A 57,671-nucleotide genomic window follows, 5' to 3' on the forward strand; every position below is an offset into this window, starting at 1 on the left:
CTTCGCAAAACCTTTAGCACCATTAGTTTTAATTTCTAGAGAACTATGGTCAACGTCTCCGTCTTTATCAGAATAGTTGTTTTCCATATCGATAGTGACAGGCTTGGATTCTTTGGTTGCCGCGGAATCATCCTTCGCCTCTGGTGCAGCATCAATTTTTACCGTAATAGTGGCTACGTTAGACTCATGACCTGCACGATCTTTTACTACATAAGTAATGGTATCAATACCATACTCGCCTTTGTTTGGCGTATAGACTATTTTTCCATCTTTACCGATTGTCACCGTTCCTTTGGAACCCTCTTTGACAATACGAATAGAATTAGGATTTAAGTCACCATCAACATCACTATCATTGGCGGTAACATGGATAGAAATGGGGGTATTATGCTTAGTATGCGCAGAATCATCACCCGCAATAGGTGCATGATCAACCACTTTGGAGTGACCACCGCCACCACCACCACCGCCGCCAATTGCAATAGCAGGAATTCCAATGAGAGGAACCAACGCTGCTAACCACCATGGATTAAATGCCCACATTGGCGGTAGTGCATCGCCACCGATAGCTTGCCCTGTAGCCTGGCCATCAGCCAGTTGGCTTATTGCATCTGCCTTTACAGCGCTTTCAGGAACATATGGAAAATATTGACCATTTTCATATTGGCCGATAATTAGGTTTGCATCACCTTCGTGGTAGCCAATGGCACCGTTTTCAGCAAAGTAATTTTCAATAATTAAATCAGGGCTTTCTACGTCACCACCTTCAAATGCAATGACAAGATTTTTATCTACGCGCTTAACCGCGATATTTTCTGGCGCGAATTGTGTACTTTCATCAATTAATAAATAATTTACATTTTTTTGTGCATTAATATGCAGTGGTTGTTTTAATTTACCTGCGCCGTTTTCTCCACCAGTGACAGAATATTGCTCAATCGTCTCTTTGCTATTATTAACTTTAATTGATATTTTTTTAATAGACATAGTTATCCATTGCCTCGTATCAGACAATTATTTATTGAATTAAATTTAGTTTAAGAATGTATTAATTATTGGCAGCTTTGAGCTACATCCACACGCGGTAAAGTATGAATCTGAGTACTAACTTTCCCTTTAAATTCATTAGCTTCTTTTTCTGTCAGTGGTTTTAATGATACTGTTCCATTGGTTTCAATGACCAAGAACGCATAGGATTTTCCTGGCTCTAATGGCTTATTATCGATTTCGTTTAATTTAGTATTATAGCGTTCGCTAACGTCTGTCTTATATGCAGTAAAATTGTTGTTTCCAGAGCACAATTTAATTTGTTTAGTCGCATTAGGTTCTAATGAAGTGAGATACTGTTTATTCACGAATATATTAATTGTTTTCCCTTCAACTTGATTATCTATTCTATAAAAGGAAACCAATGCTTTATTATTTTCAACTTCCTTGCTCTCTTTGAGAATATTCTTATTCTTCCAGCTCTCGTTATTATATCCGTGAAGTCCTTCATTACGCACACAGCCAGTCAATGCTGCAATGCATAATAACATTACAACGCCAGTAAACTTTTTCATATTAATCCTTTCAACGCTATGGTGTTTTATTTATGCAAAGAAAAATCCCTCTAAGCTATATTAGAGAGAATAAATAGTTTAGTAATTTGAATAAATATTAACGCTTGGAATTATTTAACTTCCAGCTTAAAAATAAATGGTTATCGTTATTTTTCGACTCAACTAATCTATCAAATGGATGATTGAAATACTTTGTTACATGATGAAAACTTCAGCATTATATCGTTGAAAGTTGACATGCGTCAATTTTCACCCCCTAAAACCCACCAATCGCAAGAAAAGATATCATTTTTAGTCGTTATTCTTTCAATTGAATATCAACTTATTGATTTTTATGGATTATAATCCATGTTAAATTTTTATTTATTTTTATAACCCATATGGTGTGTGAGAATAAAAACCATAAAATTAATAAAAATAAAAACAAAAATCCAATTACAAGGCAATACAAAGAATATTATTCCAGAAAAAGACCATTTGAAAAAAATGGTCTATAGACCATGTTAATAACTATTAACATTTTGATAAAAATACGCCAATACGAGTAAAACCTTCATTATAATAAAATACCTTTACTGCGTGTAAACCATAAGGCTATAGTTCTCTAATTAAACATTATTACAATTTAATCTTCTTTCAAATAATCTCCAGATACACTTATCAATATATATCACTTATTGCTCCTCATAATTTAACTTAATACTTAGAAATGAATTTAAATTAAGAATATTCCCTTATTGTTTCTAATTGAACCTAAGAATTATTCCTAGATTAGGAGAATAAATATTATTTAAAATAACTATATAGTCCTATTCCAATAATCGGAAATAACCATGATCTACTATAAGATTAATTATTATCCTACACGGGCACAAAGTCACCTTGAACCTATTGAAAGGGATTTGATGATGTAAGCATGCCATGCATGCTTCAAAACAAAAAAGTTAAGCGATCAATGATTTTTCACGCAAAAAAAAGCCCCGAGTCATAAGACTCAGGGCTTAATAATGTGGCGGAACGGACGGGACTCGAACCCGCGACCCCCTGCGTGACAGGCAGGTATTCTAACCAACTGAACTACCGCTCCGAAGTTCCCTACTGGGAACGCCAAGCATATTACGAATACTTGCTATGACAGTCAATACTTTTTCTTGAAAAATCGTACGGTTGAGCAGTTTTTAGCCTTGCGAGATCACTAAATCACCACTCTTAATGTAGAACATCCTCATCTTGCTTAGTTTGCCGCCATAAACAAGGTTTACCCCCTTTTTTGTCGACTATATCTAAGCGAGCTTCATGCTCTGCCACTTCTTCATCAGAGGCATAAAGAACCTTTAATCCACTCACTGGTCGTTCAATACGTTGAATTGTATTAGCTTGTTCTGTATTGCTGGATTCAGACTCCATTGAAAATGCAAGGGAAGTCTGTCCCCCCGTCATCGCTAAGTAAACGTCAGAAAGAATCTCAGCATCGAGTAATGCTCCATGCAATGTTCGCTTAGAGTTATCAATTAGATATCTATCACACAGCGCATCTAAATTATTTCGCTTACCCGGAAAAATTTTTCGGGCTAGCACTAAGCTATCCGTAATCGTGCAAAATTCTGCTGTAGGCGGGATCCCTCTATTGAGTTTACGAAACTCATAATCCATAAAACCGATATCAAAGGGGGCATTATGAATAACAAGTTCTGCACCGCGAATAAATTCAATAAATTCATCCGCAATATCGGCAAACACGGGTTTGTCTTGCAAGAATTCATCACTAATACCGTGAACTTCAAAAGCTTCCGGATCAACAAGGCGATCAGGTTTAATATACACATGGAAATTACGCCCAGTTAGTCGGCGATTAATCACCTCTACCGCACCAATTTCAATGATATTGTGCCCTTCATAATGAACACCAAGTTTATTCATACCTGTCGTTTCAGTATCGAGGACAATTTGTCGGGTTATCGCCGTGCTCATAATGTTTTTTTGTGTCAAACTAGAAGTTGATGAATAAGAAAGAGTGTAACAGAAATGACAAAGCAGGTAGAAATTTTCACTGATGGGTCTTGTTTAGGTAACCCAGGCCCCGGCGGATACGGTATTGTGCTTCGCTATCAGCAACATGAGAAAACACTCAGTGACGGTTTTTTCCTCACCACGAATAATCGAATGGAGTTACTGGCCGCAATTATTGCGTTAGAGTCGCTTACTCGACCTTGCGATGTAATCCTCACGACCGATAGCCAATATGTACGCCAAGGGATCACCCAATGGATCCATAATTGGAAACGTCGCCAATGGAAAAAAGCAGATAAATCGCCGGTGGTTAACGTAGACCTATGGAAACGTCTCGATCAAGCGATTACTCGCCATACTATTGATTGGCGCTGGGTAAAAGGTCATGCCGGTCATGCAGAAAATGAGAAATGTGATGAATTAGCCCGAGCCGCCGCAAATGCTCCAACCAAAGAAGATACAGGTTACCAGCCAACTGAAGATTGATTACATTAAAATTTAACGAAACTGCTTCGATTTACTGATCTCTTTCGTTGCACCTAACGCTGTTGAAATTTTAACTTTTGGTTGCTTAAATTTCAGGGGCGTTGGTGTTAAAGGGTAAGTACGCTTTCTGGCAACAATGACACTCATAACGCCCAGCCCTCCACAGCGCTTGTTCACGCGTTTTTCTGATGAAAGCCAAGGGAGAGCTTGGCAATTTCGGTGATATAGCACCTCATAATTGAGTAACCCTAGCCAATCAAATACTCTGAGAGAAGGGAAGAAACGACTGCAATAAGGTTGCTGCTTACGTAAAATTGGCACCAATTTAGCCATTCCAGCTAAGCTAAATGGGTTAAATCCTGAAAGAATTAGCCAACCATCATCAATCAAAACACGGTCAACTTCCCGCAAGATCCAATGAGGATCGTGACTATATGCCAACAAATGAGGCATTAAGCAAGCATCGATGACTTTGTCTGCAAACGGTAATGCTTCAGGATTTGCTGCCACGTCAAATGAATGAGGATCTTCACCTACGGTGAATTGATGAGGGATCATACACTCTTTAGTGTGGATTTCTGTACTCAAATGCCCTAATTTAAGCAAGTGATAACCAAACATTTTTTGCCACCAAGGCGCTAACTGTGCTTCCAATGCTTGGCGATAGTGTTCACCAAAAGGAATATCAGACCAACTGGCGGGCATTTGAATCTTTTCTTCAATACGCGCGGGTTTCATAACATTCCCCTTTTAAAAAATCGGATCGAGGTGATTATGGAGTTAATTCGAATTCCAGCGTTAAATGATAATTACATTTGGCTGCTGACAAACAACCAACAGTGTATCATCGTTGACCCAGCTGAGTCAGAGGCTGTTCTCGCAATATTAACGGCTAATCATTTGACCCCTGTTGCAATTTTACTCACACACCATCATAACGACCATACTCAGGGTGTTAAAGGAATTATTGCACAATATCCAAAACTCCCCGTATTCGGTCCCCAAGAAACACGCGTTAAAGGTGCCACAGAGCAAGTAAACGAGGGGGATTTAGTCGTCATTGATGATTTCAAATTTCAAGTCATTGGATTACCAGGACATACTCTTGGGCATGTTGGTTTCTACCAAGCTCCTTATCTATTTTGTGGGGATACTCTATTTTCCGCTGGTTGTGGGCGAATTTTTGAAGGTACCCCAGAACAAATGTACCAATCCATTCAAAAAATTGCTGCACTTCCAGATGAGACGCTTATCTGTTGCGCTCACGAATATACTCTGTCTAATTTGCAATTCGCACATCATATTTGGCCTGAAAATGAGATAATTACAAATTATTCCGAAAAAGTAAGAATACTGCGCAGCAACCAGCAAGCAAGTGTTCCTAGTACCTTGAAAACAGAGAGAAACATCAACATTTTTTTACAGTGCGACAACCCGAAATTACAACAAAAATTGAACATTAATGTGACAAATCCATCATTACGCGCTGTTTTCACTTTATTACGTCAATTAAAAGATGAATATTGATGTATAATCGTTGTCAATAGCAGTTAAAGCCAGTATTATCTGGTCAACTTTTAAACATCAAAAACAAAGAAAAACAGAGCTAATGAAGATAATCGCGACCCTCATCGCCATTGTTTTGCTTGCGGGCTGTCAAGGCACTTCCAAGGTCACCGTTAAGCAACCAAAATCTTCAGCCAATCACTCAATTGACACTGTTGCATCCCATAATCAGGCAGCAAGTAGACAAGCTTCTAAAGTCGATCATGACCTCTGGGGTTATATTAGTGGTGAGCTGAAGATGGATATCCCGGAGAATGCAACAATTAGGGAAATGGCCAACAATTACTCAAATAAACAAAGTTTTATCTATGACGTTGCAGTAAGAGCCGAACCTTACATGTACTTAATTGTAGATGAAATCAATGATCGCAACTTGCCGATGGAATTAGCCTTAATTCCAGTTATTGAAAGTGCCTATAACCCTAAAGCAACCTCCCCTGCACAAGCTGCGGGTCTTTGGCAAATTGTCCCCATTACTGCACGTTCTTATGGGCTAAAACAGACCCAATGGGTTGATGAGCGACGCGATGTTATCACATCAACAAAAGCGGCTTTAGATCTCCTTGAAAACCTAAACATTATGTTCGGTCACGATTGGGAACTCACGCTGGCTGCTTATAACTGTGGTGAGGGTTGCGTACAAAACGCCATTAAAAAGAATGAAGCCGCTGGCTTACCAACAGATTTTTGGTCTCTTCAACTACCTAAAGAAACCAAACAATATGTTCCAAAGATCCTTGCGCTTAGCAAAGTTTTGAGACAACCAGAACGTTATCAAGTCAGATTACCAAAAAGTAATAAAAATAGAGGGTTGACCCAAGTTGATGTAGGGCAACAAATTACACTAACTCAAGCGGCTGAATTGACAGGCTTAACGGAAGAATCCATTAAAACCTACAATTCGGGTTATACCCGAGGAGTGACATCTCCTAATGGTCCGCATTATATAATGTTACCAACTGCGAAAGCTGAACAATTAAAAGTTTCGTTAACTGATCAAGATGTCTTGAATGATATTCGTAATGCGGTTGCACAAAATCGTTATGCACAAGCGGCGCTCAATAACGTCCAAACAGCCAAGAGAAATTCAAAACAGAACAAAACCTTTAGCTATAAAGTCCGCAAGGGTGAATCTATCGCCAGTATTGCTAGAAAATTCAATACGACAGCGAAGAATATCCAACAACTTAATGGGTTAAAAACAGCAAAGGCGAATATTGTTCCAGGACAAACCTTAAAAATTTCAGGCACTTCCCCTACTAGTAATAGCCGTAAAGGTGGAACCTATAAAGTCAGAAAAGGTGACACTTATTACAGCATTGCTAAACGTCATGGGATTAAACTTAACGACCTGATGAATTGGAACTCTGGTGTTAAAATGGCGGATTTAAAACCAGGTGTTACACTAAATTTATATCTTTAAATTAAATATTTCAAAAATCCCCACAAAGGTTAAACCCTAGGGGATTTTATATTAAATAAAATTCAATGATTAGAAATAAACTATTTAATTAGGTTTAATCTCGATATCAATCTCGATCACAACTTGAGTTGTAACATATCATTTAAATACACTTCACTGCATAAACCGCACAATATCATTTACATTCTTCATTAGAGTATGATAAAAAATAAATAGCCCAATTTTTCCTACTCCACCAGCCAATGATCCCCTAAAAAAATCATTATTGGGTGGTGACTTATGTAATAAAAGTGCTATTATTATCCATGTGGCGAAAGCAATCTGAGCAACCAGTTTATATTTGAATATTACTTTTATATTAGTGATAATCTAAAAACTCTCTCAACTAGTGATAATCTGATATTTATCAATATATTAGCTATGTTTGTTTATATTGAAAACGGGTGCTTATATTCAGTTAATATGGCATTATTTTTGATACAAAAATACACAAAGTAAAAGTCAGATTCGCCCATGGAGGTGATTATGGATGAATACTCACCCAAGAAACATGATATAGCCGAATTAAAATATCTTTGTAACAGTTTGAATAGAGACGCTATATCAAGTTTACAAAAAACAAACACTCATTGGATAAATGATCTTAGTTCTTCACAAAGCATCAGTCTTAACGAGCTTGTTGAGCATATTGCAGCTTTTGTCTGGCGATTTAAAATCAAATATCCAAAAGAAAATCTCGTTATTTCTCTTGTTGAAGAGTATCTTGACGAAACATATAATTTATTTGGCAGCCCAGTAGTTACCTTCAGCGAAATCATTGACTGGGAAAGTATGAATCAAAATCTTGTCGCCGTGCTCGATGATGATCTAAAATGTCTGACAAGTAAGACTTAGTATTACCATTTACCTTTAATCCCACTATTGCATAGTATATTTTAGGTTATAGACACATAAAGAAAGGGCGTTATGACCAAATCCGATTATCTGATGCGTTTAAGAAAATGCACCACTATTGAAACACTTGAGCGCGTTATTGAAAAAAATAAGTATGAGTTATCCGATGATGAGTTAGAGTTATTTTACTCTGCCGCTGATCATCGTCTTGCAGAGCTCACGATGAATAAACTTTACGATAAAATTCCAGCATCTGTTTGGAAGTTTGTTAGATAAATACTTATTTACACGCATAGATAGTGAATGGTTATAGCCGGTAACTTTTTATCGGCTCAATGAAAATCCTTATTTCCCAAGTTAGTGTTCGATGAATACTGGCTCAATTCTTATATCCTTATATTTTTACCCTTTCTTAATCCCAATTAGTTTAACATTGCATGCGAGATAAAGTTCATCGTTGACCATAGCAAATTAGTATTAAGAATAATAATCAATATCCTATTATTTATAATATATAAAGCTAAGCAGATAATAGTCAAAAATATCTACAAACGAACAACATTTGATTAATGTAAAATATAGGCGTGAATATAAGAAAGGTATCAAAGTTTTGGGAGTTTTTTTGGGTGGGAGCCCTGCCAGCGACATCCCGGCACACACGACCCCTGCTATGGCTGCTTCCTTCCGGACCTGACCGAGTTAACAAGTTAGCGTTGCGGGAGAACCAACAGAGCCCCCATTGATTGCTTTTTTCAAAGCAGGGGCATTATGCTTGATAGATAGCTAAATAGCAAGAAAGCCGCTACCAAGTGCTGTTTTATTACACAAAAATCCGAATCACCGCTGAATAATAGATAGCGATAAAGAGTACATATTAGCAAGGAGCAACATCAGTTGGCAGGAACCAATAACAGATCTATATTCTTATAGATACCATTGTTGATCACTTCAGTAGGTGAGTCTGTAATATAAATTAATTTACCATCAACATATAGCGTGGCACTCACCGTAATTTTGGCTTGGCTTCTTATTTCATCCTTGTGGTAAGTCAGTTCATAAGGAATCGTCACTTGGTTATCCAAACTTGTGTAATGCTTTTGAGATAATATAAGCGCTGGTAACTCAACAAATGAATTGTCCGACATCGTGACGGTGAGGTCTACGTTTTCAGATAACCCCATACTTTTACCAATGATAATATTCCCACTAATAGTGCCAATATCGACCTTCTGGTTCTCATGACTACTTTTTCCTTTCACCCTTTTTTCTGGTGGGCTCGCATTGTTACCTTCACAACCTGCCAAGAAAATAAGCATCAACAAACTAATCATGTAGCGATGTAATGTCATAATAATTACCTATAGTTTTTTGATTTATTTAGACATTTTCATATGATTATTATTGATATATCAGAGTTTATCTAAACTTAGAAAATTATATCTAATACAAATTAAATAATGAAATTATATTTCAAATTGTAACCAAAAACGATTGTCAATTAATCAGTACATAAACAGCCTACCTATTTATGCAGATTAATGGGAAAATAGCCGCATCTGATATTTTTTAATCCTCTTCAAGGTGACCATGAGCCCAGAATTACAGAATTTAATCAGCCTAATTAAACTCGAAAAAATTGAAGAAGGTATTTTTCGGGGACAAAGCGAAGATCTTGGTTTGCCGCAAGTTTTTGGCGGGCAAGTTGTTGGACAAGCAATGTATGCTGCAAAACAAACCACGCCAGAAGAGCGGATTATCACTTCCTTTCACAGCTATTTTCTACGCCCTGGGGACAGCCAAAAACCAATTGTCTACGATGTAGAAATCTTGCGTGATGGTGGAAGCTTTAGTACACGCCGCATTAGTGCTATCCAAAATGGTAAACCTATCTTCTTTATGACGGCTTCTTTTCAAGAACAAGAAGACGGTTTTAACCATCAGAATCTAATGCCTGATGTTCCTGCGCCAGAACAATTAATTTCGCAGGATGAAATCATTCAACGTTTCGCGGATCAACTGCCCGATGCAGTTAAAAAATATGCGTTACGACCTAATCCTTTTGAATTTCGTCCTATTGAGTTCTATAGCCCGTTTGATAGTGCACCTCAAGAACCCTTTCGCTATATTTGGTTTAAAGCCAAAGGTGAGCTCCCCAATAGCCCTGAGCTACATGACTACTTACTAGGCTATGCATCAGACTACAATTTCCTACCGGCCGCATTACAACCGCACGGGCGAGGTTTCATGGAGCGGGACTTGCAAGTTGCAACCATTGACCATTCCATGTGGTTCCATAGACCTTATCGCATTGATGAATGGTTACTATATGCCATTGAAAGCCCTTCCGCTTCCGGTGGGCGTGGTTTTGTTAAGGGGCAAATTTATAACCAGCAAGGATATTTAGTGGCAACAACCGTACAAGAAGGTGTTATTCGTAAGAGAAAACCTCGCTAATACCCACTATCTCTTATCTCTGCTCATGAAATGAAAGTAAGCCATTACTTCTCAAGATATTAAGAGCCTCTACTACGAGGCTCTTTTATTTGATATCTCGTATAATACACCACGCTATTGGAGCAATATCTGTCAGTAAGCACTAACTAAACTAATAATGCTTCCGCTGCTTCATCACGGGAATTCAATGATTCGCCAACCTGCTGTAATTGATACATTTGATAATAGCGCCCTCCCTGTTGGAGGAGCTGAGTATGAGTTCCTTGTTCTACAATCATCCCTCGATGTAATACGACAACATGGTCTGCATCTACAATGGTGGATAAGCGATGAGCAATCACAACCAATGTAGTATTTTGACGAATAACGCGTAGTGCCTTCTGAATTGCCTGTTCGGTCCCCGAATCAATATTCGCGGTGGCTTCATCCAAAATCAAAATTTTCGGCGTTATCACCAGTACTCGAGCCATCGCCAATAATTGGCGTTGCCCCACAGATAAAGTATTCCCTTGTTCACCTAATAAAGAGTCTAATCCATCCGGTAATTCACGAACATGTTGAGCTAATTGTACGGTTTCAAGCACTTCCCACACTTTTTCTTGGGAAACCTCACGCCCTAATGCCACGTTATCAAAAAATGAAGCCGCCAATACAACGGGATCTTGCTGTACCATGGCAATACCATTGCGTAATACTTGATGAGACAGTGAGTTTAGGTCTCTCCCATCCAGTAATATTTCCCCTTCTTGCCACGGGTAATAACCCATAATTAAGTTTGCGATAGTGCTTTTCCCACTACCCGTATGCCCAACCAATGCAACAAAATGGTGTTCAGGTACAGACAAATTAATATCATCAAGGACTTTTTTATCTGCACGATAAGCAAACGAAAGATGCTTAATTTCAATCGCCCCACCTTGCAATGGCGCAATATTTTCGCCATACCCTTGCTGTGGACTATCCATTAATTCAAAAACACGTTCACCGGAGACAACCGCTTGTTGCAGCATCGATTGTTGAGAAGTTAATTCAATGAGTGGTTCGTTTAATCGTCCCAAATAGTTAATGAAAACATACAGGACCCCAACCCCAACGGTGCTGGTTCCGTCAAACCCAAATAGCAACAACAATCCACACAGTACACAAGCGGAAAACAGGCTTAGTAACGGTCTGAGGAGTAACCCATCCAATTTCAATGCTTTCATTCTTGAATGGTAATGATCTTCACTCGCAGACAACATTTTTTGACCAAATCTCGCTTGTTGTAGAAATTGTTGAATGACTGTCATACCGTTAATAACTTCATTAAAGCCGTTATTAATATCCGCTAAATATGCCCTAACTCGGCGTACAATTGGTGTACTTAGGCGTTGATAAACCAGCATAACAACCAGTACCGCTGGAAATATTAATACCGCAATGGACGCCATTTTCCACTCTAAAGAGAACATCGCCACTAACATAGCGCAAATCAATGCTAAGCTACGAAATACGGTTGGTACGACCATAACAAACAGGTCTTTGATGACTTCAGTGTCGTTAGTCACTCGGGAAATAATCTGCCCTACGGGTTGCTTATCAAAAGCACTCAAAGGCTGGCGTAAAGCCGCATTCATCACATCCGTTCGTAAGTTTTGTACCACACCAACAGATGCTTGGTTAAACAGTATTTTTTGATAGTAATGGAGGAGTGCGGCGATAATTTGCAATGCAATAAATCCTATCACCATATATAACGTAAGCGGCATGATAATCTGTTTTTTTGCCACCATGTTGTCAATAAAGTAACTAATAAGTAAGGGTCCACTCACTTCTGCTGCGGCTGCCAGCCACAGCATCGTTATCGCGATCACCATCGTCCGACGGTAAGCTTTACCATAAGATAATAAGCGTTTTAGTGCCGGCCATAGCGGCTTTTTCTGGTTCATAGGTCACCATCCAAAGCAGCTTCAATTTGCTGATAATGATACATATCACTGTACCAACCTGATTCCTTAACTAACTCTTTATGAGTTCCCTTAGCAACAATCCCACCATGACATAACACGAGGATATTATCAGCATCGACCAAAGCAGATAAACGATGGGCACTAATAATCAAAGTTCGCCCCTGTCTCCAGTCACTCAAATTTTGCAAAATAACGTGTTCCGTTTGCCCATCTACCGCAGATAACGCATCATCCAAGACCAATATCTCGGCATTTTTCAAAATGGCTCTCGCAATGGAAATGCGCTGTTTTTGCCCACCGGAAAGCATGACTCCACGTTCTCCCACTTGGGTTTGATACCCTTCAGGTAGCCGTAGAATATCTTCATGAACACAAGCAATACGAGCAGCATCTTCTATTTGTGCCATAGTGGCATCTGGCTGCCCAAGAGCGATATTATTTGCCACTGTATCCGAAAACAGGAAAGCGGATTGATTGACGATAGATAGCCTAGCCCGCCATTCATCGAGCTGAATATCAGTAAGTGGCTTATGCTGATAACTAATTTCGCCATCACTCACATCAAAATGACGTTGTAGTACAGTAATTAGTGTCGATTTACCGGAACCCGTTGGTCCACATAAACCAAGAAATCCACCAGGCTTCAACGTAAATTGAATGTCTTTCAGAGCATACCGCTGAGTTTCAGGATAAGAAAACGTTCGGATATTCACACTTAACTCGCCTTTTTCAGCGAGCAAACTTTGGTTACCATCTTTAATCACTAATGGCTCATTGAGTAAACTTAAAATTCGGCTATAAGCTGCACTACCACGCTCAACGATATTAAACATCCATGCAAGCGCTAACATTGGCCAAATCATCAAACCTAAGTACATCACGAAACTGGTGAGCTCCCCGAGAGTCAAGGTATCATTCAATACCATCCAGCTCCCACCAGCTATGGCTAATAGGTTTGCCATACCAATTGCCATAAAAATGGTCGGGTCAAAGCGAGCATCAATCTTTGCGACATGCATATTGCGTCGCCCTGCTTCAGTGGCAACTTGTTCAAACTGGTTAGATTGATGATCTTCCAGACCAAATGCTTTAATCATTCGAATGCTGGTTAAGCTTTCTTGAGCATGGTTATTTAAAGAAGAGAAAGCGCCCTGAGCGTGTTTAAAGCGGTGGTGAAGTTGGTCGCCATAGCGCTTAATAACCAATGCCATAATAGGCATAGGGATCAGGGCAAGCAGTGTTAATTGCCAACTAATTTCAATACTCATCATGATAAGGACAGCACATCCCATCACTAAAGAGTCTACAAGGGTCAGCACCCCTTCCCCCGCAGCAAATACCACGCGGTCGACATCATTCGTAGTCCGAGCGATAAGATCGCCTGTACGATATTTCAAATAAAATGGTTGGTTTTGTAAACTGAGTTGTCGATAAATTTGTTGCCTCAACTGAACGGCTAACTTATAGGAAGCACCAAACAACCATAACCGCCAAACATAACGTAACCCATAAACCGTTAAGGCAATAGCTAACATCGATAAGACGTAATTAACAAGTTGTTGATTAGTCATCGAGCCTTTACTTATGCCGTCCACAATCACACCAACGAAACGTGGAGGAATTATCTGTAGAATGGCAATGACCACAAGAAAACAAATAGCGCCGAGATAACGACGCCATTCGCTTATAAAATACCAACGTAACTGTGAAAATAATCGCACGTATTACTGCCTTGAATGATGTTAGTAACTGCCTACTTTCTTTATTATTAATGACTTTGTGTTTTAGCCTATATTGCACCAATTTAAGTAAGCTAAATTAGTCGGGAATGGGCAGTACTGTCGTATATTTGATTTTTTCCATTGCAAAACTGGAGGTTACATCAATTAAGCCGTGAACACCATTAACCAACTTCTTATAGAATAGATCATAGGATTTCATATCATGGACTTCAACCTGCATCAGGTAATCATATTCTCCCGCCATACGATAAAATACTAAAACCTCAGGAAGCTTTTCGACAAAGGAAACAAACTGCGCGTACCATTCACTATTGTGCTGCTGGGTTTTAATCATAACAATGACGGTCAATCCTAATCCTAGTTTTTCTCCATCAAGGAGTGTGACACGACCTCGAATATAGCCTTCATCTTCTAGTCGTTTTAATCGCTTCCAACATGGCGTGGAAGTTAAGTTAACGGCTTCCGCTAATGAATTTAATGATAGGCTGCTGTCATTTTGTAATAAGCCAAGTAGTTTTTTATCTATTTTATCCAGCATATTTAGCCCCTAGGCGGATTCCTGTATCAGCAAAATTCTATCATGATGAAATAATAAAGCCGTTATGAATTGCAAGTATTGTAGAATAACTTTGCATAAATAGCCGAAAAATAGCATAAATTGCTTATACCATAAGGGTATAGTACAAAAACAAGCTGTTCATTACTCTTCTAGACCGCTAACATAGGGCTCAATTAATTTCCTCATTATTGCAAGCTCAGGAGAGACTTATGAAACGCGCCGTTGTCGTCTTCAGTGGAGGGCAAGATTCAACGACCTGCCTAATTCAAGCACTCAAAGATTATGATGAGGTTCACTGTGTGACCTTTGATTATGGGCAACGTCACCGCTTAGAAATTGAGGTCGCACAAAAATTGAGCCTCCAATTAGGTGCAAAAGCGCATAAAGTTCTCGATGTCTCATTACTCAACGAACTTGCGATAAGCAGCCTAACCCGTGACAATATCCCTGTCCCTGATTATGAAGAAAGTGAAGCAAGTGGGCTTCCAAGTACCTTTGTGCCTGGTCGAAATATTCTATTTCTGACGCTTTCCGCCATTTATGCTTATCAGGTCAACGCAGAAGCAGTGATCACTGGCGTGTGTGAAACTGATTTCTCGGGCTACCCTGATTGCCGTGACGAGTTTGTCAAAGCACTGAATCATGCTGTCAATTTAGGGTTAGCAAAAGAGATCCGTTTCGAAACACCGCTTATGTGGTTAGACAAAGCTCAAACTTGGGCTCTTGCTGATTACTATGGGCATCTTGAAACTATCCGTACACAAACACTGACTTGCTACAATGGTATCCAAGGTGACGGCTGTGCTGAATGCGCAGCATGTCATTTACGTAGCAAGGGTTTGAATTATTATCTCAATAATAAGCAAGCCGTTATGGACTCCCTACTCAAACACCTCAATAGCATTAAGTAATTCAGCTGGCCAACCAAGACTGCCCCTCGGTTGGCTATACTTCAATACATGCATCTATTTTATTTTTCAAAGACTCAATCTTTTCGTGTAATTCATCTTCAATCACCATCGCTTTATTGCTTTTTCCATCAATGAACACAAAAGTGACATAGGCATCGGAAACCACTTCGTCTTCACCATTACGGTGACGAATAATTTGCTGGTAACAAACAGCACTTTTAACACCGATTTTATCGATTTTTGACGTCACGGTCAGTTCATCCCCCAAACCAACAGCTTGGAAGTAGTTCACATTGATATTTACAGCAGCCATAATAATTTTGTGCTGGATAGCCCACTCAATGAGATTTGCCTTTCCCATCCAATCCCATCTATCCGCTTCGTAAAATTCTAAATATCGAGCATTATTTACATGTTGGAACACATCAATGTGGTAACCGAGTACTTTAATCTGTATCGCCATAACTACTCCGACCAGTTAATTTATTTGGTAACATAAAAATAACAAATATTTAGAAACTCTGCTGAATAAATCTCACTTATCAGACTTGGCTCTCATATTTACTTTTTAAATCAAATTGATTAGAACAAAACATACCGACTAATAATTTTTAACTTATATTTAGAATTTAATTTCAATAACTGAGCACTTAAAACATTCTTTTTATCTACATAAAGTTAGCTCACAATGAAGTGAGCTAATATTTTGCTAAAGCACGAGTTTTTCTCGATTTTTTTCTAAAAATGCCGGACCTATTCCTTGTACCTCAAGAATATTTTCTATGGCATTAAAAGCCCCAAACTTCTCTCGATATTCGACAATAGCTTGCGCTTTCTGCTTACCTATACCGCTGAGTTTTCTCGCTAACTCTTCTGCACTCGCTTGATTAATATTGACCTGATCAGGGGAAGTTAAGTGATTTGTACTTTTTATTTCATCACTATTTTGAGACTGCATAATCGAAGTCACCGGTTTTTCTGTTTCCGCTTTCTTTACCGCCGCAGAGACGGATAAAGGGCACAATATCGCAACCATTAACACTGTCCCTAATCCTTGTTTAATATATTTATTCCATTCCATCATTGTTCTCCTATGTGTGTTGAAACTCCACAATGCCAGAGAATTTTTTCAAAAACTTTTCTTCGAACTATACAATGCGAAAGGCCACCCTATGGGTGGCCTTCTATTACATATATTGCATTTTTAATTGCGAAGCACTTCGCAACTATCCTATGCTGAAAGCTTATTCTAAGCTTTGTACTTCAATTTTTGCATTTGTACGTAAGTTCAGCATTAATGCTTCATTCACAGCAGAGCTCATTGCACCACGATATTCGTTAGCTAACTGATTAAGTTCATCCGCAGTTGGTTGACCTAAAGTGACTTTATCTAGTTGGACAATCAACAGGTTATCTTTTTGATCATAAGCGATTGCATACGTTGGCTTGCCTTCTGCCGGTGGTGTCATTTTCATTGCAACACCCGTTACATCAGTAGCTGGAGCAAGGAATGAAACCGTTTGAACAGCACCAAACTGGGTATCAGCGGCTTTCAGTGCTTCGTCACCTTTACCTGCTTGTAACGCTGCCAGTAATTTCTCACCATCTGCTTTTAACTGTGCAGATGCTTTTTGGCGCTTAACCAATGCTTCAATATCCGCTTTTACCGTCTCGAATGGCTCAATTGATTCCGCTTTATATTGAGCAACACGTAAGACAAACGCACGGTCACCTTCCACGTTAATAACATCTGAGTTAATGCCTGTTGAACCGTTTTTATCCACTAAGCGTTCGCTGAATACTTCATTAACCACCTTAGGGAAATTCAGTTCTGCTGGCGGGTTTTGACGATCAAACCAACCTGTAGTGACCACTTTGAGACCGGAAATGCTTTCAACGGAGGCTAATGATTCATTGTCATTCGTTGCTGCTTCACTGACTTTTTGTTGTAAGTCATAGAATTGTTTAACGCTTTTATCTTGAACCAAGCTAGTTTCGATGCTGGATTTTACTTCATCAAAAGGCTTAACAGCTTCCGGCTTCACATCATCTAAACGGAATAAAACATAGTTATCTTGAACTTTGATTGGCGCAGAAACTTGACCTTTTTCAGTTAAATTAGCGCTAATAATTTCACTTGGCGTGGAGGTCGCTTCCATCCAGCCAATCACGCCTTTATTGCCCGCACTGAATTTATCAGTCGATTTTTCTGTCGCAAGTGTTGCGAAATCAGCACCACCTTTCAGTTCAGCTTCTAAAGCTTGCGCATCTTTTTCTGATGCAACTTGGATCATGCTATAAAGCTTTTGTTCTGCTTTCGTGAAGTTTTTCAGATTTTGTTCGTAGTAAGATTTCACTTCTTCGTCAGTGACTGACGCTTTAGGCATTGATGCCGCGTCCATTTCTACGTAACTCACTTGAACTTGTTCAGGTGAGATAAAACTGTTTTGGTTTGCCGCGTAATAAGCTTTCAGCTCATCCTCAGTCACTGTTTGTTTTGCTTGCAATGCAGCCAATGACAGCGTTGCAGTGCGTACCTCACGCTCTTGCATAAATAATTCAGCGTAAGCTTTAACTTCCGAAGGTAGCGCAAATTCTGTTCCGGTGAACGATTTACCTAATTGTGCACGCACTAAATCTTGACGAATTTGAGCGGCAAAATTGTCTGCATTGATATTGTAACGACTTAAAATTTCGCGATATTTTTCGCTATCAAACTTTCCATTAGTTTGGAAAATTTGCATAGCAAAAATAGCCTGCTCAATTTGTTGATCGCTGGCAGAAAGTTGTAATTCATTAGCATATTGATTAATCAATTGATTATTGATTAAGTTATTCAAAGCTTGGGTACGCAGCTCTTTCATGTAGTTGTCATTACTCGCAACTTCAGAGAATTTATCTCCTAAGTATTCTTGTAACGACTGGCGTTCTTGCTGGAAAGCTTGCTGTAATTGTTCCTTGCTTATTGGCTGTCCATTGACTTCAGCAGCATTATTACTTGAGCCACCAATCACATAGCCAGCAACACCTGTCAGCACGAATGACAAGATAATAATAGCTAACAACACTTTAATAAAAGGACTGTTCGCCTTCGTGCGTAGATCTTCCATCATAAAAAGGCTTAACTCCGCTTTGCTTTGTTGAATTTCTTAATATTACGCTAATTTTAACTCAGATAGAAAAAAAAGCGCACCATTTCCATGGCGCGCTTATATATTAGCTGATTAAAGACATTACGTCAGTTTGAGTTTTCGCAAAAATGCGTGAAAGACGAAACTAAACTCAATTAACCGTTAACAGCGTCTTTAAGACCTTTACCTGCACGGAATGCAGGTACTTTTGCCGCAGCGATTTTAATTTCTTTACCTGTCTACGGGTTACGACCAGTACGTGCTGCGCGTTGACGTACGTTAAAAGTACCAAAACCAACTAAAGTAACATCATCACCCTTGCTCAGAGACGTCGTTACAGAAGCAACGAAAGCGTCGACTACGCGACCTGCTGCGGCTTTAGAAATATTCGCTTCTGCAGCGATTTTTTCAATCAGTTGAGACTTATTCACTATTATCATCCCCATATTAGTTTTGACTTTATCGGTTAATTAACCAACTACAGTATAGTTAACATTACTAAGTATAGTTAATTAATGATGCAGCCGTTATATCAATCCTGAATATTAATGGCAAGAAAACAGATAGTACGCTAACCATTATCAGAATCTTCGCTAAAGTAACGACGAAAAAAAAGGCTGACAAGCCCTAAATTAGCTGTCAGCCTTAATTTTATACAAACTTCTTGATTCAGCTCACTCTTTTAGTTTTCTTTTGGACCACTTCAGTCCCAAAAGGAGGATTGACCAATGCTAATGAGAGTACTTCCTCAATTGTCTTAACAGGATGAATTTGCAAATCAGCAATCACATTCTGAGGGATTTCTTCTAAATCACGCTTGTTATCATCTGGGATAAGCACGGTTTTAATACCACCACGATGAGCTGCCAGTAATTTTTCTTTTAGCCCACCAATTGGTAATACTAAGCCTCGTAACGTAATTTCACCTGTCATTGCCACATCCGCTTTCACAGGGTTACCCGTTAAGCAAGAAACCAGTGCCGTTGACATCGCGATACCCGCACTTGGACCATCTTTTGGTGTTGCGCCTTCCGGAACGTGAACGTGAATATCACGTTTTTCGTAGAAGTCACTGTTAATGCCTAGTTTTTCCGCGCGAGCACGAACAACCGTCAGTGCAGTTTGGATTGACTCTTGCATCACTTCACCCAAAGAACCCGTATATGTTAGCTTACCTTTACCAGGTACACAGGCAGTTTCGATGGTTAATAAATCACCACCCACTTCTGTCCAGGCTAATCCAGTAACTTGCCCTACACGGTTTTCAGTATCAGCATGACCATAGTCAAAACGACGAACACCCAAGTAATCTTTCAGGTTATCTGCTGTTATCTCAATATGCTTCAGTTTTTTATCCATCAGCAATGCTTTAACAGCTTTACGACATAATTTAGAGATTTCACGCTCTAAACCACGCACGCCAGCTTCACGAGTGTAATAACGAATGATGCTCATGAGTGCACCATCATCGATAGATAACTCACCTTTTTTCAAGGCATTACGCTCGATTTGTTTGGATAACAAATGTCTTTTAGCAATATTCAGCTTTTCGTCTTCGGTATAACCAGAAAGACGGATTACTTCCATACGGTCTAATAATGGAGCAGGAATATTCATCGAGTTCGATGTCGCGACAAACATCACGTCAGACAGATCATAGTCAACTTCCAGATAATGGTCGTTGAATGCTACGTTTTGCTCTGGATCTAACACCTCTAATAGTGCAGACGCAGGATCACCACGCATGTCTGATGACATTTTGTCGATCTCATCCAATAAAAAGAGTGGGTTTTTAACCCCAACTTTCGCCATTTTTTGGATAAGTTTGCCCGGCATTGAACCAATGTAAGTACGGCGGTGACCGCGGATTTCCGCTTCATCACGTACCCCACCCAGCGCCATACGAGTGTATTCACGTCCTGTCGCTTTTGCGATGGATTGGCCCAGTGAGGTTTTACCTACACCTGGAGGTCCAACTAAGCACAGAATCGGCCCTTTGATTTTGCTAACACGGCTTTGAACCGCGAGATATTCAAGGATACGGTCTTTGACTCGTTCTAAACCATAATGGTCAGTATCGAGCACTTCTTGTGCTTTCACTAAGTCTTTTTTAACTTTACTGCGTTTATGCCATGGAACCTGAACCATCCAATCAATGTAGCTACGAACAACTGTCGCTTCCGCTGACATTGGAGACATCATTTTCAGCTTCTGCAATTCTGCTTCCGCTTTTTCTTGAGCCTCTTTTGGCATTTTCGCTTCTTCGATTTTACGTTTCAGCGATTCGTTTTCATCTGGAGCATCATCCATCTCGCCAAGTTCTTTTTGAATCGCTTTCATTTGCTCATTCAAATAGTACTCGCGTTGGCTTTTTTCCATCTGCTTTTTCACGCGGTTGCGAATACGTTTTTCAACTTGCAGTAACTCAGTTTCTGATTCCATCATTGCCATCAGGAACTCAACACGCTCAGCAATATTTGCCATTTCTAAAACGCGTTGTTTATCTGCCAGTTTTAACGGCATATGTGAAGCAATTGTGTCAGCCAGTTTATCTAACTGATCTTGCTCAATCGTATGCAGTGAAGTCAAAACTTCCGGTGGAATTTTTTTGTTCAGTTTGATGTAACTTTCAAATTGGCTAACGATAGTGCGATATAAAACTTCTTGCTCTTTTTCGTCGACCAATTCAGCAGCGCTAGGCTCTTTAGATGCATCATCGTAAATAGCCGCTTTCGCACTGTCATTTGGTAAATACTCAGCTTGAGCTAAGAAATATTCACCATTGTCAGTCAGGCTAGTAATACGTGCGCGACGTAATCCTTCGACTAACACCTTAACGGTACCATCAGGTAACTTCAGCATCTGAATCACAGACGCAATTGTCCCAACAGTAAATAAGTCATTCACCCCAGGTTCATCGGTTGAGGCTTCTTTTTGCGCAACCAGCATCACTTGCTTATCATGATCCATTGCTGCTTCCAGACTGTGAATGGATTTTTCACGTCCAACAAACAGTGGGATCACCATATGTGGGTACACCACTACATCACGCAGAGGCAATACTGGTATTTCAATGCGTTCGGAACGCTCTGGATTCATAAAGCTCTCTCTTCGTTTAGCACACGCCAGTTAAGGGTTTCTGCTTATAACAGAAAAAATTCTTGCAAAACACTGTTATATAAACAGCGCTATTTCAAAATAAGGAAACCACAACTAAGAATATAAACTATATGGGGACAAGATTTTAGCATTCAATGGTTAGTTAAGCATAAAAAACAAAATGAGGGTTCCCCCTCATTTTATTTGATTATTTATTGAACACAGGTGAGAAGTTAATTATCACCAGAAGCTTGAGCATCCGGCTTGCTGTATATCAGCAGCGGTTCAGACTGTTCATTAATCACGTTTTCATCTACAACCACTTTTTCAACATCACTCATTGAAGGTAGGTCATACATGGTATTTAGCAAGGCAGCTTCAACAATTGAACGTAAGCCTCGAGCTCCCGTTTTACGCGCCATTGCTTTTTTCGCAATCGCTGTTAATGCTTCTTCACGGAACTCTAATTCAGTACCTTCTAAATTAAACAGCGCTTGGTATTGCTTAGTTAACGCATTCTTAGGCTCTTTCAGAATCTGAATAAGTGCTTCCTCACTCAACTCGGTCAGTGTAGCAACGACTGGAAGACGCCCAATGAATTCAGGGATCAAACCAAACTTGATCAAATCTTCAGGTTCAGCTTGAGTGAGTAATTCCCCCTCAGTAGCCTTCTCTGATTCGCCTTTAACTTGTGCTGCGAAACCGATACCCGAACGAGTATTCAGACGCTGACCAATCACTTTATCCAGACCTGCGAATGCACCACCACAGATAAACAGAATTTTCGAGGTATCTACCTGTAAAAATTCTTGTTGAGGATGCTTACGACCACCTTGTGGTGGAACAGCAGCAACAGTACCTTCGATCAGTTTCAGTAATGCTTGCTGCACCCCTTCACCGGATACATCGCGCGTAATAGATGGGTTATCAGACTTGCGCGAAATCTTATCAATTTCATCGATATACACGATACCACGCTGAGCTTTTTCGACGTCATAATCACATTTTTGCAACAGCTTCTGAATGATGTTTTCAACGTCTTCACCCACATAACCTGCTTCAGTCAATGTCGTCGCATCTGCCATTGTGAATGGCACATCCAGATAACGCGCTAAGGTTTCTGCTAATAATGTTTTACCGCTACCAGTAGGACCGATTAGCAGAATATTACTTTTGCCTAATTCCACGCCATCACTAGTTTTATCGCCATTACGAAGGCGTTTATAGTGGTTATAAACCGCAACCGCTAAGACTTTTTTAGCTTTTTCTTGGCCAATAACGTAGTCGTCAAGATGCTGTCTGATTTCATGGGGAGTCGGCAATTCACTACGCTCACGATGCGGAGCCAGTTCTTTGATTTCTTCACGGATGATGTCGAGGCACAAATCCACACACTCATCACAAATATAGACTGACGGACCGGCAATCAGCTTACGCACTTCATGCTGACTTTTTCCGCAGAAAGAACAGTACAGTAATTTACCTGCCCCCTCTTTGCGTTTATCTGTCATCAGTAGACCTCACTTATATTTATAATGCCTTGTTTTATCTCGCTTTCGCAGCAAAACAAGGCAACAAATTTTCAAAAATTTTAAGATATAAACGAATTATATCAAAATGCTCGCAAATTAACGGCTAGTATAAATATGGTCAACTAAACCATATTCTTTTGCTTCATTTGCGGATAAGAAACGGTCGCGTTCTGTATCGCGACTAATTTCTTCGATGGATTTCCCAGTATGCTGAGCCATCAATTCATTCATGCGTGACTTCACTTTCAAGATTTCTTGAGCGTGGATTTCAATGTCCGTCGCTTGGCCTTGATAGCCACCTAATGGTTGGTGGATCATAACGCGGGAGTTTGGTAAGCAGAAACGTTTACCTTTTGTACCTGCGGTTAATAAAAACGCGCCCATTGAACACGCTTGTCCCATACAGATAGTGCTAACATCCGGCTTAATAAATTGCATGGTATCGTAAATTGACATCCCAGCGGTGATCACACCACCTGGTGAGTTAATATACAGTTGAATATCTTTTTCTGGGTTTTCTGCTTCAAGAAATAGCATTTGAGCGACAATTAAGTTCGCCATATGATCTTCCACTTGACCCGTTAGGAAGATAATACGTTCTTTTAAGAGACGTGAATAAATATCATATGAGCGTTCACCTCGAGAGGTTTGCTCGATAACCATTGGCACAAGTGCCATTTGGGATGCTAACTGCTCCTGACCGCCAAAATGTGACATCGAAATCTCCTATTAAAAACTTTCTGGTGCTTGCGCCTAATTTGCTGTCTGTCCGCCATTTTGGGCAGGAATTGTGCTACAAACAATATTTCTAAAAAACACGTTTTCTAAATTAGTTGTATCTGTATGCTTATGATCTTCGCTCACTTCATTATTTTAGCCACTTTTTAAATAATAGGTTAAAAAGTGACAGAAGAATTAAGCCAGAACACAGTTAGAAACACTGTGATAAGCAAGATGCTCTGTTAAAGAGTTTAACACAAGTCTATCTAGTTACACGGTTTTATACTGCTGAAAAACGTGTTCCACACAAAAATCCGCTCATCATCCTGCGAACAATATCTTGATGACTCTTATTATAATTAGGGTTTAAATGTAATTTTCAAGATGATTTGCACAAAGTCTAAATATTACGGCTCTAATTGACAAAAAACCCGCAGTGAAACACTACGGGTTTTTGTTTTGTACTGCTAAAAAGAAAAATTAACCAGCTTGAACTTGGTTCATCAGCTCAGTGAAGTTAGTTTCTTTTTCAGTCACTTTAGCCGCTGCCAGAATCGTTTCTACAGCTTGCTCTTCTAACGCTAAGTTACGAACACTGTTCATCAGCTCTTCATTTTTGCTGTAGTATTCAATAACTTCTGATGGATCTTCGTAAGCAGATGCCATGTCTTCGATCAGCGCTTTAACACGATCTTCGTCAGCTTTCAGCTCATTAGTACGAATAACTTCACCTAACAGCAGACCAACAATTACGCGACGCTTAGCTTGTTCTTCGAACAGTTCACGTGGTAATTCCATCGCTTGTTTTTCGTTGCCACCAAAACGCTGTGCAGCTTGACGACGCAGAACATCGATTTCACCATCAACAACTGCTGCTGGAACTTCGATTTCGTTAGCGTTAACCAGACCATCTAGAACTTGCGCTTTCACACGGTTACGAACTGCATTTTTCAGTTCACGTTCCATGTTTTTACGAACTTCTGCACGCAGACCGTCTACTGAACCGTCAGCGATACCGAAACGCTTAACGAATTCTTCAGTAAATTCTGGTAGTTCACGTTGCTCTACTTTCTTCAGAACGATAGCAAACTTAGCCGCTTTACCTTTCAGGTTTTCTGCATGGTAATCTTCTGGGAAGTTAACTTCGATATCGAATTCTTCACCCGCTTTATGACCCACAACGCCTTCTTCGAAGCCTGGGATCATACGACCTTCGCCCATAACCAGTGCGAAGTCTTCAGCTTTACCACCTTCAAACTCTTCACCGTCGATAGAACCAGTGAAGTTAATAGTGATACGTGAATCAGCAGTCGCTGCATCTTCAACTTCTTTCCACTGTGCTTGTTGCTTACGCAGAGTTTCCAGCATGTTGTCGAGGTCTTCGTCTTTCACGGTTACAGCTGGTTTTTCAACTTCGATAGTTTCAAAACCTTTTAATTCGATTTCTGGGTACACTTCAAACTCAACCGCATAAACGAAGTCTTTACCGTCTTCGAACATTTCTGGTTTGTAGCTTGGTGCACCAGCTGGATTGATTTTTTGTTCAATGATTGCATTGATAAAGTTACGTTGCATCACATCACCCAGAACGTCTTGCATTACAGACGCACCGTAGCGTTGTTTAACGATGTGCATTGGTACTTTCCCTTTACGGAAACCATCAACACGAACTTTCTTAGCAACGTTTACCAGCTCGCTATTCAGCGCTTTTTCAATATCAGTGGCAGGAACGGTGATTGTTACACGACGCCCAAGGCCTTGAGTCGTTTCAACAGAAACTTGCATCTTCTTACCTCAAAATAAATCTTAGTGATCGGTCTACTCCAGAGTTATGCCATTAAATCATAACGGCAATCTCCCTTCCAGAACCGGGGGCGTTACTTTCATAACGGTCATCCCTGATATCAGAAGCGTCCCGAAACCTTACTGAAAATTAGACGCAGCATTATACCGATGCATGCGCTCTGAGTCGAGAAAAGCCGATAAAAGAAGCGATCATTCCTCTTTATTTGTGACTTTTCTGACTAAAAATTCATTTTTCTCTCTCAAACTGAGGAAAAAATGTTCACTTGCGGTGACTTAAACAAACATATTTTTGCTGCTTTGTTACCATCGACGCATTGAATTAGCGATTCACACCACCTACACCACGACAAGCTGGCGATTTTAGCGCAGTATTTGCTAATTCATTCCACTCTTTCGGTGTATAGGTATGTAATGCTAATGCATGGATGCCACCTGCAAGCTCGTCTGCCAAAATAGCATAAATTTCACGATGACGACCAATCATACGTTTGTTTTCAAATTTATCGCTGACCAAAACCACTTTAAAATGGCTCTCTGAACCCGGCAAAACATTATGTTGATGACTTTCATTGATCACCTCCATGTGTTCCGGTTCAAATGCAGTCTTTAGCTTTTCACTCACTCGAGACTGCATCGTTTGTGACACATTGGCGCCCATAGAGACTCCTAAATTAATTGAATGCAGTAAAGCACACAGAAAAAAATCGCCCTAGTATACCGTTAATGGCTATCTTCTTATTATGGAAATAGCGGATAATAGCATCGACATTGTTAGGACCATGGTCTGGGAACGCAAAATATTCTTCAACTGCACATTTATGCGAATTTTTTCTCAAACTGTTGTCTAATAGTGTTGAGTTGTTGCACCCCGAACCATAACGGAACATTTTCAATTAGGAAAGATGAACTGGGAAGAATTATGTTAAGAAGACTGTGTTTTCCACTTTTTGCGTTATTTTTATTAGCGGGCTGTACAGCACCGTCGAATACGCTATCCCTCGAACCTAAAATTGCCTTACCCGCAAAAAATCCGACATTAAATGCCACTTCAATTAGTGTAAGTAGCGTTGATAACCGTCCAAACCGTTCATTAGCTGAAATTAATCGCAACGGAAGTTTAGTGGTTCTGAACCCTTCTCGCGACCCTCGTTATTTAATGCAAGAAGCGGTTGAAAAACAGATGGCAGCACGTGGGTTTATGGTGACTTCCCCAGCGAATATCAACTTAGTTGTCCAGTTAAACAAGCTGAACACTCAAGTAAGTGAAGGAAGCTTACGACATAATATTACAGTTAACTCCAGCGTAGCCGTCAATGCAACTGCGCCGAATGGTTCGACAAAAACCCGAACTTATAGCCGTAATTACAATACTCAAGGAACGTTAGGCGCAACTAACGAAAAAATTGAAGCTGCGATTAACTTAGCGTTAAGTGATTTAATTTCCGATATGGCTAAAGACCAAGAACTTGCCGATTTTATCAGACAAAATTCACGATATTAATCGCGCATTCCGAATGATTTCATACTAGTATCATTCAGGTTTTTCGAGGCTAGGCAAAGCATCCGCCGCCCCCAACAATCCCAAGCTATACTTTTAATACAGATAGCTTGGGCTGTTTCTATCTTTCTGCTGCGCAACTCTTCGCGCAATGTAATACACCAGCATCAGGCGATGAGGGAATAATGCCACGTTTTACACAGCCCAATTTTACACTACCCAATAATGTCACCTTAATTTTACTGGGATTCGTTTCAGGATTGCCTCTGGCATTGACCGCTGGAACATTGCAAGCTTGGTTAACCGTTGAAAAAATTGATATTAAAACCATCGGTTTCTTTTCCCTTGTTGGTCAAGCTTATGTTTTAAAATTTCTATGGTCTCCCATGATGGATCGCTATACCCCACCATTTTTGGGGCGCCGTCGTGGGTGGTTATTAACAACACAGATTCTGCTTGTTATCAGCATTGCTGGAATGAGCTTTATGAATCCTTCAGAACATCTTTGGTGGCTAGCAGCGCTAGCGGTCACAGTCGCTTTCTGTTCCGCCTCCCAAGACATTGTTTTCGATGCATATAAAACTGACTTACTAAGTGCAGAAGAGCGTGGTATTGGCGCAGCAACGTCCGTCATGGGTTATCGCATAAGTATGTTGGTTTCTGGCGGATTGGCACTGTGGCTTGCTGACAAATTTCTCACGTGGCAACAACTTTACTTGTGCATGGCTGGACTGATGTTTATCGGTATTTTCGCGACACTTTTTGCGAAAGAGCCTCAAGAAAATACCGCGCCACCGACATCCCTAAAAGATGCTATTTATGAGCCACTTGCCGAGTTTTTCAGTCGAAATAACGCTTGGCTCATTTTATTGCTTTTAATCTTTTATAAGATGGGTGATGCGTTTGTCATGGCATTGAATACCAACTTTTTGTTGAATGCTCTTGGCTTTAGCTTAAGTGAGGTAGGAACGGTCAATAAAACCGTTGGAATGGCGGCTACCATTATCGGGGCACTATTTGGCGGTTATTTAATGAAAAACATGAGCTTATTTAAAGCTCTGCTTGTCTTTGGTGTACTCCAAGGTGGCTCTAATATTGGCTACTGGTTCCTTGCTGTTACACCACCCAATATTATTAGTATGGGATCCATTATTTTCCTCGAAAATATTTTTTCAGGTATGGGGACTGCAGCCTTTGTTGCCCTATTAATGACCCTATGTAATAAATCGTTATCAGCAACACAATTTGCGCTGCTTTCAGCCTTATCCGCAGTAGGCCGTGTTTATATTGGTCCTGTTGCTAGTATTTTTGTCAGTACCTATGGCTGGCCACTATTCTATTTAATTTCCATTGGTGTGGCTGTTCCTGGCGTTTTATTACTACTCGCTTGCCGCACTTCGCTGATTTACACCCAAACAACAGGGGAATTCCAGCGCAGAGAATTATTCCCTAAAGCCTACAAAATAGCAGTTTATGCCCTAATTATTGCCGCATCTATATTGGCTGTCTGGTTAATCAGTTTGCTAATCACATCATTTGCCAGCGTGAAAGTTTACTTGTTTACTTCCCATCTATCACTATGGCTAGCTCTTCCTTACTATCAAAACCTCATATTTAACATTGGGATAGCTATTGGTTCTATGAGCCTTATTGTGGGTGGTACACTCGACTACTTGGCTGTCCGAAAAGCAACAAAACATAAACTATCATAATGTTTTTGAAGAATTTTCATTCTATCTAACTCAATATTTCCCAAGTTAAACTAATTAATTTGGGAAATATCTCCTTTTTTCCAAATTAGATCTCCCTAGCAAATATCACCTAAAGATTGATAAAAACGTGATATTTATCACTCATCCTTTGAAATATGTTTTTTAATTACAAATGTAAAGTCTAATATCTCACACGTTTGAGGATGGTTAGTTGACAAGCTGAAAATTTGCGTAGCAACTAATTTTTATTAATACATAAACGAAAATAATGTCTTATGAAAAAAACACTACTCTGCGCTGCTGCTTTAACATCATTAGCAGGAACCGCGAATGCTGAAAATTTTCTTGGGTATCAGAATGGTTTCGCAGACATCAACGTGAACTATCTTGACTGGTCCCGTCATACAGTAAACAAATCTAAGAATACAACTCATAAGGAAGATTTTGCTTACTTCGAGCTCGAAGGTGGCGCTAACTTTAATTGGGGTGAACTGTATGGATTCTTTGATCTTGAAAACCCATTCAATAAACAACATGAAGATCCAGGCAAAAACCAACGTTACACTGTAAAAACAACGGCTCGCGTTTATATCGCAGATACTGGATTTAACTTATATGGTCATGTTTATGGTACTTGGTCTTTACCAGGTGATAAGCATGGGGGCAATTTCCATGAAGTAAATACACTGTATGGATTAGGCTATAACACTTCGATTGGCGATCTATGGTTCAAGCCTTTCGTCGCTTTACATTATGTAGACCAAACTTATTATTCTGGTAATAACGGTTATGTCGTAGGTTGGGTTGCGGGTTATAACTTTAAAATGTTCCAAGAAAATTTCATGATCACCAACTGGCACGAAATGGAATTTGCTCGTCATGAACGCTATGGTAATGGCGGTCGTGATGGCGTAAATGGAGCACTTGCTTTTTGGTGGAACGCCACTCCAAATTTAGCAGCCGGTGTCCAATATCGTTATGCTGACAATAAATTAGGTGATGATTTCTATCAAGATGCAATCATTTATACATTAAAGTATAACTTCTAGTGACAACGAAAAACTTGTATATATTTTTAATGTATTTCCTTTAGTTTCAAAAATGTAACAGTTTTTCTGTATTGTTTTGCCGGTAAAGTAATCAGTTTAGCTTTATCGGCAATAAATTCAGTAATTTCCCCTACCAATTCTCTTAACAATCCAATCAGTTTTCATATTTTTTTGTCAATTTTGTATATATTTTTCTTTGAAAAATTACCAAGATAATTTAGTATTCATACTGTTTTATCAAAACATACCTATAATTAGCAGCATTTTTAACTTTTTAGACGCAAAAGCTTTACATGTGATCATATTAACATAAAGAGCTAACATTTCCGTTTCTTTGCCTTACAATCATTTACACTCGCATAACCTTACCGTAAAATGCCCGCACTGATGAAACGACAATTAGATTCTTGTCATTTGGGGTCGTGGATGAGACTTATGAACTACAAAAAAAGCATTGGAGCAATCTCACTGGTTGTAGCAGCCTTATTATTAGGCGGTTGCGATATGGTGTTGATGGATCCTAAAGGCGCCGTTGGCGTAAAACAAAAAGAGCTGATTCTTATTGCAATCGGTTTAATGCTCCTTGTTGTGATTCCTGTTATTTTTATGGCGATTATCTTCGCAGTGAAATATCGTGAGTCCAATAAGTCAGCTACCTACCGTCCTAACTGGGCTCACTCTAACAAAATTGAGTTAGTCTGTTGGACAGTTCCTATCATTATTATCATTATTCTAGGTGCTATCACTTGGAAAACGACTCATGAGCTGGACCCGTATCAGCCATTAGTTAGTGATCAGGAACCTGTTACCATTCAAGTTATTTCAGCTGATTGGAAATGGATCTTTATCTATCCAGATCAAGGCATTGCTACAGTCAATGAAATCGCGTTCCCTGCTGGTGTTCCTGTAAACTTCAAAATCACGTCTGATTCTGTGATGAACTCATTCTTCATCCCATCTTTAGGTGGACAGATCTACGCGATGGCGGGTATGCAGACAAAACTTCACTTAATCGCTAACGAACCTGGTACCTATAAAGGCTTCTCAGCAAGTTATAGCGGCCACGGCTTCTCAGATATGAAGTTCAATGCTATTGCAACAGCAGATCGCCAAGGCTTCGATGAGTGGGTACAGAAAGTAAAAGCATCACCAAAAACTATGGATACGATGCAGGCATTCGACGAAGTTGCTAAACCTAGCATGAACGTTCCTGTTACCTACTTCTCTAGCGTGAAACCTAAACTTTATGAAGACATTATTATGAAGTTTGGTCATGAGCACCATAAAGGTCACGCTCCTGTAGATGCTAATAATGAAGCAAATCATTCTATGCACATGGGCAACACTGCTCAAGCACAAGAATCTACAGGTCATTCAATGCATATGAGCCATAATGCTCATGCAGGCGCTGAGGAATAAGGGCATGTTTGGAAAACTAACACTGGACGCAGTTCCACTTCATGAACCGATTATCGTTATTACACTGATTGCCATTGTCCTCGGTGGACTTGGCTTAGTCGGTGCAATCACCTATTTCGGAAAATGGAAATGGCTGTGGAAAGAATGGTTAACGTCTGTTGACCATAAAAAAATTGGTATTATGTACATCATCGTTGCGATGGTGATGTTATTCCGCGGTTTCGCGGATGCGATTATGATGCGTGGTCAGCAAGTGCTGGCTTCAGCGGGTCAAGAAGGTTTCTTAAACCCTCACCACTATGATCAGATCTTTACAGCGCACGGCGTTATCATGATTTTCTTCATGGCAACTCCATTTGTTGTTGGTCTGATGAACTTAGTTGTTCCTCTGCAAATTGGTGCCCGTGACGTTGCATTCCCATTCCTTAACTCCCTGAGCTTCTGGTTCTTCGTAGTGGGTGTTGTATTAATCAACATCTCATTAGGGGTAGGTGAATTCGCACAAACTGGTTGGTTAGCATACCCTCCTCTGTCCGGCTTGGAGTACAATCCGGGGGTCGGGGTCGATTATTGGATATGGAGTCTCCAGATATCCGGTATCGGTACGCTATTAACAGGTGTTAACTTCTTCGCGACCATTATCCGCATGCGTGCACCGGGTATGTCGATGATGAAAATGCCAGTATTTAGCTGGGCAGCATTCTGTACCAACATCCTGATTATTGCAGCATTCCCAATTCTGACAGTGACCATCACGTTACTGACATTAGACCGTTATCTGGGCACCCATTTCTTCACTAACGATATGGGCGGCAACATGATGATGTACATCAACCTGATTTGGGCATGGGGTCACCCTGAGGTGTATATCCTTGTTCTACCAGTGTTCGGTGTGTTCTCAGAAATTGCAGCAACCTTCTCGAAAAAGCGTCTGTTTGGTTATACCTCACTAGTGTGGGCAACCATCGTTATCACCGTTATGTCCTTCATCGTATGGTTACACCACTTCTTTACGATGGGTTCAGGTGCGAACGTTAACGCCTTCTTTGGTATCGCTACGATGATTATCGCAATCCCTACAGGGGTTAAGATTTTCAACTGGCTGTTCACCATGTACCAAGGTCGTATCGAGTTCAAATCACCAATGTTATGGACTATCGGTTTTATCATCACCTTCTCTGTAGGTGGTATGACTGGTGTTCTGTTAGCAGTTCCGGGTGCAAACTTCGTTCTGCACAACAGCCTGTTCCTGATTGCTCACTTCCATAACGTTATTATTGGTGGTGTGGTATTCGGATGCTTCGCGGGTATGACTTACTGGTTCCCTAAAGCTTACGGCTTCACATTGAATGAGAAATGGGGTGTTCGTGCCTTCTGGTTCTGGATTACCGGTTTCTTCTTAGCATTCATGCCGTTATATATCCTTGGCTTTATGGGTATGACCCGTCGTCTGAGCCAGAATATTGACCCAACCTATCACGGTATGCTGGTTGCAGCTGCGTGTGGTGCAGGTCTGATTGCTCTGGGTATTGCTTGCCAAGTTATTCAAATTATCGTGAGTATCCGTGACCGTCATGAAAATCGTGACTTAACCGGTGACCCATGGGGTGGACGTACTCTTGAGTGGGCAACCTCTTCTCCACCACCATTCTACAACTTCGCTATTGAACCACAGATTCAAACTCGCGATGCTTGGTGGGATATGAAAGAGAAAGGTATCGCTCATAAGAAACCAACTTCATATGAAGAAATTCATATGCCGAAGAACACAGGCGCTGGCGTTATCATCGCTGCATTTAGCTTAATTTTTGGTTTCGCAATGATCTGGCACATCTGGTGGCTGGCAATCGTTGGTTTCGGTGGCATGATTGTTACTTGGATTGCAAAAAGCTTCGACGAAGATGTTGATTACTACGTACCTGTTGCTGAAATCGAACAAATCGAGAATAAGCACTTTGAAGAATTACGTAAGGCAGGTGTGAACGATGTCAACTAATACAATGACTAATCATAATGTAGCCCATGCAGAGCATGGGCACCACGATGCAGGTGCAACGAAAGTATTCGGGTTCTGGATCTACTTAATGAGTGACCTGATCCTGTTTGCTAGCCTGTTTGCAACTTATGTGGTTTTATCTGATGGCACTGCTGGCGGTCCTGCTGGTAGAGACATCTTTAGTTTGCAGTTCGTATTAGGTGAAACATTCTTACTGTTATTCAGTAGTATCACCTACGGTTTTGCAATGATTGCAATGCACAAAGAGAAAGTGGCTGCCGTTAACTTATGGCTATTCATTACTTTCTTATTTGGTCTTGGCTTCGTTGTGATGGAAGTTTATGAGTTCCACGAGCTGATCGCTGAAGGCTACGGTCCAGATCGCAGTGGTTTCTTATCTGCTTTCTTCGCATTAGTTGCGACTCACGGTATCCACGTAACTTGTGGTCTGGTTTGGATCATTCTGATGATTATCCAAAACTGTCGTCGTGGTCTGACTGCGGTTAACAAAACCCGTCTGAACTGCCTGAGCCTGTTCTGGCACTTCTTAGATGTTGTTTGGATCTGTGTATTTACCGTTGTTTATCTTCTGGGGGCTATTTAAATGAGTCATGCAAAAGATGCTCATACTGGAGCAAGCCACGGTAGCGTTAAGACATACCTGATCGGCTTTATTCTGTCAGTAATTTTGACTGTAATTCCTTTCTGGATGGTGATGAATGGAACAGCGTCACAAGGCGTTATTCTGGCAACTGTTGTTGGAATGGCAGTCGTGCAGATCCTTGTACACCTTGTCTGTTTCTTACACATGAATACATCATCAGATGAGCGCTGGAACCTGATTGCATTCCTGTTCACTATGCTAATCATCGGTATCGTTGTTATTGGCTCTCTGTGGATTATGTACAACCTGAACATCAATATGATGCTCGACTAAAGAGTTGCCGATATGTTTAAGCAATACCTGCAAGTGACCAAACCAGGAATTATATTCGGAAATCTGATTTCTGTGATCGGCGGTTTTCTGCTGGCCTCTAAAGGGTCAATTGATTACCCGCTGTTTATTGCGACTTTGCTGGGTGTATCATTGGTCGTGGCTTCTGGTTGTGTATTTAACAACTACATCGACCGTGATATTGACCGTATCATGGAAAGAACTAAGAATCGCCCTTTAGTTAAAGGGCTGATTGACCCGAAAGTTAGCCTGATTTACGCAACTGCATTAGGTATTGCTGGTATGGTGCTGCTACTCGTAGCAGCCAATGCACTGGCAATGCTACTTGCACTCATTGGTTTCATTGTGTACGTGGGCGTGTATAGCCTGTACATGAAGCGTAAGTCCGTATATGGCACGTTGATTGGCAGCCTATCAGGCGCAGCACCACCGGTTATCGGCTACTGCGCTGTCACAAATGAATTCGATGCTGGAGCTTTAATCCTGCTGTTGATATTCAGCTTGTGGCAGATGCCGCACTCTTATGCCATCGCAATTTTCCGCTTTAAGGATTATAAAGCCGCAAACATCCCTGTTTTACCGGTGATCAAGGGAATATCTGTCGCTAAGACGCATATCTTCTTGTATATCCTTGCATTTATGGTCGCAACATTAATGTTAGCGATTAGCGGATACGCGGGCTATAAATATCTGGTTGTCGGCGCTGCAGTTAGCTTATGGTGGCTCGGTATGGCAATTTCAGGTTTCAAAACTGAAAATGACGACCGAGTTTGGGCTCGCAAACTGTTCATCTTTTCTATCGTGGCGATTACATCGCTGAGTGTGATGATGTCAGTTGACCCAACCGTTTCAAGCGATACTGTTATAGCGTTAGTCCGATAATTTATTGCATTATTGACAATAAATGCGTTCAAACGGCGGTAAGTGCAAACTTCCCGCCGTTTTTCTTTGCCTGCGAATATTTTTGTGATGATTTTTATGGTTAAATAGCCACCTGCTATCAATAAGCCAATGCTTTTATATAAAAAAACATAACTCACTGATTTACCTTTAAATTAACACCAAAACAGCTGCAACCCGAAATAAAAAGAATAATTTAAGCTCATTAAGATTTAATACTCTAAATAGTTTGGGTTGTAGCAAGGCGGCAAGTGAAGCTAATCCCTAGGAACGTAGATAACTACGTGACTAGGGTTAGTGAGCGTAGCCAACACAGCTACAGCTCAAAATATAACGAGTATTTTTATGAATGATAATAAAATGACCCACTTAGAACTCCGTGCCACTTGGGGACTAGGATCCGTATTCTCCCTTCGCATGCTTGGCATGTTTATGGTGCTCCCGATCCTCACCAGTTATGGGATGCATTTACAGGGTGCTAACGAGTTTTTGATTGGTTTGGCGATTGGTATTTATGGACTTAGCCAAGCCGTTTTTCAAATCCCATTTGGTTTGATGTCTGACCGAATTGGTCGTAAACCTCTCATTGTTTTTGGGCTACTCATTTTTATCGTGGGCAGTATTATTGCTGCACTTAGCAGCTCTATCTGGGGCATTATTATTGGGCGTGCTTTGCAAGGTGCGGGTGCCATTTCTGCTGCAGTTATGGCTTTATTATCTGATTTAACTCGCGAACAAAATCGTACTAAAGCGATGGCTTTTTTAGGTATTAGTTTTGGAGTCACTTTCGCTATCGCCTTAGTATTAGGACCGATTATCACTCACGCTGTTGGCTTAAGTGGTTTATTTTGGGGCATTACGCTATTGGCAGTTGGCGCTATCTTCGTGACCCTTTTTGTCGTCCCTAATAACACTTACCATGTTGTAAACCGAGAGTCTGCTTTCGTTAAAAGTAACTTAAAAGCGGTTTTATTCAATCCTCAACTACTCAAACTAAATGTTGGGATTTTAAGTTTACATACACTGTTGATGTCCAGCTTTGTTGCCCTCCCCTTACTTATGTCCGATGCAGGTTACTTAGCTAAAGACCATTGGAAAGCGTACTTAGTCACTATGCTAGTCGCGTTTATCTGTGTGCTGCCATTCATTATTTATGCAGAAAAACACCGTAAAATGAAGCAAGTTTTCCTATTTTGTATTTTACTCTTAGCCGCAGCAGAAATTGTTTTATGGCAATCGGGTCATCAACTGTGGATTATTTTCTTAGGTATCCAACTGTTCTTTATTGCTTTTAACATCATGGAGGCAATTTTACCTTCATTGATCAGTAAGGAAGCACCCGCTGGTTATAAAGGCACCGCAATGGGCGTTTACTCGACTAGCCAATTTTTAGGTGTGGCGCTAGGAGGAATTCTTGGCGGATGGTTATATAAATTTGAAGGTGCTAGTACCGTTTTTATCGGCGGGTTAATACTTTGTGCCGCGTGGTTTATTGTCAGTTTGACGATGAAACAACCGCCTTATGTCAGCAGCATTCGTATGGTTCTACCACACCGGTTTAAAAATATCGCTAAACTTCAAGAACAGTTAGAAGCGGTTAATGGCGTACTGGATGTGTCTGTTATCGCTGAAGAAATGAGTATATATATTAAAATTGATAAAAAAATCGTTAATCGCGCAGAGCTCGAAGCGATCGTTCATGCTTAACGACTCACCCGTACTCATTCACTTATAGCAAATAGCCCGCAACATAGCGGGCTATTTCAATAACGGAAACAAACTTAAAATTAATCGCGGAAGTTATTAAATTGGAATGGTTGACCTAAGTTACCACCACGAACTAATGCCATAACCGATTGTAAATCGTCTCGCGCTTTGCCGGTCACACGCACTTGTTCACCTTGAATTTGTGCTTGAACTTTCAACTTACTGTCTTTAATCAATTTAACAATTTTCTTTGCGATGCTCGCTTCGATACCTTGTTTTAAGGTCACTTCTACGCTGTACGTTTTACCGCTATGAACAATCTCTTCCGGGACATTCAATACGGCACCATCAATACCTCGTTTTGCCATTTTTTCTCTTAAGATATCAACCAATTGCAAAACTTGGAAATCAGATTCGCTGGTGACTTTGATAGATTCATTTTTATCATTCAGTTCAAAATTTGCGGTGACATTTTTAAAATCCCAGCGACTCGTTAATTCACGCTGAGCATTTTCTACCGCATTGCGGACTTCACTCATTTCAACTTCAGATACAATATCAAATGATGGCATTTTAACGCTCTCCTATAATCAATCGGCTTATCATAGCCTATTTGATTATCACACTCCACGTTGACAGCGCTCATCACTTGTATAACACAACTAATTATTTGGATATCATAATAAAATCGCTATGATGGCAATCAATAATCAAAGTCAACTGCTCTCAGATAGTAGGGAAAACCGATGAAAATAACCCTGATTGGCTGTGGTGCTATTGGTAAACTCTGGCTAGCCGCGCTCTCCTCACAAGGACATGATATTCAAGGCTGGTTACGCATGGCTCAATCTGACCTATTTGTCGATGTCAATGAGCCCGATGGTCAAGTATTTCGTGAATTAATTCCTTGTAATAGCCACCAACACCTTCATTCGAGTGAGCTGGTCATCGTTTGTTTGAAGGCATGGCAAGTTTCAGATGCCCTATTACCCTTACTTGCAATCATTCCTGAAAGTAGCCCAATCCTCTTGCTTCACAATGGATTAGGTACATTGGAAGAGCTCGGTACATTACGTCATCCATTTTTATGTGGCGTCACAACCCATGCCGCATGGCAAGATAATAACCAAGTTTTTCATGTCGCTCATGGTGTCACTCACATTGGTGCAGTTAACTCCCTAGCGGAATCTTATTACCCGATTGCCAATATCCTACATGATGCACTACCTGACGTGGCTTGGCACAATCAAATCCTCAATACCAGCTGGCGAAAATTGATGGCCAATTGCGTCATTAACCCCCTCACTATCGAGCATAACTGTGCTAATGGAGCGCTTGTCCACTACCCAGAACAGATTGCACTACTGATTGATGAATGTTGCCAAGTGATGAGCGCTGAAGGATTGCACGCAGACAAAACAGAGCTAACTGAATATATCTATGGCATCATTCACAGCAGTGCAGAAAATTATTCATCGATGCTCCAAGATGTGCGAAATCATCGCCGAACTGAGATTGACTATATTACGGGATTTTTAATCAAAAAAGCCCGAGCGCATGGCTTAGCCACTCCCGAAAATGACCGCTTATACCATTTAATTAAAAATCGAGAACAACGTTATGACAACCTCCGTGCTGATATGCATCGCCAATGGTAGTGAAGAAATTGAAACAGTCACTACCGCCGATTTACTGGTCCGTGCCGGAATACAGGTGACATTAGCCAGTGTGACGGAAGACGGAGCATTAGAGATTACCGCATCTCGAGGTATTAAACTGGTTGCTGACCTACCTATCATCCACGTAGCAGACGAGCCTTTTGATGCAATCGTGTTACCCGGCGGTCTGGCAGGAGCAGAAGCTTTCCGTGATAGCCCTCTGGTGGTTGAAAAAGTCAGGCGCATGCATTTAGATGGAAAAATTGTAGCAGCCATCTGTGCCGCCCCTGCATTAGTTTTGGAGCACCACCAGCTATTTCCTCTCGGAAACATGACTGGCTTTCCAAGTATGCGGGACAAAATTCCAGCCCATAAATGGGTCGATAGACGTGTTTATTTCGATGAAAGAGTGAATTTACTCACGAGCCAAGGACCTGCGACGGCCTTCGATTTTGCGCTGAAGCTGATTGAATTACTGCAAGGGCGAGAAACGGCTGCCAACGTTGCCGCACAGCTCATTTTACCTCCAGGCATTAATGATTATCTGGAAGACTAGAAACAAAAAAGCGAGCTAATCCGCTCGCTTTTTCATTCGACATCACCTGACAACTTACGGGCGATAAACCTTAATATTCTCAAAACCTTGCTCTTTCAAATACAAAGCTTGTAAGCGGCTCATCACACCACGGTCACAATAGAGAAGATACGTTTTCTCTTTTGGTAAATCACCAAATTGTGTGCTCAGTTTGTAGAATGGAATATGTTTAATTTCAATCCCTTCCAGCTTCAATGGTTTATCTTCAAACTCATCGATTGAGCGGATATCTAAGATAACTTCGTTATCTGCGGATAACTCGTTGACCATCTCAACTTCAGGCACTTTCTCAAGACTTTCTTGTGCGATTTGGCGGATATCAATGTTTTGAGCCTGCTCAATGACTGACTCTAAAATACCAAAATCAAAGTTAGCTTCTTCCGCTTCGATACGCGCTTTTACTGCTTTCACGGTAGGACTTTTCGAAATCACACCGCAGTATTCTGGCATAGTTTTTGCGAAATCTTCAGTTCCGATCTGACGGGCTAATTTGATAATGTGTTCTTTATCATGAGAAATGAGTGGGCGTAATACTAAGGTGTCTGATGCATTATCAATCAAACGTAAATTCGTCAGTGTTTGACTCGAAACCTGACCAAGCGCTTCACCAGTCACGATAGCTTGAACGCCATAACGCTCTGCCACTTTGGAGGCTGCACGTACCATCATACGTTTCAATACGACCCCCATTTGACCATCATCGATTTTTTCTAAAATCTCAGCCACAACAGGTTCAAAGTTTACTGCTATAAAACGTACTTTATGGGAGCTACCAAAACGGTTCCATAAATAGTGAGCGATTTGCTTCACTCCAATTTCGTGGGCTGCGCCGCCAAGGTTAAAGAAACAATAGTGCACGCGGCAACCGCGACGCATTAACATGTAGCTGGAAACCCCGGAATCAAACCCACCTGAAATTAGCGACAGGACATCCTCTTGCGTACCAATCGGGAATCCGCCGATACCTTCAATTCTCGCTTTTACCAGGATCAACTTGTCATCTTCAATTTCCAGATGCACAGTGGTGTCAGGATCTTTCAATCTCACTTTCGCTGAGGCGATGTGCTGATTTAAGCCGCCACCGATATAACGCTCAGCGTCAATGGATGAAAACTCATGTTTGCCACGGCGTTTTACTCGCACACAGAACGTTTTGTTCTCCACCGATGCCCCGTAGGCTTCCAGTGTCATTTCAAAAATATGATGTAAACTAGTAAAAGGTTTCTCTTCTACTTCGAGAATGTGGTGAATACCCGGAATGCGGCTTAGCATGTCACAGATTTCGTCGTGTTTTGATTCCCCTTTAACACGCACTTCAATGTTATCCCAATTACGGACAACCGAGATCTCTTCACCAAGACTCTTCAATACATTGCGGATGTTACTCGTTAAAATTTTGATAAAACGGAGTCTAACGGTTTGGCTTTTGATTGTGATTTCTGGGAATAACTTAATAATAAACTTCATAGTCGTGGCATGTTCTTGGTTAGTGGGGCAAACGGACGTTGCGAAAAAGTGACTGTTGTACACTTTACCAGTTGTCAATAAAGAGGCGTATTATAGCACTATCTTGCGTACTGAATCTAAAAACACCAATAATAAATTGTAACCATTGCGAGACTAAGTTAGTCTGCACAATAATTAAAGTTTCCCCTCTTTTAAGTGATTTAACATTAGTGATTAACGATTATGGCTAAAGAAAAATCTCAGCAAGTTCCAACTGTTAGTTTTGAAAACTCCCTTCAAGAGCTAGAGCAAATTGTCGCTCGCTTAGAAACAGGGGAGCTTCCTTTGGAAGATGCATTAAATGAATTTGAACGTGGCGTCCAAATTGCGAAACAAGGCCAAAAAGTCCTCCAGCAAGCAGAACAGCGTGTGCAAATTTTGCTGAGCGATGACGAAAATAAAGCCCTCGACAATTTTTCACCTGATACAGAATAAACTATGCCCGAACAACATCCAGACACCTTTGCGCGTCAACAACGCCAAGCTCATGATCGCGTTAATCAGTATCTATTAACCTCATTAGATTCACTGCCTTTTGCTGATCTCCCCTTAGCACAAGCCATGAAATACGGCACGTTATTAGGGGGTAAGCGCTTACGTCCTTTCTTAACTTATGCCGTTGGCGAAATGCTCGGCGTGAGTCTTGATAATTTAGACGCACCCGCAGCCGCCGTTGAGTGCATCCACGCTTACTCGCTGATCCATGATGATTTACCGGCTATGGATGACGACGACTTACGTCGTGGGCAACCCACTTGCCACATCAAATTTGGTGAAGGTAATGCGGTACTTGCAGGCGATGCCTTACAGACATTTGCCTTCCAGTTACTGTCTAGCGCATCAATGCCCGATGTCTCCGATAAAGACCGCATTGCGATGATTGCCGAACTGGCGTATGCCAGTGGCTTAGCGGGTATGTGTGGAGGACAAGCATTAGATCTTGATGCAGAAGGTAAACGCGTTGATCTTGTTTCTCTTGAGCGTATCCACCAGCACAAAACGGGGGCTTTAATCCGTGCCGCTATTCGTCTTGGCGCCTACGCCGCGGGGCATAAAGGATATCAAGCCTTAACTAACTTAGATAAGTACGCTGAATCCATCGGATTAGCCTTCCAAGTTCAAGACGATATCTTAGACGTCATCGGTGATAGTGCAGTGACGGGCAAACGCCAAGGTGCTGATGAGCAACATGAAAAAAGTACTTATCCCTCACTACTGGGTCTGGAAGCGGCTCAAGAAAAAGCCAAAGAACTCTATCAAGATGCGATCACTGCTTTAGAATCATTACAATCCCAAGGCTACAATACGGATTTGTTAAGAGCTTTAGCCAATTTTGTCATTGAGCGCAAAAGCTGACAATATGTTTTGCCTTTTGGTATGCATAAGACCGATAATTATAACATTGATTACCTAAACAACCTTGAGCTGTTGTGACGACTTACAAAATGCGTTTAACGAAGAAAAATCACTGTCACCAGCCGCTCAATGTTAACAGGCATCGCCCTAATTAATTTAAGTAGTGAGCACCTAATGAGTATAGATACCGCTAAATACCCAACGCTGGCACTTGCAGAGACGCCTGATGAACTGCGCCTTTTGCCAAAAGAGAGCTTGCCAAAGCTTTGTGATGAACTGAGACAATTTTTACTAAATAGTGTAAGTCGCTCGAGCGGTCACTTTGCATCAGGACTGGGGGCTATTGAACTCACCGTTGCTCTGCACTATGTTTACAAAACCCCGTTTGATAACCTTGTTTGGGATGTTGGGCATCAAGCTTACCCACACAAAATTTTAACGGGTCGCCGTGATAGAATTGACACTATTCGTCAAAAAAATGGGTTACACCCCTTTCCATGGCGCGCAGAAAGCGAATATGACATTTTAAGTGTTGGTCATTCCTCAACCTCCATTAGTGCCGGTTTAGGTATGGCTATCGCCGCAGAAAAAGAAGATAAAAATCGCAAAACCGTTTGTGTCATTGGTGATGGTGCGATTACCGCAGGAATGGCATTCGAAGCCATGAACCATGCCGGCGATGCCGCGCCCGATATGCTGGTGATCCTCAATGATAATGAAATGTCCATCTCTGAAAACGTTGGTGCTCTGAATAACCATTTAGCCCACTTACTTTCTGGCAAGCTGTATACAACGCTGCGTGAAGGTGGAAAAAAAGTTTTCTCTAATATTCCACCAATCAAAGAGTTACTCAAAAAAACCGAAGAACACATCAAAGGCATGGTTGTCCCTGGTACCATGTTTGAAGAATTGGGCTTTAACTACATAGGTCCTGTCGATGGTCACGACGTTATTGCGCTGATCCAAACGCTAAAAAATATGCGTGAGCTAAAAGGACCACAATTCCTGCACATCATGACTAAAAAAGGTCGTGGTTATGAGCCGGCCGAAAAAGACCCAATTAGCTGGCACGCAGTACCTAAATTCGACCCAGCTACTTTTACGTTACCAAAAGCAAAGACACCAGACCGACATTCTCAAAAATTTTTGGGGATTGGCTGTGTGAAGAAGCAAAAGATGATGACAAGCTCATGGCAGTCACCCCTGCCATGCGCGAAGGCTCTGGTATGGTACGTTTCTCTAAAGAGTACCCAGACCAATACTTTGATGTGGCGATTGCTGAACAGCATGCCGTTACATTCGCGGCAGGTCTTGCCATTGGGGGCTATAACCCAATCGTAGCTATTTACTCGACCTTCTTACAACGTGGTTATGACCAAGTGATTCACGATGTGGCTATCCAAAAACTTCCTGTGATGTTTGCCATTGACCGTGCAGGTATCGTTGGTGCTGATGGTCAAACCCATCAAGGCTCATTCGATATTTCATTCTTACGTTGCATTCCAACAATGGTCATCATGACACCAAGCGATGAAAACGAATGTCGCCAAATGCTACATACTGGGTATCATTATCAAGAAGGTCCAACCGCTGTACGTTATCCGCGAGGTGCTGGTACTGGTGCAGAATTAATGCCATTGGCACCACTCGAAATAGGAAAAGGAATTGTCCGCCGCCAAGGTGAAAAAGTGGCTATTCTCAGCTTTGGTACACTGCTCAGCAATGCACTCGAAGCCGCAGAACAAATCAACGCAACGGTGGTTGATATGCGTTTTGTGAAACCTTTAGATGAAGCCTTAATCCTTGAAATGGCGAATAGTCATGACATGCTTGTGACATTGGAAGAAAATGCGATTATGGGTGGAGCTGGAAGCGGTGTGAATGAATTCTTAATGAAAGAGAAGAAAGTTCTCCCTGTACTGAATTTAGGCTTACCGGATTTCTTTATTCCTCAAGGGACACAAGATGAGTTATTGGCTGATCTGGGCTTAGATGCCATAGGGATCGTTAACGCGATAAATGCTTATCTGAATAAATAATTTTGTAAAATAAGGCGTTAACTCAGTAACGCCTTATTAATCCGCAAAACCATCTCATTCTTAGCGCATGATTATAGACAGTTCCGCACTACCGCTCACTTTACCTGCAACGTTATTACCCCGGGAATAAAGCTCATAGACCAATTCATTATTCACACTCACATTCGTCTGTTGAGCGGTAATTTTGGCTAAATCAATTGGGCGCTGATCTACGGTAATCGGCGTTTTATTGCCATTGACCATGACATACATTTTGACGTATGCCCCTGATTTTTGCTGTGTATCGAGCAAATTGATTTCCAAACTATTACCCGAATAATATTGCGGCTTCACATTACCCGATAACGAAATAGTTCCGGCGATTTTATTCGTCACTTGGTCACAATTTACCGACATGTTATTTCTCACCGTAGCCAGTAATTCATTACTTCGACTACTCGCACTGTGAGAACCAAAATTCACATACGTTGGTGTGTTCAATGTGCAAGTTAACCCCGATACGATAATGTCCATTGGTTCATTCGCCCTAACCATTATATCGGTTGCGGCAGTACCAAATTTTAAATAATCCCGAACTGCAATCCCAAAAAATGGAGACGATATTCTATAAAAACCACTTCGTTGATTACCTGTTCCATAAATTAACATACGCCCAGTCAGGGTAACAGAATGACGAATAAGATTTCCTGTCGGTGTGCTTTGATAAGGCATCCATAAGCAATTGCTGTCCACTCCTAATTGCTCATTAGTTCCAGAACCCCATCCATTAAAATATCCAGCAATGGTATCTACATAACGACCACTGATGAATTCTGTTCTTTCATCAACAAACGTAAACTCTGGGACCAAAATCATTTCATCGCCATCATCAAGTTTAAGGCCTGTCACACCATCAATACTACGGAAAAAGCTATTCGCACACTCAAAATAACTAAAATTAGAATTACTGCTGTTATATAGCCCCACATATGGATATTCCCTTATACCACTCTGACCAATACCACTATAACCCCCCACAGTTTTAGTGTATTCACCATAAACACCAATTAATCCTCGCCCATTGAGGACTGTCACCGTTTTCGAAAAGCTGGGGGCATTCACGATTAAAATGAACAAACCGCTCAGTAATACGCTTTTCAGCCTCATTAATATCTTCTTCGTCATTGTATTCATTCTCATAAAACATCCAGCCCACTTAATGGCATAACAGCGTTAAATTACGTAACGATGAATACGCGTTCTCAACGGATTTCTCCATTTCAAAAGGCGCTTCACAACGCTCGGAGCCACTTTTGCCCCACTTAATTACCAACTGTCCTGACTCGGGTAATCCGCTTAAATAAACCCGTCCGTTATCACTGACAATGCCAGAAATGATAGCGTCTTCTGCAGTCTCATTTTGGTGAAGCGATGCAATAGCGCCCATCGGAACATTGTGCGGCTGCTGTAGGGTGATCATGGCTTGATAGCCTTTTAATGTTTTAAAATGAGCACTCACAATCGCACCTTTTGTTGGATAGAGGTTCAACGCATTTTCTTTACTCTCTACGTTTTCAGGCAGTGTATGCACATCTAAACTTGCGACGTTTTGTGCATAATCCGACAAATGAGGGAGTACACCGTAACCATTCAAATCAATGACTGTTGAGCCGTTATTGACTTTTGTTCCTGCTGCATCAGGGGCATACACTACCGCAGCTGAATTTCCTATATATTGGCTCAAAGAGACGCCACCGGCGTGAATAATCATGCCACCTGACGCGTTGGCATACATGAGTTGGCTATCACGACCATAGCTGTATCCACCACCGAGGTATCCTTTACTACCTTGATAGCCCAAACTTAACGAGCTCATCATGCTCTGATCTTGGTTATCGCCACTCTCAGTCAACTGATAATTAAGTTTATTTTCTAGCAATTGACCATTAATCCCGACCTGCTGATAGGTACGCCCAGTATTATCATGGCTGACTTGAAAAGTGCTGTTAATGTTCTCAATACTTTTGTGGCCACTGAAAATACTGAACGGAATGCTCATGTTCACACTCACTTGCTTATTTTCCGGCCAATTTCCATTACCTTCAGTACGGCTGATGCTGTAATCAATACCGTAGCTAACGCCACGATAAAAACTGTTATAACCCAGACCCAGTGTCGTGACCGTATCCGCTTTACCCCAGTAATCACTGCGCATCCCACGTAAGTAGATAGAACCCCACTTGCCTAATGACTGGTTGATATATGTTTGAAAGCTACTGCGCTGGCGACCATTAAGCCACGGTGCGACGTTTTCCTTTAATTGATATCCAGCTTGGTTGAAATCTGCAAAGCTGTAATACTCTTTCGTCGAATAACGTAGTGCTGTTAAATCCACAGATGTCCCACTTTCCGATAGGTTTTTAGAATAGCGAACACGAAAAGATTGACCTTGTTTACGTTCATTAAAAATCGTGGTTTGAGCGTGCGTCATATCCATAGAAAGCGCACCAAATGCGCCCAATGAAATCCCTGTCCCGACCATTCCACTCCAGTAGTTATTCGCCCCTAATAATCCGGTGTAAACTGTGATAGCTTTTGGCAACCCATAAATCAGTGTTCCCATCATGAAATGCTGCTCTTTAGAGCCGTCCGTGATCCCTCCATCATACTGACCCGCAGCAATTTCATATTTTAAGCCACCGACACGCTGCATAACGGGCAGTGAAGAGAACGCTTGCGTAAATACACGTGTAGAACCGTCTTCCTCTTGAATGGAAACCTCTAAGTCTCCTGCAGCTCCTGTCGGATAAATGTCATTAATCACAAACGGTCCCGGAGCCACATAGGTTTGGTAAATAATATTGCCGTTTTGCCTGATGATAATTCGTGAGTTCGACATCGCGACACCGCGAATCTCCGGTGCAAATCCACGCTCCCCTCTTGAGAGCATTTGTTCGTTAGACAATAAACGAATGCCTTTAAATGGAACGCTATCAAACACATCATTCAGCGTACTGGTTTCACCCACCACCAACTCAGAGCCTAGGCGCTGAATATCTCGAGAAAGGATGGTGCGTGAAAATTTACTTTCCCGATGGTGGGTGCTATACCCACTGTGCTTCGACTTATTTTCCATATATAAAAAATTAGAACGTAAGCGCCATGCCGCAATGTTAAGCCCACCGCTCATATTGGCGTACAAGGAATTCACTGTGTTTTTACCGCTGATTTGGGAACCACTAAACTTTTGTTTGCTACCATTCAGCTGATAGTTAAAGAGCAATGCCGTGATCCCCTGATCTAACAAGCTAGGATCTACCGCTCCGCGTGCTTTATGGCACATAGCAACCTGTGGAATATTGATATTCAAATCCAACTTAGCGACATCAAACTGGATTTGAGAATCAGGCAGTGCCTCTTTTAAAGAAAGGATCGGCTCATCCTTAGGCAAAGATTTCAATGTCGGTATGCTATCCACATTAACCCCATATTCATCCAATAAGGCTGGCGTGATTTCAGGTACAATATTGCCCTGCTCATCCGCAGAGAAATGGATCTCTTTCTGCCCTTGATCTTCCTTGTTAATTCGCAAGGTGACCACATAACGACCTGCCGTCACTGATTCAGAACGTGTAAATGCCGACAGATCAATGCTGTCTACACGGGTTCCCTCTGGCAAGTTCAATAGCGTCGGGTCAAAATAAGGCTCAGCCAAGACATTACCGGTTGATAAACAGCATGCTAGCGCAAAAGCTATCGGGATAATGGCAAAAGGCATCTTGTGCATTTTAAGATTCATTGGCGCCCCTTACTTCCAGCTTTGTCGGGATACTGTATTCGTTCAATACTCGCCATGTAACCGTGCCAGAGACGGGCTTATCTAAGTCAATAACCTGTTTTCCAAAAGGGGCTATCCCATGAGTAAATTTTTCTACCGGTACGTCATAATCCCCTACCGATAATGTTGCTAATGTCATGGATAATGGTGTCGGATTATTAATGATGACCTTATTGCCTTGCACAACTACGTCTAATTTTTCAGTTTGAGAATCTAAACGTAACGCGTCAATTTGCCTTGGACGATATAACATTTTTAAATAAATAGTTGGTGCCAGAATAAACTGCGATGGCGCCTGATGATTCGATTCTGATTCTGGGATAACCTTTAAAGCAACGTAAAAAACCGTTTCCCTGTCCGTTGCCAGTTTTCCTTCATTTACACGTTGAATACGCCAATTAAAACGCTCATTAATCCCTAATTTATGTAATGGCGGCGTAATTAAAAAAGCATCATGGCTCTTCCCCAAATGCTCAACGACAGGCAAGCCGCTTTGACTATCCGTCGGGATGATTTGTGCCTGAATCAATGCTGCTTTTGACGTGCCATTCTGTAAACCTGTGGAAATACCTTTGGGATTACTTTCCAAATAAACCAACCGTTCTGGAGAAAAATGAAATCCTTCGTTAATCTCTGAGGCAAAGGCATGGTTCAGCAGCAGCATAAAAACAAGACCGTACAATAATTTTATTACTGACATAACTGCTCCTTATTATCCTTCACAGAACCTGAATAAAATGCCGTGTCACCCCCATAATCATTAATTGCTCGCCAACGCATTGGGGCTTGCACCGAAATCGAGTCTGAAATCGCTAATTTTTGTTGGCTAAAAGGCGAAAGCATCGTTCCTGCTAGCTGAGGAAATATACGATTTCCCACCCTAACGTCACTGAGCGTAATGAAATATGGCGAGTGATTTACAACACATAAACCGTGAGATAATGCGTGAAATTGCACATTTTCCACCGCAAAATCAGGAGATTGGACAAACTCAACAGGACGGTAAAACAATTTAATCACTAAGCGTGAGCCAATAGATAATTGTGCTGCAGCATCTTCCGTTAATTCCGGTGAAACACCGGGGATCGCAATCACGCTAAAATAGAAAATAGATTCTCTATCTTGAGGTAATGAGTCGGGTGAACTTTGTAATAGCACTTTCATCGTTTGCTGTTTATTCGCATCCAAACGATACAATGGTGGAATAACAGAAAATAATGAGGATTCTTGGGTTCCAGTAAGCGTATTAAATATGCCTGATTGAATTAAATAAATATCATCGCTGTCGTTAGTTAATGTCACTGACTGCTGAGTATCTGAATCACTCCAAATAATACGGCTTTTTTCTAGACGTAATCCAGCCTGTGCTGAATTAACATTAATGCTAATTAACAGCACAAATAAGTGAAAAATAAAAAATAGGGATCCTGTTTTCTTAAACATACTCAAAATTATTCCGTTATTTTTATTATTAATAAGAATGATTAACCCGCGTACTATTCAGTACGCTAAAATGGTAAACATCATGGTGGCTTTAAATGTGCCTAATTGAATTTTTTGAACGTTTTGGCAATTACCGCATGAAAGTGCAGTCACCACAGTGATTTGATTTCCTTGGTTATGGGTTGCGGATAAATCCCAGACGGAATCACCGCTAACTTTATTTTGTCCACCCGCTTTTAGCCGAATACCAACTCCACCTGAACTACCACTTTCCTTAAATAACGTTTCACCGTTCATGACTTGATTCGGCCCTGTGACAATCACTTTGCTCCCACTTAATGTGCCAAGACCGGAGCAGTTTGCTAAGGTTAAAGAGACATTACGATTAAGCGCCGTGCTCTTTCCCGAATCATTATCGACAATGGTTTGAGGTTTCACTCTGCCATAAGCAATCACGCTTTCAGAAAGATTGATCTCACATGTTCGCTGGTATAAGTGGGCATCAAAATTAATGCTGACTGAATTTGGAGCAGCCAATATTCCTTCTGCAAATCCCCACAGTGGCACCATAAGAAAATAGAAATATTTGCTCACATCGCCTCCGGTTATGGCATAACAACAGTAAACAGAATTGCCGCTTTCACCGCACCAGCTGTCACTGTGTTATTACCAACTTGGCGGATAAACCCGACTGTAAACGGCGTTTCTCCCTCATTAATGTCAGCTGGTAAGAATATTGAATCACCATTCACCACGGTTTTACCTGTGTTGTAATACCCAGAAAGATCTTTTACAGAACCTTCTTTCAGCATAAAACCAACCCCTTTAGCGCCTGTAGAATCTGCCGTTAAAAACAAGTTGGTATCTGTTGCAGTGCTTCCCGTCACGTTGACTTCAGGACGCGCATTGGTTTCATAGCCCGTACACGTATATTTCAAGCTTAACCTCTGTAAATCCACGGCATCGTTTGCAACAAACTCACCGATTGATGGGCGTCTTTTAAACTCAATCAATGAGGGACTCACCGAAATTGCACACTCACCCGCATTGTCTATTTCAGCGATTAACTCAAGGGTGTTACCCGCATGCCCTAGAGGCATCATCATGATGGAAAACACGCCAGCGAGAAGCATCCATCGATGCTGATAAATGCTACGGTCGTGAATACTCACTTCTTCCTCCAAGATCATTGATAACTGCCCACACTTTTTTACCTTTCTTCACGGACAGTGAATAATTGATACTGGCAAAAGGCGCAATCATGGTGTTGTTCAGATCAGGGTTTAACGCAACGGCTTGTCCCCCCACACTCAATGATGACAATGTGATGTAATACGGTGATGGATTAACCACGTTGATCCCATTAGCTGTTTCCTCAAAGAGCAGACTGCTATGCGCTTGCTCTACCGTTAATGGCAGGTTTTTTGGGCGGTAAAAGACTTTAATGACACTCTCTAACGCGATTTTAACGTCACCTTTCATTGATGTTTTTTGCAGCTCACCATTTTTTTCACTCGCCGCAATCGCTCTGGCGTGAAAATAGAAGATAGACTCACGATCTTTAGGTAATCCCGCAACCTGAGCACCTTCAACTAAGCGAACATCACGCTGTCGTTTTGATGCCAGATAGAACATAGGAGGAAGCACATCTAAAGTTTGGTCTTGGGTCGCACCTTTGGCTATTTTAGTCAAATAAACCTGAACCAAATATTCTTCCTTCTCTGTAGTATTTCGAAGCGTAACTGGAACAGATTGGCTATCTTGGGGGAAAATGACTCTCGTGGCATTAATTCCCACACCCGCTGCACAAGTTGTGTCTATCTGAATAAAACATAGCGTCACAATAATTGGTAATGCGCGTAGTAAAGTTAATAATTTCATTTTTATCTTTAAGTCATGAATAAAATCGTGAAATGGCAAAAAGCGGCCATTTCACTGCAAACCTTACTCGTAGCTAACAGAGAAAGTGATTGGCGCTTCAATACGCTGAGAACCCGGCTGAAGCATGGTAGAATTCAGAGCCACCGTCATCGGGATCACGGCTGAACCATTTTGAGCAACTGTCTTAATACTCTCTAATGGGATCGTTGAATTTGGTTTTACTGGTTTACCATCCGCGGTCACTTCTACCCCCACAGTTCCTTTATCGATGTTATTAAATAAAGCGGTATTTGTAGCCAAAGCAGTACCTTTCGCATGCATTTGTATAAATTTACTGTCTTTACCATCGAATGCTTTACCACAGTTCGATAAACTCATATCGAAAGCACGAGTACTACCTGCAATAACACCTGCCGCTTTAATATCTGATGAAATAAAAGTACCTAAATCAATACCGGTATTTGATACGATTAAATCACACGTTGCAGCAGCGATATTTCCAGTAACAGTGATCTGTGCGTTAGTTGCAGACATTGCCACACCCGAGAAACCTAAGCCAGTCGCTATAAATAATACGGTTAGATTTTTTTTATTAAAAAACATAATAAACCCTTAATAATAATTAATATAAAATTGAGATAAATAAATCCTCATCAAAATAAAATTTTTAATGGTTTTTTATTTAAAGAATAACAAGCGAAATAGATAAACTTAATTCTTCTAAAAATAACGTACATTTTATAAAAATTAATTCTTGCTTGTTATTTTTAAACATATTACTTGATGAATATAAATTGGTACATGTACTTAGAGAATCGCAGCTGTAACAATTTGTAAATTTATATTTCAAAATAAAAACACATATTATTGGTGTTTTTAATTAAGTAGTTCAACAATGCGCTATTTTTACTTATCAAGCTTCGACATTAATGATATTAATGACGTTGATATAAATTATATATCAATGTGTAATAGAAATTATGTTCAATTAGATAATTAATAAATCCATAGATAATATCGCGTATACGTGAATTTTGCTCAGTTAGTTTTTCCTACAAAAAAGAAAAAATAAATTAGATACCCTTATTTAGAGGTTAAATTTAATTCTTGGTTTTTACATTTTGAAACAAATGGTGATTAAAATACAATCACGGTAAAATTAATTATTACAAATAAAATTAACTATATTCACAAAAAAACGAAGTAAAAATAATTTAACTTAATCAAAAAGCCCTAGTATTTAACTAGGGCTTTCATTATCTAAAAATACCAATTATCGTGACAGGCTAATTGAAAAATTAGAAAGGCATCACTTGATAATGGACCAATAACCAAATTGTCAGATAAGCAAATATCGCAGCAATGATGTCATCAATCATGATCCCGAATCCACCACTGACTCGACGATCAAAAATACGGATTGGCCAAGGCTTCCACATGTCGTAAACACGGAAAATTAAAAATCCAGTAATCACCCATTGAACGCTGACAACAGGGATCGCCATGAGCGTAATCCACATACCGATAAACTCATCCCAAACAATACTTCCATGGTCATGAATCTTCATATCATCGGAAGTACGCTGGCAGATCCAACATCCAAACCAGAACCCAACCACGATAATAACCCAGCAGCTCCACATCGGCAGATGACTCATTAATAGCCAGAATGGAATAGCCGCTAATGATCCCATTGTGCCAGGAACAATTGGCGATAAACCACTACCAAATCCTGTAGCAAGCAAATGCCACGGATTTCGCATATTCAATCGTTTTTTTGCTGCTGCTTTTTCTTGTGTGGTCGCCATGGACATTTTCCTAAACAAAATGATCAAAGCCTTTGAGATTAACCTCAACAGCTTGATTATCACAAAAATAGCTGATCCCTTCAGATTGTGGTCTGATCTGACCAATACATGTAAAGCCTGCCCCTGTATGCGCTAAAGCGACTTCTAACGCACCACGATTCATTTCAGGTACCGTAAAACAGAGTTCATAATCTTCACCGCCACTTAATGACCAAACTCGAGCTTGATCGACGGAACAGTTCGCCTTTAAAGCTTCTGACTGTGGCAAAGCATCAAGATTAATTCTCGCGCCACAACCACTGGCTTTGAGTATATGGTTAAGATCGGATACTAAGCCATCAGAGATATCTATCGCAGAGGATGCAAGATTACGTAAGGCCTGACCTTGCAAGATACGAGGTTGTGGCCGTAAATGACGACCAACCAACCACTGTTTCTGTTCACGATTTTCAGGATGCAATTTATCTTGTAGTATCGCTAATCCCGCAGCACTATCTCCCAATGTGCCGGTAACATAAATCCAGTCACCATTATGTGCACCGGAACGCGTTAATGCTTTTCCAGCAGGTACGAGACCATGCACGGTATACGTTAAACTCATTGGACCCCGAGTTGTATCTCCGCCAATCAGTTGCATACCATAGTAATTCAATTGTTCAAACAACATATCACTAAAGGATTGCAGCCACTCATGATCCACGCTTGGTAAAGTTATAGCTAAAGAAACCCAAGCAGGATCCGCCCCCATTGCAGCGAGGTCGCTTAAATTTGAGGCGAGAGATTTATAAGCAAGGTCAGCAGGAGAGATATTGGGTAAAAAATGAATACCAGAAACTAGGGTGTCAGTACTCACAGCAATTTGCTGTTTTTCGGGGATAGTCATTAGCGCACAATCATCGCCAATACCGATATTAACATCACGTCGGTTTATAGGTTGACGATTAAAAAAACGTGCGATGAGGTCAAATTCGCCATATGACATGGTAGATTTTCCATTTTCGCTATGTCTGATTTTAAATAAACAGAAAAACCAGACATAAGTACTAGAGTAGACTGGAACCCAGCCTACTCATTGTGACTCACGTATTACAGGAGGGAACCTGATTATGTTTATTTCTTACGACGTACTACAGGCGCTGCTTTATCTAACACACCGTTGACAAACTTATGGCTATCTTCAGCACCAAAAACTTTAGCTAATTCAATACCTTCATTTATCGCAACCTTGAAAGGTACATCTTGTCTATAGCTTAGTTCATACATCGCGACACGTAAAATTGCTTTCTCAACTTGACCTAACTCCTCTAATTGACGAGATAAGTAAGGTGACATTAATTGATCCAGCTTCGTGGCATTGTTCGCAATACCAGAAATTAATTCACGGAAATAGTTTACGTCAACGTCAGACATGTCCTGTTCAGCAATAAACTCATATTCCACTTCGGCAATAGGATTACCGGATAATTGCCATGAATAAATGGCCTGTACAGCACACTCACGAGCGCGGCGACGAGCAGCAGGTTTCACAAGATTCCCCTTAAATAAAAAAACTACACAGCATATTCCGAGCTCATTGAGCCCGAAATACGACGCGCATTATTTGCCTTTTACAGCTTTAATCACATTAATCATTTCGAGCGCAGTCAGTGCAGCTTCTGCACCTTTGTTACCTGCTTTAGTTCCTGCACGCTCAATGGCTTGTTCGATATTTTCAGTGGTTAACACACCGAAAGTCACAGGAACTTCGCTGTTCATTGCAACTTGAGACAACCCAGAGCTGCACTCACCAGCAACAAATTCAAAGTGAGCAGTCCCGCCACGAATAACGGTACCTAATGCGATAACTGCATCATATTTTTTGGTTTCGACCAGTGCTTTTACAGTCAATGGTAATTCATATGCACCAGGTACCCACACAACAGTGATGTTGTCTTGAGCAACTTGACCAATACGCTCTAACGCGTCAACAGCACCGTCCAGCAGGCTATCATTAATAAAGTTGTTAAAACGAGCGATAGCGATAGCAACACGCGCTTTTGGCGCAGCAACAACACCTTTGATTACGTTCATAATCTTCCTCAAATATTAATTATAACCCGCGGGGCGCGGATTTTATCACATTCTTTAGGTAATCGTATGAGTGAATTTCAGCAAACAGCTAAAAAAAACGCATTTACCATACAGGGCGCAACCTTACACGAAGGTCACTACCGACTTTTTCAACGTCAGTAAATTCAAATTTAGGCGCATCCGATAATGCGCTTAATTCAGGGAGGCTCACTAAACCACGTGCCGCATCCCCAAGTAATTTCGGTGCAATATACACAATTAGCTCATCGACTAAGCCTAATTTCAATAGCGAACCCGCCAGTTTAGCCCCAGCTTCAACCCAGATACTATTCACATTGCGCTTCGCTAATTGCATCATTAAGATGACTAAATCGATACCATTGTCATCCGCAGGGATAGCGAGTTGCTCAACATCACCTTGCCATGTGACTGTTGTGTCTGGCGTCGGGCGGACTAACCAACATTCCCCCTCTAGCTGAGTGACTTTATGATCAGGGGTGACGCGGTTATGGCTATCTAGCACAATACGAATTGGCTGACGCAGTGTCTCTTCTGGGTACTTTGCTTGAATATCCGCAGGTAACTCATTCCAACGTACGGTTAAAGCTGGATCATCCGCAAGAACCGTATTGCTGGTACTCAAAATCGCACTCGCTTGAGCACGTAATACCTGAACATCTTTACGCGCCGCAGGACTTGTGATCCATTTACTTTCCCCATTCGCTAGAGCCGTTTTGCCATCTAGCGAGGCTGCCAGTTTTAATTGAATGTAGGGAAAAGCGGTACGCATGCGTTTTAAAAAGCCACGGTTAAGTGCTTCAGCTTCTTCCAGTAAAATATTACTAGCCGTTTCGATGCCCGCTTGATTGAGCATATATAAACCTCGCCCAGCGACTTGTGGGTTTGGATCTTGCATCGCCGCAACAACACGACTAATTCCGGCATTAATTAAAGCTTCCGCACAAGGCGGAGTACGACCGTGATGGCTACAAGGCTCAAGGGTCACATAGGCTGTCGCACCTTTTGCTTTATCCCCAGCCATACGCAATGCATGCACTTCAGCGTGAGGCTCACCCGCTTTTTGATGATAGCCTTCACCCACAATCTCGCCGTCACGGACAATGACGCAACCCACATTAGGATTTGGTGACGTGGTAAAGCGCCCTTCTTTTGCCAATTCAAAGGCTCGCGCCATGTAAATACGGTCTTGTTCAAGCATCAATATTAGTCCTGTAACTTAGCAATTTCTTCGCCAAACTCACGTACATCCTCAAAGCTACGATAAACCGAAGCAAAACGAATATATGCCACTTTATCGAGCTTTTTGAGCTCATCCATCACCAAATTACCGATCAACTTGGAAGGCACTTCACGCTCGCCTGTTGCACGTAGGTGGGATTTAATAGAAATAATCGCTTGATCAATAGCATCAGAGCTGACAGGACGCTTTTCTAATGCTTTTAGCATACCTCGGTTGAGTTTTTCTTCATCGAAGGGCTCGCGTATGTCGTCACTTTTAATTACCCGAGGCATAACAAGTTCCGCCACTTCAAAGGTGGTGAAGCGTTCATGACACACCAAACATTGGCGGCGCCTGCGCACTTGAGAGCCTTCACCAACCAGACGCGAGTCGATCACTTTCGTATCTACAGCTGAGCAAAATGGGCAATGCATAGGAATTCCTGATTCTATTTATAGGGTAGGTAGTGTAACTCAGTCCTGAAATGAAAAACACCCTGCAAGTAGAACTCGCAAGGTGCTCTCAACGCTTTATACTACGCAAAAATTAAGGCAGTAAAGACTCTTGGTCTGCACCTTCTTTCTCGACTTTCGCCTGAATTAAGTGCTCACGCTTCATACCCATCTTCAGTGCTAATGCAGAAGCTACGTAGATAGATGAAATCGTACCGATAGTCACACCGATTAACATAACCAGTGAGAAGCCTTCTAACATTGCGCCACCAAACAGATACAGCATCAGAACCACTAATAAGGTTGTTGCTGATGTCATGATGGTACGGCTCAATGTTTGAGTCAGAGATACGTTCATAATTTCATAAGGCGTACCGCGACGAATCTTACGGAAATTCTCACGGATACGGTCCGAAACTACGATGCTGTCGTTAAGGGAATAACCAATAACAGACATCAATGACGCCACGATAGTCATATCAATCTCAATATGGAATAGAGACAGAATACCTAATGTGATCACCACGTCATGAGCGAGCGCCAATACAGCCCCTGCCGCCAAACGCCATTCGAAACGGAAACCAACGTAAATCAGGATACAGATCAGCGCCGTTAATAACGCTAGTGCCCCTGTTTGTGCTAACTCAGCACCTACACTTGGTCCCACGAATTCAATACGCTTAACCGTCGCTTGCTCATCAACGTTTTTATTGATGATAGTAATGA

53 protein-coding genes, 1 tRNA gene, 1 other RNA gene and 2 pseudogenes (1 of these 57 running past the window's edge) are annotated in these 57,671 nt (G+C 41.0%); 21 read left to right on the forward strand and 36 right to left on the reverse strand.

Features of this window, described 5'->3' with window-relative positions; genetic code table 11:
• From PR795_RS12990 to dnaQ, 4 genes are all read right to left on the reverse strand, one after another.
• Positions 1–987: Ig-like domain-containing protein (locus tag PR795_RS12990; protein WP_272516862.1), on the reverse strand; the 987-nt coding region annotated here is incomplete at its 3' end.
• Between the two features lie 65 nt (positions 988–1,052).
• The gene (locus tag PR795_RS12995; RefSeq protein WP_006662738.1) at positions 1,053–1,562 is read right to left on the reverse strand and encodes a hypothetical protein; all 510 of its coding nucleotides are present in this window, start codon (positions 1,560–1,562) and stop codon (positions 1,053–1,055) included.
• 1,010 nt (positions 1,563–2,572) lie between these two features.
• Positions 2,573–2,649: transfer RNA gene (locus PR795_RS13000), tRNA-Asp, on the reverse strand.
• A 122-nt stretch (positions 2,650–2,771) separates the two neighbouring features.
• A complete protein-coding gene (gene dnaQ / locus PR795_RS13005; RefSeq protein WP_006662757.1) occupies positions 2,772–3,533 on the reverse strand; it encodes a DNA polymerase III subunit epsilon in 762 nt (253 codons plus the stop codon).
• Between the two features lie 54 nt (positions 3,534–3,587).
• On the opposite strand from dnaQ, the gene rnhA reads away from it, so the two are divergent.
• The gene (rnhA, locus tag PR795_RS13010; RefSeq protein ID WP_006657236.1) at positions 3,588–4,058 is read left to right on the forward strand and encodes a ribonuclease HI; all 471 of its coding nucleotides are present in this window, start codon (positions 3,588–3,590) and stop codon (positions 4,056–4,058) included.
• 12 nt (positions 4,059–4,070) lie between these two features.
• Here the strand turns inward: rnhA and PR795_RS13015 are convergent, their stop codons facing one another.
• Complete coding sequence (locus PR795_RS13015; protein WP_154632826.1) at positions 4,071–4,796, reverse strand: class I SAM-dependent methyltransferase; 726 nt, start codon at positions 4,794–4,796, stop codon at positions 4,071–4,073.
• A 36-nt stretch (positions 4,797–4,832) separates the two neighbouring features.
• Between PR795_RS13015 and gloB the strand changes: the two genes are divergently transcribed.
• The 4 genes from gloB to PR795_RS13035 all read left to right on the forward strand — a co-directional run bounded on the left by gloB (position 4,833) and on the right by PR795_RS13035 (position 8,217).
• Positions 4,833–5,585, forward strand: coding sequence for a hydroxyacylglutathione hydrolase (gene gloB, locus PR795_RS13020; RefSeq protein WP_006662758.1), 753 nt, complete (start codon positions 4,833–4,835; stop codon positions 5,583–5,585).
• 82 nt (positions 5,586–5,667) lie between these two features.
• A complete protein-coding gene (mltD, locus tag PR795_RS13025) occupies positions 5,668–7,047 on the forward strand; it encodes a murein transglycosylase D (RefSeq protein WP_036961894.1) in 1,380 nt (459 codons plus the stop codon).
• Positions 7,048–7,572: 525 nt separating this feature from the next.
• Entirely contained in the window at positions 7,573–7,941 is a 369-nt protein-coding gene (tomB, locus tag PR795_RS13030) for an Hha toxicity modulator TomB (protein WP_181480603.1), read from the forward strand.
• Between the two features lie 72 nt (positions 7,942–8,013).
• A complete protein-coding gene (locus tag PR795_RS13035; protein WP_004905417.1) occupies positions 8,014–8,217 on the forward strand; it encodes an HHA domain-containing protein in 204 nt (67 codons plus the stop codon).
• A gap of 357 nt (positions 8,218–8,574) precedes the next feature.
• Here PR795_RS13035 and ffs read toward each other — a convergent pair.
• Positions 8,575–8,671, reverse strand: an RNA gene (gene ffs / locus PR795_RS13040) — signal recognition particle sRNA small type.
• Positions 8,672–8,831: 160 nt separating this feature from the next.
• Entirely contained in the window at positions 8,832–9,290 is a 459-nt protein-coding gene (locus PR795_RS13045; RefSeq protein ID WP_006662761.1) for a YbaY family lipoprotein, read from the reverse strand.
• Positions 9,291–9,528: 238 nt separating this feature from the next.
• Between PR795_RS13045 and tesB the strand changes: the two genes are divergently transcribed.
• Positions 9,529–10,395: an acyl-CoA thioesterase II gene (gene tesB, locus PR795_RS13050; protein WP_272516863.1), complete on the forward strand. Its 867-nt coding sequence runs from the start codon at positions 9,529–9,531 to the stop codon at positions 10,393–10,395.
• Between the two features lie 146 nt (positions 10,396–10,541).
• Here the strand turns inward: tesB and PR795_RS13055 are convergent, their stop codons facing one another.
• The 3 genes from PR795_RS13055 to PR795_RS13065 all read right to left on the reverse strand — a co-directional run bounded on the left by PR795_RS13055 (position 10,542) and on the right by PR795_RS13065 (position 14,624).
• On the reverse strand, positions 10,542–12,323 hold the full coding sequence (locus PR795_RS13055) for a SmdB family multidrug efflux ABC transporter permease/ATP-binding protein (RefSeq protein ID WP_036967305.1): 1,782 nt from the start codon (positions 12,321–12,323) through the stop codon (positions 10,542–10,544).
• Positions 12,320–14,065 carry a SmdA family multidrug ABC transporter permease/ATP-binding protein gene (locus PR795_RS13060; protein WP_036961887.1) on the reverse strand — a complete coding sequence of 582 codons (1,746 nt, stop codon included), beginning with the start codon at positions 14,063–14,065 and terminating at the stop codon, positions 12,320–12,322. Before PR795_RS13060 ends, PR795_RS13055 begins: the two co-directional genes overlap by 4 nt.
• Before the next feature lie 97 nt (positions 14,066–14,162).
• Positions 14,163–14,624: an Lrp/AsnC family transcriptional regulator gene (locus tag PR795_RS13065; RefSeq protein WP_006657227.1), complete on the reverse strand. Its 462-nt coding sequence runs from the start codon at positions 14,622–14,624 to the stop codon at positions 14,163–14,165.
• A 230-nt stretch (positions 14,625–14,854) separates the two neighbouring features.
• On the opposite strand from PR795_RS13065, the gene queC reads away from it, so the two are divergent.
• On the forward strand, positions 14,855–15,556 hold the full coding sequence (queC, locus tag PR795_RS13070; RefSeq protein ID WP_036961881.1) for a 7-cyano-7-deazaguanine synthase QueC: 702 nt from the start codon (positions 14,855–14,857) through the stop codon (positions 15,554–15,556).
• A 34-nt stretch (positions 15,557–15,590) separates the two neighbouring features.
• Here the strand turns inward: queC and PR795_RS13075 are convergent, their stop codons facing one another.
• The 9 genes and pseudogenes from PR795_RS13075 to bolA all read right to left on the reverse strand — a co-directional run bounded on the left by PR795_RS13075 (position 15,591) and on the right by bolA (position 26,502).
• Positions 15,591–16,019, reverse strand: a complete 429-nt coding sequence (locus PR795_RS13075; protein ID WP_006657225.1) for an acyl-CoA thioesterase — start codon at positions 16,017–16,019, stop codon at positions 15,591–15,593.
• A 246-nt stretch (positions 16,020–16,265) separates the two neighbouring features.
• The gene (locus tag PR795_RS13080) at positions 16,266–16,637 is read right to left on the reverse strand and encodes a ComEA family DNA-binding protein (RefSeq protein WP_036961879.1); all 372 of its coding nucleotides are present in this window, start codon (positions 16,635–16,637) and stop codon (positions 16,266–16,268) included.
• A 163-nt stretch (positions 16,638–16,800) separates the two neighbouring features.
• Entirely contained in the window at positions 16,801–18,669 is a 1,869-nt protein-coding gene (gene ppiD / locus PR795_RS13085; protein WP_006662767.1) for a peptidylprolyl isomerase, read from the reverse strand.
• Positions 18,670–18,842: 173 nt separating this feature from the next.
• A pseudogene (gene hupB / locus PR795_RS13090) lies at positions 18,843–19,118 on the reverse strand (nucleoid-associated protein HU-beta).
• Between the two features lie 238 nt (positions 19,119–19,356).
• The gene (lon, locus tag PR795_RS13095; protein WP_272516864.1) at positions 19,357–21,786 is read right to left on the reverse strand and encodes an endopeptidase La; all 2,430 of its coding nucleotides are present in this window, start codon (positions 21,784–21,786) and stop codon (positions 19,357–19,359) included.
• A gap of 233 nt (positions 21,787–22,019) precedes the next feature.
• Positions 22,020–23,297 (reverse strand): ATP-dependent protease ATP-binding subunit ClpX, encoded by a 1,278-nt coding sequence (clpX, locus tag PR795_RS13100; RefSeq protein ID WP_006657220.1) that lies wholly within the window; start codon positions 23,295–23,297, stop codon positions 22,020–22,022.
• Positions 23,298–23,414: 117 nt separating this feature from the next.
• The gene (gene clpP / locus PR795_RS13105) at positions 23,415–24,035 is read right to left on the reverse strand and encodes an ATP-dependent Clp endopeptidase proteolytic subunit ClpP (protein WP_006657219.1); all 621 of its coding nucleotides are present in this window, start codon (positions 24,033–24,035) and stop codon (positions 23,415–23,417) included.
• 483 nt (positions 24,036–24,518) lie between these two features.
• Positions 24,519–25,823, reverse strand: a complete 1,305-nt coding sequence (gene tig, locus PR795_RS13110) for a trigger factor (RefSeq protein ID WP_006657218.1) — start codon at positions 25,821–25,823, stop codon at positions 24,519–24,521.
• Positions 25,824–26,163: 340 nt separating this feature from the next.
• Entirely contained in the window at positions 26,164–26,502 is a 339-nt protein-coding gene (bolA, locus tag PR795_RS13115) for a transcriptional regulator BolA (protein ID WP_006657217.1), read from the reverse strand.
• 261 nt (positions 26,503–26,763) lie between these two features.
• On the opposite strand from bolA, the gene PR795_RS13120 reads away from it, so the two are divergent.
• The 9 genes from PR795_RS13120 to PR795_RS13160 all read left to right on the forward strand — a co-directional run bounded on the left by PR795_RS13120 (position 26,764) and on the right by PR795_RS13160 (position 37,080).
• Entirely contained in the window at positions 26,764–27,345 is a 582-nt protein-coding gene (locus PR795_RS13120) for a YajG family lipoprotein (protein WP_036961876.1), read from the forward strand.
• A gap of 182 nt (positions 27,346–27,527) precedes the next feature.
• On the forward strand, positions 27,528–29,054 hold the full coding sequence (gene ampG, locus PR795_RS13125; RefSeq protein ID WP_181480602.1) for a muropeptide MFS transporter AmpG: 1,527 nt from the start codon (positions 27,528–27,530) through the stop codon (positions 29,052–29,054).
• A gap of 275 nt (positions 29,055–29,329) precedes the next feature.
• Complete coding sequence (locus tag PR795_RS13130) at positions 29,330–30,103, forward strand: nucleoside-specific channel-forming Tsx family protein (protein WP_006657213.1); 774 nt, start codon at positions 29,330–29,332, stop codon at positions 30,101–30,103.
• Between the two features lie 426 nt (positions 30,104–30,529).
• Positions 30,530–31,522 (forward strand): cytochrome o ubiquinol oxidase subunit II, encoded by a 993-nt coding sequence (gene cyoA / locus PR795_RS13135; protein ID WP_036961872.1) that lies wholly within the window; start codon positions 30,530–30,532, stop codon positions 31,520–31,522.
• 4 nt (positions 31,523–31,526) lie between these two features.
• Positions 31,527–33,518, forward strand: coding sequence for a cytochrome o ubiquinol oxidase subunit I (gene cyoB / locus PR795_RS13140; RefSeq protein WP_006662774.1), 1,992 nt, complete (start codon positions 31,527–31,529; stop codon positions 33,516–33,518).
• Entirely contained in the window at positions 33,508–34,122 is a 615-nt protein-coding gene (locus PR795_RS13145; protein WP_006657210.1) for a cytochrome o ubiquinol oxidase subunit III, read from the forward strand. Before cyoB ends, PR795_RS13145 begins: the two co-directional genes overlap by 11 nt.
• A complete protein-coding gene (locus PR795_RS13150; RefSeq protein WP_006657209.1) occupies positions 34,123–34,455 on the forward strand; it encodes a cytochrome o ubiquinol oxidase subunit IV in 333 nt (110 codons plus the stop codon).
• Between the two features lie 12 nt (positions 34,456–34,467).
• Positions 34,468–35,355: a heme o synthase gene (gene cyoE / locus PR795_RS13155; protein WP_006657208.1), complete on the forward strand. Its 888-nt coding sequence runs from the start codon at positions 34,468–34,470 to the stop codon at positions 35,353–35,355.
• Positions 35,356–35,718: 363 nt separating this feature from the next.
• A complete protein-coding gene (locus PR795_RS13160; protein WP_036961868.1) occupies positions 35,719–37,080 on the forward strand; it encodes an MFS transporter in 1,362 nt (453 codons plus the stop codon).
• Positions 37,081–37,160: 80 nt separating this feature from the next.
• Here PR795_RS13160 and PR795_RS13165 read toward each other — a convergent pair whose 3' ends face one another.
• Positions 37,161–37,652: a YajQ family cyclic di-GMP-binding protein gene (locus PR795_RS13165; RefSeq protein ID WP_006657206.1), complete on the reverse strand. Its 492-nt coding sequence runs from the start codon at positions 37,650–37,652 to the stop codon at positions 37,161–37,163.
• A 174-nt stretch (positions 37,653–37,826) separates the two neighbouring features.
• On the opposite strand from PR795_RS13165, the gene panE reads away from it, so the two are divergent.
• Together panE and yajL are read left to right on the forward strand one after the other, a co-directional pair.
• Entirely contained in the window at positions 37,827–38,738 is a 912-nt protein-coding gene (gene panE, locus PR795_RS13170) for a 2-dehydropantoate 2-reductase (RefSeq protein ID WP_036961866.1), read from the forward strand.
• Entirely contained in the window at positions 38,701–39,294 is a 594-nt protein-coding gene (gene yajL / locus PR795_RS13175; protein ID WP_006662777.1) for a protein deglycase YajL, read from the forward strand. The genes panE and yajL overlap by 38 nt, the downstream gene beginning before the upstream one ends.
• A 54-nt stretch (positions 39,295–39,348) precedes the next feature.
• Here the strand turns inward: yajL and thiI are convergent, their stop codons facing one another.
• A complete protein-coding gene (gene thiI, locus PR795_RS13180; RefSeq protein WP_006662778.1) occupies positions 39,349–40,800 on the reverse strand; it encodes a tRNA uracil 4-sulfurtransferase ThiI in 1,452 nt (483 codons plus the stop codon).
• A gap of 222 nt (positions 40,801–41,022) precedes the next feature.
• Between thiI and xseB the strand changes: the two genes are divergently transcribed.
• From xseB to dxs, 3 genes and pseudogenes are all read left to right on the forward strand, one after another.
• On the forward strand, positions 41,023–41,274 hold the full coding sequence (xseB, locus tag PR795_RS13185; RefSeq protein WP_006657202.1) for an exodeoxyribonuclease VII small subunit: 252 nt from the start codon (positions 41,023–41,025) through the stop codon (positions 41,272–41,274).
• Between the two features lie 3 nt (positions 41,275–41,277).
• Positions 41,278–42,195, forward strand: coding sequence for a (2E,6E)-farnesyl diphosphate synthase (ispA, locus tag PR795_RS13190; protein ID WP_006657201.1), 918 nt, complete (start codon positions 41,278–41,280; stop codon positions 42,193–42,195).
• 174 nt (positions 42,196–42,369) lie between these two features.
• A pseudogene (gene dxs, locus PR795_RS13195) lies at positions 42,370–44,234 on the forward strand (1-deoxy-D-xylulose-5-phosphate synthase).
• A 60-nt stretch (positions 44,235–44,294) separates the two neighbouring features.
• Here the strand turns inward: dxs and PR795_RS13200 are convergent.
• The 15 genes from PR795_RS13200 to secF all read right to left on the reverse strand — a co-directional run.
• Entirely contained in the window at positions 44,295–45,380 is a 1,086-nt protein-coding gene (locus tag PR795_RS13200) for a hypothetical protein (RefSeq protein ID WP_272516865.1), read from the reverse strand.
• A 49-nt stretch (positions 45,381–45,429) separates the two neighbouring features.
• Positions 45,430–48,012 (reverse strand): fimbria/pilus outer membrane usher protein, encoded by a 2,583-nt coding sequence (locus PR795_RS13205; protein ID WP_181480599.1) that lies wholly within the window; start codon positions 48,010–48,012, stop codon positions 45,430–45,432.
• Positions 48,002–48,751 carry a fimbrial biogenesis chaperone gene (locus PR795_RS13210; RefSeq protein WP_181480598.1) on the reverse strand — a complete coding sequence of 250 codons (750 nt, stop codon included), beginning with the start codon at positions 48,749–48,751 and terminating at the stop codon, positions 48,002–48,004. The genes PR795_RS13205 and PR795_RS13210 overlap by 11 nt, the downstream gene beginning before the upstream one ends.
• The gene (locus tag PR795_RS13215; protein WP_272516866.1) at positions 48,742–49,494 is read right to left on the reverse strand and encodes a fimbrial biogenesis chaperone; all 753 of its coding nucleotides are present in this window, start codon (positions 49,492–49,494) and stop codon (positions 48,742–48,744) included. The genes PR795_RS13210 and PR795_RS13215 overlap by 10 nt, the downstream gene beginning before the upstream one ends.
• Positions 49,495–49,551: 57 nt before the next feature.
• Positions 49,552–50,088, reverse strand: a complete 537-nt coding sequence (locus PR795_RS13220) for a fimbrial protein (RefSeq protein ID WP_232373762.1) — start codon at positions 50,086–50,088, stop codon at positions 49,552–49,554.
• A gap of 11 nt (positions 50,089–50,099) precedes the next feature.
• A complete protein-coding gene (locus tag PR795_RS13225) occupies positions 50,100–50,666 on the reverse strand; it encodes a fimbrial protein (protein ID WP_224050822.1) in 567 nt (188 codons plus the stop codon).
• Positions 50,647–51,375, reverse strand: a complete 729-nt coding sequence (locus PR795_RS13230; RefSeq protein ID WP_036967327.1) for a fimbrial biogenesis chaperone — start codon at positions 51,373–51,375, stop codon at positions 50,647–50,649. Before PR795_RS13230 ends, PR795_RS13225 begins: the two co-directional genes overlap by 20 nt.
• Before the next feature lie 63 nt (positions 51,376–51,438).
• The gene (locus PR795_RS13235; RefSeq protein ID WP_181480596.1) at positions 51,439–51,978 is read right to left on the reverse strand and encodes a fimbrial protein; all 540 of its coding nucleotides are present in this window, start codon (positions 51,976–51,978) and stop codon (positions 51,439–51,441) included.
• Positions 51,979–52,673: 695 nt separating this feature from the next.
• Positions 52,674–53,183 carry a phosphatidylglycerophosphatase A gene (gene pgpA / locus PR795_RS13240; protein WP_006657191.1) on the reverse strand — a complete coding sequence of 170 codons (510 nt, stop codon included), beginning with the start codon at positions 53,181–53,183 and terminating at the stop codon, positions 52,674–52,676.
• A gap of 10 nt (positions 53,184–53,193) precedes the next feature.
• Positions 53,194–54,165 carry a thiamine-phosphate kinase gene (gene thiL, locus PR795_RS13245; protein ID WP_036978364.1) on the reverse strand — a complete coding sequence of 324 codons (972 nt, stop codon included), beginning with the start codon at positions 54,163–54,165 and terminating at the stop codon, positions 53,194–53,196.
• Between the two features lie 128 nt (positions 54,166–54,293).
• The gene (gene nusB / locus PR795_RS13250) at positions 54,294–54,710 is read right to left on the reverse strand and encodes a transcription antitermination factor NusB (RefSeq protein ID WP_006657189.1); all 417 of its coding nucleotides are present in this window, start codon (positions 54,708–54,710) and stop codon (positions 54,294–54,296) included.
• A gap of 69 nt (positions 54,711–54,779) precedes the next feature.
• Complete coding sequence (ribH, locus tag PR795_RS13255) at positions 54,780–55,253, reverse strand: 6,7-dimethyl-8-ribityllumazine synthase (protein ID WP_006657188.1); 474 nt, start codon at positions 55,251–55,253, stop codon at positions 54,780–54,782.
• Between the two features lie 103 nt (positions 55,254–55,356).
• Positions 55,357–56,472: a bifunctional diaminohydroxyphosphoribosylaminopyrimidine deaminase/5-amino-6-(5-phosphoribosylamino)uracil reductase RibD gene (gene ribD, locus PR795_RS13260; RefSeq protein WP_181480595.1), complete on the reverse strand. Its 1,116-nt coding sequence runs from the start codon at positions 56,470–56,472 to the stop codon at positions 55,357–55,359.
• Between the two features lie 5 nt (positions 56,473–56,477).
• The gene (gene nrdR / locus PR795_RS13265) at positions 56,478–56,927 is read right to left on the reverse strand and encodes a transcriptional regulator NrdR (protein ID WP_006662792.1); all 450 of its coding nucleotides are present in this window, start codon (positions 56,925–56,927) and stop codon (positions 56,478–56,480) included.
• A gap of 112 nt (positions 56,928–57,039) precedes the next feature.
• Positions 57,040–57,671, reverse strand: partial view of a protein translocase subunit SecF gene (gene secF, locus PR795_RS13270; RefSeq protein ID WP_006662793.1) — the 3' portion only. Its footprint extends 337 nt past the window's final position; only the last 632 of its 969 coding nucleotides appear in the window; its start codon lies off the right edge, out of view; it ends in the stop codon at positions 57,040–57,042.

The sequence above is a fragment of the Providencia sp. PROV209 genome, from assembly GCF_028479485.1.
GTDB lineage: Bacteria > Pseudomonadota > Gammaproteobacteria > Enterobacterales > Enterobacteriaceae > Providencia > Providencia alcalifaciens.

What these genes read in the sequence shown, in the direction of transcription:
- PR795_RS12995 (WP_006662738.1), bottom strand. Translation starts at nt 1,562, where the DNA reads ATGAAAAAGTTTACTGGCGTTGTAATGTTATTATGCATTGCAGCATTG.
- PR795_RS13210 (WP_181480598.1), bottom strand. Translation starts at nt 48,751, where the DNA reads ATGTCAGTAATAAAATTATTGTACGGTCTTGTTTTTATGCTGCTGCTG.
- rnhA (WP_006657236.1), top strand. Translation starts at nt 3,588, where the DNA reads ATGACAAAGCAGGTAGAAATTTTCACTGATGGGTCTTGTTTAGGTAAC.
- PR795_RS13080 (WP_036961879.1), bottom strand. Translation starts at nt 16,637, where the DNA reads ATGGAATGGAATAAATATATTAAACAAGGATTAGGGACAGTGTTAATG.
- cyoE (WP_006657208.1), top strand. Translation starts at nt 34,468, where the DNA reads ATGTTTAAGCAATACCTGCAAGTGACCAAACCAGGAATTATATTCGGA.
- xseB (WP_006657202.1), top strand. Translation starts at nt 41,023, where the DNA reads ATGGCTAAAGAAAAATCTCAGCAAGTTCCAACTGTTAGTTTTGAAAAC.
- panE (WP_036961866.1), top strand. Translation starts at nt 37,827, where the DNA reads ATGAAAATAACCCTGATTGGCTGTGGTGCTATTGGTAAACTCTGGCTA.
- pgpA (WP_006657191.1), bottom strand. Translation starts at nt 53,183, where the DNA reads ATGGCGACCACACAAGAAAAAGCAGCAGCAAAAAAACGATTGAATATG.
- PR795_RS13055 (WP_036967305.1), bottom strand. Translation starts at nt 12,323, where the DNA reads ATGAACCAGAAAAAGCCGCTATGGCCGGCACTAAAACGCTTATTATCT.
- ribD (WP_181480595.1), bottom strand. Translation starts at nt 56,472, where the DNA reads ATGCTTGAACAAGACCGTATTTACATGGCGCGAGCCTTTGAATTGGCA.
- tomB (WP_181480603.1), top strand. Translation starts at nt 7,573, where the DNA reads ATGGATGAATACTCACCCAAGAAACATGATATAGCCGAATTAAAATAT.
- ispA (WP_006657201.1), top strand. Translation starts at nt 41,278, where the DNA reads ATGCCCGAACAACATCCAGACACCTTTGCGCGTCAACAACGCCAAGCT.
- yajL (WP_006662777.1), top strand. Translation starts at nt 38,701, where the DNA reads ATGACAACCTCCGTGCTGATATGCATCGCCAATGGTAGTGAAGAAATT.
- tesB (WP_272516863.1), top strand. Translation starts at nt 9,529, where the DNA reads ATGAGCCCAGAATTACAGAATTTAATCAGCCTAATTAAACTCGAAAAA.
- PR795_RS13200 (WP_272516865.1), bottom strand. Translation starts at nt 45,380, where the DNA reads ATGAGGCTGAAAAGCGTATTACTGAGCGGTTTGTTCATTTTAATCGTG.
- PR795_RS13075 (WP_006657225.1), bottom strand. Translation starts at nt 16,019, where the DNA reads ATGGCGATACAGATTAAAGTACTCGGTTACCACATTGATGTGTTCCAA.
- nrdR (WP_006662792.1), bottom strand. Translation starts at nt 56,927, where the DNA reads ATGCATTGCCCATTTTGCTCAGCTGTAGATACGAAAGTGATCGACTCG.
- PR795_RS13015 (WP_154632826.1), bottom strand. Translation starts at nt 4,796, where the DNA reads ATGAAACCCGCGCGTATTGAAGAAAAGATTCAAATGCCCGCCAGTTGG.
- lon (WP_272516864.1), bottom strand. Translation starts at nt 21,786, where the DNA reads ATGAATCCAGAGCGTTCCGAACGCATTGAAATACCAGTATTGCCTCTG.
- cyoB (WP_006662774.1), top strand. Translation starts at nt 31,527, where the DNA reads ATGTTTGGAAAACTAACACTGGACGCAGTTCCACTTCATGAACCGATT.
- clpX (WP_006657220.1), bottom strand. Translation starts at nt 23,297, where the DNA reads ATGACAGATAAACGCAAAGAGGGGGCAGGTAAATTACTGTACTGTTCT.
- PR795_RS13120 (WP_036961876.1), top strand. Translation starts at nt 26,764, where the DNA reads ATGTTAAGAAGACTGTGTTTTCCACTTTTTGCGTTATTTTTATTAGCG.
- clpP (WP_006657219.1), bottom strand. Translation starts at nt 24,035, where the DNA reads ATGTCACATTTTGGCGGTCAGGAGCAGTTAGCATCCCAAATGGCACTT.
- PR795_RS13165 (WP_006657206.1), bottom strand. Translation starts at nt 37,652, where the DNA reads ATGCCATCATTTGATATTGTATCTGAAGTTGAAATGAGTGAAGTCCGC.
- cyoA (WP_036961872.1), top strand. Translation starts at nt 30,530, where the DNA reads ATGAGACTTATGAACTACAAAAAAAGCATTGGAGCAATCTCACTGGTT.
- tig (WP_006657218.1), bottom strand. Translation starts at nt 25,823, where the DNA reads ATGCAAGTTTCTGTTGAAACGACTCAAGGCCTTGGGCGTCGTGTAACA.
- ppiD (WP_006662767.1), bottom strand. Translation starts at nt 18,669, where the DNA reads ATGATGGAAGATCTACGCACGAAGGCGAACAGTCCTTTTATTAAAGTG.
- PR795_RS13230 (WP_036967327.1), bottom strand. Translation starts at nt 51,375, where the DNA reads ATGAAATTATTAACTTTACTACGCGCATTACCAATTATTGTGACGCTA.
- PR795_RS13215 (WP_272516866.1), bottom strand. Translation starts at nt 49,494, where the DNA reads ATGTTTAAGAAAACAGGATCCCTATTTTTTATTTTTCACTTATTTGTG.
- PR795_RS13205 (WP_181480599.1), bottom strand. Translation starts at nt 48,012, where the DNA reads ATGAATCTTAAAATGCACAAGATGCCTTTTGCCATTATCCCGATAGCT.
- ampG (WP_181480602.1), top strand. Translation starts at nt 27,528, where the DNA reads ATGCCACGTTTTACACAGCCCAATTTTACACTACCCAATAATGTCACC.
- mltD (WP_036961894.1), top strand. Translation starts at nt 5,668, where the DNA reads ATGAAGATAATCGCGACCCTCATCGCCATTGTTTTGCTTGCGGGCTGT.
- ribH (WP_006657188.1), bottom strand. Translation starts at nt 55,253, where the DNA reads ATGAACGTAATCAAAGGTGTTGTTGCTGCGCCAAAAGCGCGTGTTGCT.
- bolA (WP_006657217.1), bottom strand. Translation starts at nt 26,502, where the DNA reads ATGGGCGCCAATGTGTCACAAACGATGCAGTCTCGAGTGAGTGAAAAG.
- PR795_RS13045 (WP_006662761.1), bottom strand. Translation starts at nt 9,290, where the DNA reads ATGACATTACATCGCTACATGATTAGTTTGTTGATGCTTATTTTCTTG.
- PR795_RS13235 (WP_181480596.1), bottom strand. Translation starts at nt 51,978, where the DNA reads ATGTTTTTTAATAAAAAAAATCTAACCGTATTATTTATAGCGACTGGC.
- thiI (WP_006662778.1), bottom strand. Translation starts at nt 40,800, where the DNA reads ATGAAGTTTATTATTAAGTTATTCCCAGAAATCACAATCAAAAGCCAA.
- PR795_RS13145 (WP_006657210.1), top strand. Translation starts at nt 33,508, where the DNA reads ATGTCAACTAATACAATGACTAATCATAATGTAGCCCATGCAGAGCAT.
- PR795_RS13150 (WP_006657209.1), top strand. Translation starts at nt 34,123, where the DNA reads ATGAGTCATGCAAAAGATGCTCATACTGGAGCAAGCCACGGTAGCGTT.
- thiL (WP_036978364.1), bottom strand. Translation starts at nt 54,165, where the DNA reads ATGTCATATGGCGAATTTGACCTCATCGCACGTTTTTTTAATCGTCAA.
- PR795_RS13130 (WP_006657213.1), top strand. Translation starts at nt 29,330, where the DNA reads ATGAAAAAAACACTACTCTGCGCTGCTGCTTTAACATCATTAGCAGGA.
- gloB (WP_006662758.1), top strand. Translation starts at nt 4,833, where the DNA reads ATGGAGTTAATTCGAATTCCAGCGTTAAATGATAATTACATTTGGCTG.
- PR795_RS13035 (WP_004905417.1), top strand. Translation starts at nt 8,014, where the DNA reads ATGACCAAATCCGATTATCTGATGCGTTTAAGAAAATGCACCACTATT.
- queC (WP_036961881.1), top strand. Translation starts at nt 14,855, where the DNA reads ATGAAACGCGCCGTTGTCGTCTTCAGTGGAGGGCAAGATTCAACGACC.
- PR795_RS13065 (WP_006657227.1), bottom strand. Translation starts at nt 14,624, where the DNA reads ATGCTGGATAAAATAGATAAAAAACTACTTGGCTTATTACAAAATGAC.
- dnaQ (WP_006662757.1), bottom strand. Translation starts at nt 3,533, where the DNA reads ATGAGCACGGCGATAACCCGACAAATTGTCCTCGATACTGAAACGACA.
- PR795_RS13160 (WP_036961868.1), top strand. Translation starts at nt 35,719, where the DNA reads ATGAATGATAATAAAATGACCCACTTAGAACTCCGTGCCACTTGGGGA.